At 38.5% G+C, this 57,671-nt stretch carries 54 protein-coding genes, 1 tRNA gene, 9 pseudogenes and 1 riboswitch (1 of these 65 running past the window's edge); of the genes and pseudogenes, 10 read left to right on the top strand and 54 right to left on the bottom strand.

Features of this window, described 5'->3' with window-relative positions; all coding sequences use genetic code 11:
• From HT687_RS04700 to HT687_RS04580, 25 genes and pseudogenes are all read right to left on the bottom strand, one after another.
• Window positions 1-831 carry the 5' portion of a hypothetical protein gene (locus HT687_RS04700; RefSeq protein ID WP_000782009.1) on the bottom strand. It extends 453 nt beyond the left edge of the window, so 831 of the gene's 1,284 nt are visible here — the first part of the coding sequence; its start codon is at window positions 829-831; its stop codon lies off the left edge, out of view.
• A 75-nt stretch (window positions 832-906) separates the two neighbouring features.
• Complete coding sequence (locus tag HT687_RS04695) at window positions 907-1,251, bottom strand: hypothetical protein (protein ID WP_172924094.1); 345 nt, start codon at window positions 1,249-1,251, stop codon at window positions 907-909.
• A 240-nt stretch (window positions 1,252-1,491) separates the two neighbouring features.
• Window positions 1,492-1,737 carry a hypothetical protein gene (locus tag HT687_RS04690; protein ID WP_000536918.1) on the bottom strand — a complete coding sequence of 82 codons (246 nt, stop codon included), beginning with the start codon at window positions 1,735-1,737 and terminating at the stop codon, window positions 1,492-1,494.
• 69 nt (window positions 1,738-1,806) lie between these two features.
• Window positions 1,807-2,175 (bottom strand): hypothetical protein, encoded by a 369-nt coding sequence (locus HT687_RS04685; protein WP_000447545.1) that lies wholly within the window; start codon window positions 2,173-2,175, stop codon window positions 1,807-1,809.
• Window positions 2,176-2,305: 130 nt separating this feature from the next.
• Window positions 2,306-3,070, bottom strand: coding sequence for an ATP-grasp domain-containing protein (locus HT687_RS04680; RefSeq protein WP_000262013.1), 765 nt, complete (start codon window positions 3,068-3,070; stop codon window positions 2,306-2,308).
• A 62-nt stretch (window positions 3,071-3,132) separates the two neighbouring features.
• The gene (locus HT687_RS04675) at window positions 3,133-3,321 is read right to left on the bottom strand and encodes a hypothetical protein (RefSeq protein ID WP_000179767.1); all 189 of its coding nucleotides are present in this window, start codon (window positions 3,319-3,321) and stop codon (window positions 3,133-3,135) included.
• 320 nt (window positions 3,322-3,641) lie between these two features.
• Window positions 3,642-4,208: a hypothetical protein gene (locus HT687_RS04670; protein WP_000234981.1), complete on the bottom strand. Its 567-nt coding sequence runs from the start codon at window positions 4,206-4,208 to the stop codon at window positions 3,642-3,644.
• 468 nt (window positions 4,209-4,676) lie between these two features.
• Window positions 4,677-5,421, bottom strand: a pseudogene (locus tag HT687_RS04665) (CPBP family intramembrane glutamic endopeptidase).
• A 261-nt stretch (window positions 5,422-5,682) separates the two neighbouring features.
• Window positions 5,683-7,100: pseudogene (gtfA, locus tag HT687_RS04660) on the bottom strand (sucrose phosphorylase).
• A gap of 8 nt (window positions 7,101-7,108) precedes the next feature.
• A complete protein-coding gene (locus tag HT687_RS04655) occupies window positions 7,109-7,429 on the bottom strand; it encodes a PTS lactose/cellobiose transporter subunit IIA (protein ID WP_000343789.1) in 321 nt (106 codons plus the stop codon).
• Between the two features lie 13 nt (window positions 7,430-7,442).
• On the bottom strand, window positions 7,443-8,756 hold the full coding sequence (locus HT687_RS04650; RefSeq protein ID WP_031222412.1) for a PTS sugar transporter subunit IIC: 1,314 nt from the start codon (window positions 8,754-8,756) through the stop codon (window positions 7,443-7,445).
• 10 nt (window positions 8,757-8,766) lie between these two features.
• The gene (locus HT687_RS04645) at window positions 8,767-9,069 is read right to left on the bottom strand and encodes a PTS sugar transporter subunit IIB (protein ID WP_001020606.1); all 303 of its coding nucleotides are present in this window, start codon (window positions 9,067-9,069) and stop codon (window positions 8,767-8,769) included.
• Window positions 9,070-9,081: 12 nt separating this feature from the next.
• Window positions 9,082-10,512 carry a 6-phospho-beta-glucosidase gene (locus HT687_RS04640; RefSeq protein ID WP_001062961.1) on the bottom strand — a complete coding sequence of 477 codons (1,431 nt, stop codon included), beginning with the start codon at window positions 10,510-10,512 and terminating at the stop codon, window positions 9,082-9,084.
• Window positions 10,513-10,659: 147 nt separating this feature from the next.
• Window positions 10,660-11,412, bottom strand: coding sequence for a MurR/RpiR family transcriptional regulator (locus tag HT687_RS04635; RefSeq protein ID WP_023932686.1), 753 nt, complete (start codon window positions 11,410-11,412; stop codon window positions 10,660-10,662).
• An 8-nt stretch (window positions 11,413-11,420) separates the two neighbouring features.
• The gene (locus tag HT687_RS04630) at window positions 11,421-12,143 is read right to left on the bottom strand and encodes a MurR/RpiR family transcriptional regulator (protein ID WP_000493321.1); all 723 of its coding nucleotides are present in this window, start codon (window positions 12,141-12,143) and stop codon (window positions 11,421-11,423) included.
• A gap of 529 nt (window positions 12,144-12,672) precedes the next feature.
• Entirely contained in the window at window positions 12,673-14,028 is a 1,356-nt protein-coding gene (gene rlmD / locus HT687_RS04625; protein ID WP_000914557.1) for a 23S rRNA (uracil(1939)-C(5))-methyltransferase RlmD, read from the bottom strand.
• A 73-nt stretch (window positions 14,029-14,101) separates the two neighbouring features.
• The gene (locus HT687_RS04620; protein WP_023935925.1) at window positions 14,102-15,076 is read right to left on the bottom strand and encodes a DUF1002 domain-containing protein; all 975 of its coding nucleotides are present in this window, start codon (window positions 15,074-15,076) and stop codon (window positions 14,102-14,104) included.
• 72 nt (window positions 15,077-15,148) lie between these two features.
• Complete coding sequence (pmp23, locus tag HT687_RS04615; protein ID WP_023935927.1) at window positions 15,149-15,763, bottom strand: cell wall hydrolase Pmp23; 615 nt, start codon at window positions 15,761-15,763, stop codon at window positions 15,149-15,151.
• Window positions 15,763-16,737, bottom strand: coding sequence for a nucleoid-associated protein (locus HT687_RS04610; protein WP_023935929.1), 975 nt, complete (start codon window positions 16,735-16,737; stop codon window positions 15,763-15,765). Before HT687_RS04610 ends, pmp23 begins: the two co-directional genes overlap by 1 nt.
• A gap of 7 nt (window positions 16,738-16,744) precedes the next feature.
• The gene (gene glyA / locus HT687_RS04605) at window positions 16,745-18,001 is read right to left on the bottom strand and encodes a serine hydroxymethyltransferase (RefSeq protein ID WP_023935931.1); all 1,257 of its coding nucleotides are present in this window, start codon (window positions 17,999-18,001) and stop codon (window positions 16,745-16,747) included.
• A gap of 61 nt (window positions 18,002-18,062) precedes the next feature.
• Complete coding sequence (locus HT687_RS04600; RefSeq protein ID WP_054388325.1) at window positions 18,063-18,494, bottom strand: GNAT family N-acetyltransferase; 432 nt, start codon at window positions 18,492-18,494, stop codon at window positions 18,063-18,065.
• A 1-nt stretch (window position 18,495) separates the two neighbouring features.
• Window positions 18,496-19,098, bottom strand: a complete 603-nt coding sequence (locus HT687_RS04595; protein ID WP_023935935.1) for an L-threonylcarbamoyladenylate synthase — start codon at window positions 19,096-19,098, stop codon at window positions 18,496-18,498.
• Window positions 19,082-19,918, bottom strand: coding sequence for a peptide chain release factor N(5)-glutamine methyltransferase (gene prmC / locus HT687_RS04590; RefSeq protein ID WP_023935937.1), 837 nt, complete (start codon window positions 19,916-19,918; stop codon window positions 19,082-19,084). The genes HT687_RS04595 and prmC overlap by 17 nt, the downstream gene beginning before the upstream one ends.
• On the bottom strand, window positions 19,918-20,997 hold the full coding sequence (prfA, locus tag HT687_RS04585; RefSeq protein ID WP_001028818.1) for a peptide chain release factor 1: 1,080 nt from the start codon (window positions 20,995-20,997) through the stop codon (window positions 19,918-19,920). The genes prmC and prfA overlap by 1 nt, the downstream gene beginning before the upstream one ends.
• Complete coding sequence (locus tag HT687_RS04580) at window positions 20,994-21,584, bottom strand: thymidine kinase (RefSeq protein WP_000068157.1); 591 nt, start codon at window positions 21,582-21,584, stop codon at window positions 20,994-20,996. Before HT687_RS04580 ends, prfA begins: the two co-directional genes overlap by 4 nt.
• A 122-nt stretch (window positions 21,585-21,706) precedes the next feature.
• Between HT687_RS04580 and HT687_RS04575 the strand changes: the two genes are divergently transcribed.
• Both HT687_RS04575 and mnmE read left to right on the top strand, forming a co-directional pair.
• The gene (locus HT687_RS04575) at window positions 21,707-21,889 is read left to right on the top strand and encodes a 4-oxalocrotonate tautomerase (protein WP_023935941.1); all 183 of its coding nucleotides are present in this window, start codon (window positions 21,707-21,709) and stop codon (window positions 21,887-21,889) included.
• 137 nt (window positions 21,890-22,026) lie between these two features.
• Window positions 22,027-23,400 (top strand): tRNA uridine-5-carboxymethylaminomethyl(34) synthesis GTPase MnmE, encoded by a 1,374-nt coding sequence (gene mnmE, locus HT687_RS04570; RefSeq protein WP_023935943.1) that lies wholly within the window; start codon window positions 22,027-22,029, stop codon window positions 23,398-23,400.
• Between the two features lie 45 nt (window positions 23,401-23,445).
• On the opposite strand, the gene dapA is transcribed toward mnmE, so the two are convergent.
• The 4 genes from dapA to HT687_RS04550 form a co-directional block, all read right to left on the bottom strand.
• Entirely contained in the window at window positions 23,446-24,381 is a 936-nt protein-coding gene (gene dapA / locus HT687_RS04565) for a 4-hydroxy-tetrahydrodipicolinate synthase (protein WP_000121606.1), read from the bottom strand.
• A gap of 55 nt (window positions 24,382-24,436) precedes the next feature.
• Window positions 24,437-25,513: an aspartate-semialdehyde dehydrogenase gene (locus HT687_RS04560; protein ID WP_054392865.1), complete on the bottom strand. Its 1,077-nt coding sequence runs from the start codon at window positions 25,511-25,513 to the stop codon at window positions 24,437-24,439.
• A 342-nt stretch (window positions 25,514-25,855) separates the two neighbouring features.
• Window positions 25,856-25,928 (bottom strand) — tRNA-Thr (locus HT687_RS04555).
• Between the two features lie 99 nt (window positions 25,929-26,027).
• Complete coding sequence (locus tag HT687_RS04550; protein ID WP_000737071.1) at window positions 26,028-26,537, bottom strand: QueT transporter family protein; 510 nt, start codon at window positions 26,535-26,537, stop codon at window positions 26,028-26,030.
• Window positions 26,535-26,631: riboswitch (PreQ1 riboswitch) on the bottom strand. It overlaps the preceding gene by 3 nt.
• Window positions 26,632-26,659: 28 nt before the next feature.
• On the opposite strand from HT687_RS04550, the gene HT687_RS04545 reads away from it, so the two are divergent.
• Both HT687_RS04545 and mscL read left to right on the top strand, forming a co-directional pair.
• Window positions 26,660-27,091 (top strand): GtrA family protein, encoded by a 432-nt coding sequence (locus HT687_RS04545; protein ID WP_054392864.1) that lies wholly within the window; start codon window positions 26,660-26,662, stop codon window positions 27,089-27,091.
• A gap of 81 nt (window positions 27,092-27,172) precedes the next feature.
• Window positions 27,173-27,550, top strand: a complete 378-nt coding sequence (gene mscL / locus HT687_RS04540) for a large conductance mechanosensitive channel protein MscL (protein ID WP_023932701.1) — start codon at window positions 27,173-27,175, stop codon at window positions 27,548-27,550.
• Window positions 27,551-27,595: 45 nt separating this feature from the next.
• Here mscL and hemH read toward each other — a convergent pair whose 3' ends face one another.
• Window positions 27,596-28,690 carry a ferrochelatase gene (gene hemH, locus HT687_RS04535; RefSeq protein ID WP_054388323.1) on the bottom strand — a complete coding sequence of 365 codons (1,095 nt, stop codon included), beginning with the start codon at window positions 28,688-28,690 and terminating at the stop codon, window positions 27,596-27,598.
• Between the two features lie 153 nt (window positions 28,691-28,843).
• Here hemH and pepT point away from each other — a divergent pair, with 153 nt between their 5' ends.
• Window positions 28,844-30,067: a peptidase T gene (gene pepT / locus HT687_RS04530; RefSeq protein WP_023935952.1), complete on the top strand. Its 1,224-nt coding sequence runs from the start codon at window positions 28,844-28,846 to the stop codon at window positions 30,065-30,067.
• Between the two features lie 77 nt (window positions 30,068-30,144).
• Here the strand turns inward: pepT and HT687_RS04525 are convergent.
• Window positions 30,145-30,756, bottom strand: a pseudogene (locus HT687_RS04525) (HIT family hydrolase); the annotation flags it as partial.
• On the opposite strand from HT687_RS04525, the pseudogene HT687_RS12190 reads away from it, so the two are divergent.
• Window positions 30,754-30,918, top strand: a pseudogene (locus HT687_RS12190) (IS110 family transposase); the annotation flags it as partial. The pseudogenes HT687_RS04525 and HT687_RS12190 sit on opposite strands and share 3 nt — an antisense overlap.
• 289 nt (window positions 30,919-31,207) lie before the next feature.
• On the opposite strand, the pseudogene HT687_RS04515 reads toward HT687_RS12190, so the two are convergent.
• The 16 genes and pseudogenes from HT687_RS04515 to glmU all read right to left on the bottom strand — a co-directional run.
• Window positions 31,208-32,623: pseudogene (locus tag HT687_RS04515) on the bottom strand (pneumococcal-type histidine triad protein); the annotation flags it as partial.
• Window positions 32,624-32,942: 319 nt separating this feature from the next.
• Window positions 32,943-36,032: a pneumococcal-type histidine triad protein gene (locus HT687_RS04510; RefSeq protein ID WP_000700358.1), complete on the bottom strand. Its 3,090-nt coding sequence runs from the start codon at window positions 36,030-36,032 to the stop codon at window positions 32,943-32,945.
• Window positions 36,033-36,039: 7 nt separating this feature from the next.
• The gene (gene adcAII, locus HT687_RS04505; RefSeq protein ID WP_000744536.1) at window positions 36,040-36,957 is read right to left on the bottom strand and encodes a zinc-binding lipoprotein AdcAII; all 918 of its coding nucleotides are present in this window, start codon (window positions 36,955-36,957) and stop codon (window positions 36,040-36,042) included.
• Between the two features lie 142 nt (window positions 36,958-37,099).
• Entirely contained in the window at window positions 37,100-38,491 is a 1,392-nt protein-coding gene (locus tag HT687_RS04500; protein WP_001020307.1) for an amino acid permease, read from the bottom strand.
• 123 nt (window positions 38,492-38,614) lie between these two features.
• Window positions 38,615-39,172, bottom strand: coding sequence for a thiol-disulfide oxidoreductase-associated lipoprotein SdbB (sdbB, locus tag HT687_RS04495; protein WP_000757366.1), 558 nt, complete (start codon window positions 39,170-39,172; stop codon window positions 38,615-38,617).
• 11 nt (window positions 39,173-39,183) lie between these two features.
• Window positions 39,184-39,891, bottom strand: a complete 708-nt coding sequence (ccdA2, locus tag HT687_RS04490; RefSeq protein WP_014017248.1) for a thiol-disulfide oxidoreductase-associated membrane protein CcdA2 — start codon at window positions 39,889-39,891, stop codon at window positions 39,184-39,186.
• 230 nt (window positions 39,892-40,121) lie between these two features.
• A complete protein-coding gene (locus HT687_RS04485) occupies window positions 40,122-40,538 on the bottom strand; it encodes a transmembrane domain-containing protein (RefSeq protein WP_025170644.1) in 417 nt (138 codons plus the stop codon).
• 27 nt (window positions 40,539-40,565) lie between these two features.
• Window positions 40,566-40,763, bottom strand: a pseudogene (locus HT687_RS04480) (hypothetical protein); the annotation flags it as partial.
• Window positions 40,764-42,483: 1,720 nt separating this feature from the next.
• Window positions 42,484-42,774 carry a YSIRK-type signal peptide-containing protein gene (locus HT687_RS04475; RefSeq protein ID WP_007284790.1) on the bottom strand — a complete coding sequence of 97 codons (291 nt, stop codon included), beginning with the start codon at window positions 42,772-42,774 and terminating at the stop codon, window positions 42,484-42,486.
• A 429-nt stretch (window positions 42,775-43,203) separates the two neighbouring features.
• On the bottom strand, window positions 43,204-44,967 hold the full coding sequence (locus HT687_RS04470; RefSeq protein WP_171039211.1) for a glycerophosphodiester phosphodiesterase: 1,764 nt from the start codon (window positions 44,965-44,967) through the stop codon (window positions 43,204-43,206).
• 8 nt (window positions 44,968-44,975) lie between these two features.
• The gene (locus HT687_RS04465; protein WP_000440254.1) at window positions 44,976-45,566 is read right to left on the bottom strand and encodes a 3'-5' exonuclease; all 591 of its coding nucleotides are present in this window, start codon (window positions 45,564-45,566) and stop codon (window positions 44,976-44,978) included.
• Between the two features lie 97 nt (window positions 45,567-45,663).
• On the bottom strand, window positions 45,664-46,155 hold the full coding sequence (gene rocS, locus HT687_RS04460) for a chromosome segregation protein RocS (protein ID WP_000021242.1): 492 nt from the start codon (window positions 46,153-46,155) through the stop codon (window positions 45,664-45,666).
• A gap of 76 nt (window positions 46,156-46,231) precedes the next feature.
• A complete protein-coding gene (locus HT687_RS04455; protein ID WP_172924093.1) occupies window positions 46,232-46,924 on the bottom strand; it encodes a 5'-methylthioadenosine/adenosylhomocysteine nucleosidase in 693 nt (230 codons plus the stop codon).
• Window positions 46,925-46,940: 16 nt separating this feature from the next.
• Window positions 46,941-47,255 (bottom strand): cell wall synthase accessory phosphoprotein MacP, encoded by a 315-nt coding sequence (macP, locus tag HT687_RS04450; RefSeq protein WP_000517867.1) that lies wholly within the window; start codon window positions 47,253-47,255, stop codon window positions 46,941-46,943.
• 11 nt (window positions 47,256-47,266) lie between these two features.
• Window positions 47,267-47,812, bottom strand: coding sequence for an NUDIX hydrolase (locus HT687_RS04445; RefSeq protein WP_000393816.1), 546 nt, complete (start codon window positions 47,810-47,812; stop codon window positions 47,267-47,269).
• Window positions 47,813-47,821: 9 nt separating this feature from the next.
• Window positions 47,822-49,201 carry a bifunctional UDP-N-acetylglucosamine diphosphorylase/glucosamine-1-phosphate N-acetyltransferase GlmU gene (gene glmU / locus HT687_RS04440; protein ID WP_054388322.1) on the bottom strand — a complete coding sequence of 460 codons (1,380 nt, stop codon included), beginning with the start codon at window positions 49,199-49,201 and terminating at the stop codon, window positions 47,822-47,824.
• A gap of 143 nt (window positions 49,202-49,344) precedes the next feature.
• On the opposite strand from glmU, the gene HT687_RS04435 reads away from it, so the two are divergent.
• The 4 genes from HT687_RS04435 (at window position 49,345) to HT687_RS04420 (ending at window position 52,184) form a co-directional block, all read left to right on the top strand.
• On the top strand, window positions 49,345-50,145 hold the full coding sequence (locus HT687_RS04435) for a glycoside hydrolase family 25 protein (protein ID WP_054388320.1): 801 nt from the start codon (window positions 49,345-49,347) through the stop codon (window positions 50,143-50,145).
• Window positions 50,146-50,239: 94 nt separating this feature from the next.
• Window positions 50,240-51,082: a DUF368 domain-containing protein gene (locus HT687_RS04430; protein ID WP_023937375.1), complete on the top strand. Its 843-nt coding sequence runs from the start codon at window positions 50,240-50,242 to the stop codon at window positions 51,080-51,082.
• Window positions 51,082-51,564 (top strand): aminoacyl-tRNA deacylase, encoded by a 483-nt coding sequence (locus HT687_RS04425; RefSeq protein ID WP_023937377.1) that lies wholly within the window; start codon window positions 51,082-51,084, stop codon window positions 51,562-51,564. Before HT687_RS04430 ends, HT687_RS04425 begins: the two co-directional genes overlap by 1 nt.
• The gene (locus HT687_RS04420) at window positions 51,564-52,184 is read left to right on the top strand and encodes a histidine phosphatase family protein (RefSeq protein ID WP_023937379.1); all 621 of its coding nucleotides are present in this window, start codon (window positions 51,564-51,566) and stop codon (window positions 52,182-52,184) included. The genes HT687_RS04425 and HT687_RS04420 overlap by 1 nt, the downstream gene beginning before the upstream one ends.
• A 399-nt stretch (window positions 52,185-52,583) precedes the next feature.
• Here HT687_RS04420 and HT687_RS04415 read toward each other — a convergent pair whose 3' ends face one another.
• From HT687_RS04415 to HT687_RS04385, 7 genes and pseudogenes are all read right to left on the bottom strand, one after another.
• Complete coding sequence (locus tag HT687_RS04415) at window positions 52,584-53,480, bottom strand: DMT family transporter (RefSeq protein ID WP_000071685.1); 897 nt, start codon at window positions 53,478-53,480, stop codon at window positions 52,584-52,586.
• Between the two features lie 8 nt (window positions 53,481-53,488).
• Entirely contained in the window at window positions 53,489-54,424 is a 936-nt protein-coding gene (locus HT687_RS04410; RefSeq protein ID WP_000872315.1) for a serine hydrolase, read from the bottom strand.
• Window positions 54,421-55,146, bottom strand: coding sequence for a CppA family protein (locus tag HT687_RS04405; RefSeq protein ID WP_023936414.1), 726 nt, complete (start codon window positions 55,144-55,146; stop codon window positions 54,421-54,423). The genes HT687_RS04410 and HT687_RS04405 overlap by 4 nt, the downstream gene beginning before the upstream one ends.
• 83 nt (window positions 55,147-55,229) lie before the next feature.
• A pseudogene (locus tag HT687_RS04400) lies at window positions 55,230-55,816 on the bottom strand (SGNH/GDSL hydrolase family protein).
• Between the two features lie 49 nt (window positions 55,817-55,865).
• Complete coding sequence (locus HT687_RS04395) at window positions 55,866-56,693, bottom strand: HAD family hydrolase (RefSeq protein WP_054394570.1); 828 nt, start codon at window positions 56,691-56,693, stop codon at window positions 55,866-55,868.
• A 32-nt stretch (window positions 56,694-56,725) separates the two neighbouring features.
• Window positions 56,726-56,833, bottom strand: a pseudogene (locus HT687_RS04390) (IS5/IS1182 family transposase); the annotation flags it as partial.
• Window positions 56,834-56,935: 102 nt separating this feature from the next.
• Window positions 56,936-57,633 (bottom strand): annotated as a pseudogene (locus HT687_RS04385) (IS5 family transposase); the annotation flags it as partial.
• Window positions 57,634-57,671: the final 38 nt, after the last annotated feature.

The following is a 57,671-nucleotide window of genomic DNA, read 5'->3' as shown; positions in this document are numbered from 1 at the left end:
GTTTTCATTTGGAATATAGTCATACTTCTTTATTCTTGGTTTAAAAGCATATCTATTAAACTTAACGCTATCATTGTACTTCGCTAATTCTTTAGCTTCTTCTTTTGTTAATTCATGACTTACTTTGTCTGTTGATTCTATAACTTCAAAACGAACAATATCCTTATCAATTTGAATATCCCAATTTGAAGTTACATTATCACCGATTCTTTCAATAACAGTAACTAGTGTATCTAAAAAGCGATATAAGCGTGGAAGAGAATTTAGTGAAATATTTTTTACAAATTTAGGTTCTTTTAAATCATTATATCTGTGCCTAGAATCAAAGTAAGGATAAGAAGCAGCTTTTTCCCTCTTATTCCACTCTGTAATTTTATCTCTTAGATTAGCTACGGATTTATGTAATCTCTTATTTGGAGCCTGGTTTAGGTTTGAAACTGCTTCAATAATACGCTCTATTTTATCGTCGTCTATAAATGATAATGAACTTCTTATACTAGTTGTATCAAGTTTAACAGTATCTCCGTTTTTATCTTCCATACTATCTTCTTTATGTTTAGCAGCTTTAATTCTACTGTTCTTTAAACTTTTTCTATCAATATTAACTTCATTTACGTCATTTTGTGGTAATGGAACGATAAATTCACTTAAGTCTTGTCCAGTATTCTTACGATACCAATAACTCCCCTTTGGAATTGGGATTTCAAATTCTTTACATTTCTTGAGTAAGTCAGAATAGCTTAAATCATATTTCAATGAAACTTGTTTTGCACTTATCTCCCAGATTTCTTCATAGAGTTCTTCTCTAGAAAAGGTCTTTATCATCTTCATTTGAAACACCTTTACCCTTATATTTTACATCACCGTTTTTATATTTACCAAGCGAAAACGCAAATTCAAAAACTTCTAATTCTTCACTTCTGCATTTTCGCTTAATATAAAAAGTAAATCTTGTTTTAATCCGTTAAATTCCTCTATAATTTTATCTAAACTAGTTTCAATATTTTCAACACGGATCTCTGATAGCTTACCATGATTGTATGAAATCATTCTTTCAGCGATAATATGATATGACCAACTCTCAGTGAAACGTCTGTCTCTTTCTTCGTTATGAATAGCAAAACCAATTGGAAGAAGATTATTTCTAAGACCTATCGCAACTGCTTGTGAACTTATACCTAAATAATCACCAGCAATTTTTAATGTGATTTTATTTAATTTTCTAATATCTTCGTCGATATATTTCGGCATGTTAGTACTCCTTTGTTATAATTGCAAATGCAATATTATCTAATTTAAAATATCTTGATGGGCTGCTTCTAGTTGTTTTCCATAATAAAATTAATTTGTGGTACATCATTCTCTGAAAGTTAATAATCTAAAATCTTTTCAATGAAAAATTTATATTAAGCAATAAATAATCTCTTCAGATTAAGAGTTTCTATCTTTTAAAGTAAATCCATTTATCAATTCCATATATAGACGTAATAGTTATTTACTATCTAGGTCAAAACCAATCTGCCAAAATCCCATATCAAATATTTTCATTTGAGGATACAGCATATCAGCAACATTAAAATTCTTTTGAACTGAATCTAACTGTTCTATGTTTTTTTCATAAAAATCTACTAGTTGTAAAATAGATTTAATGTTATAGGTTCCACTTGCAATCTTTTGTGATCTTATTCCAGAAACAAAATATCTATCATATGCCGGAACACAACCGAGTGTCCCCATCAGTATCTTTGTGATTAATGTATCTGATAAGTTGTTTTTTAGTGCTGAACCTCTCACTTCACGCCTAATTTAATCATAATAAGTTGCAATAAATTCATTAATTTCCTTTAGCAATTTTTGGTTAGTTTCATTTTTAAAATCTTTACATTCTATTCCTGCTAGAGAATCATATTCATTGCTTAAGATTTCTCTTACTACAGGTATATGTACTCTATAATCCTTTTGTAATAAGAATGAAGAACCTCGATACATCCCCCAACTTGCTAAATAAAATGCAAGTTGTAAACTCAGGTAATCAAGATTCACATTATTCTCTTTTCGAGCTGTCATAAAATGTGAATAACAATGCTCCCATGAACGATATCTATCATGTTCATCAGTTTTCAAATCGTTATAAAACTCAGTTGATGATTTAATAATCATATCAATTGTTTCCATACTTCCTGCTTTCCTAATCAACTTTCAAATATATAGCGTTTTCATTATTTTCTTAATCTATTATATCATTATTCAAAACAAAAAACTGCAACTTACTCGTTGCAGATACACAGATTTAATTCTGTTCTTTTTAGAAACTTATATTTTCATTTTCAGGCATAGTAAAGACATCGTTTTTTTCAAAATAAGGTTTTACCATTTCTTTCCATCTAGCTTTATGAAAATTGATTGAGTTTAAAGGAGATAGGCCATAATTTCCCAATGCATAACCATCATTTACTTCAACAACAAGTGTTCTGCCATCACTAGTAACACCGATATCTAGTCCATAAGCTATTGGCGCATCTTTCCAACATGATATGGCTTTATCAATTACACTAGGATCAAATTGTGCATGATAATCACCTGTATAGGGTCGAACATCTAATACGCGACCATCTAAAACAAAACAACGCCATTCTGCTATGAATTCTACAACCTCACTAATCCATATAGGATAGTCAAAAGGTAGACCAATACCTATCAAATCACGGGTTCCGTTAACAACTCTTCCAGTAAAGACTTTTGAACCAGCTTTAGGCTTAATAAATTTTCCCCAATTATCAGGTATATTTACAATCTCTCCTAAAACACCTTCATAAATCTTTCGACCATAAAAGTCTTTAAGCTCAATAGGATAGTCATAAACCGGAACATTTAACCCCATCATTTTTAGTAATGCTCTGGTCTCCATTATATAATCTACAACTATATCTTTACTTGTTAACTGTTCTATTTCAGAAAAAGATTGATATAAAATAATTTCTTCTCCTTGTAAGTAGGCACCTACTTGAGCATTGTATTTATTAATTGAAACTTCACTTGGTAGTTTGCTTTGTCTAATATAAACAACCATTTCATCACTCCTACTTCACTAGTGTTGCACCTGTTTGTAAAAAAATAATAGCATTTTTGCTGTTATTTTTTTGAGTAAATAGCTCCCATAATATCATCGAAATAATCAACAGTATTAAGGAGTAATTCTATAACCTGGGACTTTGTTAGTCGTATTCCTCTTCTATCTCTAGCATCTTCTACTAAATTTTCAAGTTTATCTAGATTTTTATCATCCAAGCTAATCATTATTCTATTTTTATCAGTTGCCATTTTCTTCACCTCTAGTTAATTCTATCAAAAGTGTAACACTTGTGTCAACTGGCTTTTATAATACATTAGTTTAAAAGTGGAGAGGATTTTTAACACAGTAACTTTAAATCTTTGGTATTAAAAAATTTTCACAGTATTTATAGAAATAAAATCTGTCTCAAATAAGTTATCAAATCTAGTATAAATTATGAGCGGCTACTCTAATACTTTTCCTCTAAACAAGACAAAGGCTTACACTCAATGATTTTCTTACCCCCTTCGTTACAATGTTTTGACATTTTTACTAGCAAAGGTACATACTCACAAGGAACTTTGATCGACTATTGAATCTCTCCCACTTCTTCTTTAACATATCCTTCTACATCTTCAATCTCTACAAACATTGGGTCTAAGTGACACAAGAAATGCCAATTTTCTGCACCTTTTTTTCTGTAGAGAATCGCTTCACCGTCTTCACTTCCGAAAAAGCTTCTATCTACTTCATATCCACTGCCTTCTAGAAAGTCTTTTGCCTGCCGATAGTTTGCTTCTCTTGCTTCCACATAGGTTTTAACTTCATCGTTGTTAACGACATATGCATCGATTTTGGAATAGCCTTCAATTACTTTTTCGTTTGGTTCGGATAGATTCGAGATCTTTTTCCAAATAATGTCTACATTTTCCTTAGAGTCAAACATAAATTTAGAAAAAGGTACAATGTTTCCGTTATAGATAATTTCCATATAGTCTGGTAGGTTTGTAGGATTAAAAAACTCTACTTCAAATCCATCTTCTGTTTCTAAAGTATATCCAGGGATTTGTGCTACAAAAGTTTTCCCATCTTCTATGGAATCAAATGCGACTAAATCTTTAGAATAATTATTTTGAGATAACTCTAATATAACCATATATAACCTCTTCTAAATTGTCTGTAGATTGATTTTTCAGAACATAATACTGATTAGTTAGTAACCGTTAGGATATAGCAAATTCTTTTTTCCACCTTCTTAAAACATCATTTCAAGGCTACATACTCAGCGGTTCGCTGTTACCCTATCGTTTCGTCGTAAACTTATTACTCTACGACAGCTATCCCATTGGCGGACTCAAAAGGTTTGGGGAACCTTTTGAGGATTAACTGCGTTTCACTAACAAACTCACACACTCAACATGTGTTAATATTCTTCTTTTATACTAATAAACAAAAGGCAATGAAAATCATTTTAAAATGATACTGTGGAACGGAAAGATTTTCGCCAGTTGCAAAAGAAACGACATTCATCATTCCACTTGAAATTACAACAGAAAATTCTTTAACATCGATTATCTAGATAGACCGATTGTTACCTTCAATAATGGATATACTGATCTAAATTTTAAAATGTTGTTTCCTTACTAATTCTATTACTCGCCAATATAGTATAAATAAAATAACCAATAAAAATGACAATAAAAATAACATTAATTTTTAACACAAAATAGAGATTTAACAAATTTGCGAACGCATGAAATAATATACAGTATCCCACAGATTTCGTTTGACGGTAAAGAAGACCTAAAACAAAACTTAAAAATAATGTATATATAAAAAACAAAATAAAAGGAAATCCTTGATGACTTTCTCCAACTATAAACCATAAAGGCAGATGCCAAATTCCCCAAATTGATCGTACAATCAAATTAGATTGCCAATATGTATATTTTTTATCAAGTAACGGTTGTAATATTCCTCTCCACCCTAATTCTTCATGTCCACCACCAAAAAAAAATTAGTTGTATAAAGAATAATGGCATTAGATAAATTGATACTCCATTTAATTCTAAGGAAGATACAGAAAATAGTATCAAAATTGCTAACATATGAATAATGAAATAGATACTACTATTTTCTCTCTTATTAAATAAAAAATGTTTAAATTTTATATTATTACTTTTCAAATAAAACCCACTTGCAATAGCTGGTCCGAGTGCACCTATTATATGTAAAGTTCTCCCTATAAAAGTTTCTAATCCAAAAATATGAGATTGCGTAAAGATGGCAAGAATCCCCCAAGCTATATAAGTAATTCCAAATGTACAATAAAGATAATTTTTTAAATTCCTTTTATCAATTTCTGTCATTTTATCTTCCTAATCTTGATTATTTTATGAATAATATTTTTACTGCTTCTTAGTTGCTCTCGGTTATAACTACCTATATTCTATCACAAAAATAGGAGCAGTTTAATTGACTGTTCCTGTTTTTTTATTACAAATATTCTCGAACAATTATCGTCACAACAGAATATAATTCATAGTTTACGTTTAAGTACTATTTTGTTACTAACTAGCTAACAAAAAGAGTGAGGAAATCAAACGTTTCCACCACTCTTTTGTATTCTATTATAGATAAATCGATGTTCTTTCACTATCTATTTTCTCTGTAATTTCAAATGATTTATCTTTCAGATTAGCTCTTAATTCTGCCACTGTATTGGCATCGGTATTGGTCCAACTGATGTGGATAGTATTAGCGTCTTCCATGTCAACAGTAAACTCTCCATCAAATGCTGCGCTGCTATTACGGAATTTGAGCAGATTGAACAAGGACAACTGGGCGTTGAACTTCTCGCTCAATTTCTTCCAAATCATAATAGTGACGGTTGATGTTGCGGCCTTCTTTGGTTGATTCGAGCAATTCGATATCATTTTCTCCTGCCAACAAGCCAACGTAGTAAATCTGCGGAATACCTTGTGCAAAACATTGAAGCACACGTGCCAAGAGATAGGCTTGGCCATCATTTCCTAAAACTGAATAGTAGGTACAATTTATCTTATAAATATCCAAATTGTTGTAGTCCTCTGTTTTGACATTTGCTCCTTGGGCATAGAGGGCTTCTCTTGTCACCTCTGTTTCCTCATCTGTCAGCAAGTCCTTGACATCGACCACTCCGTGTCCAAGGTTGTAAATTGCTTGCGAGGGCAGATTTCCATCCAGTGAACAAGACGGTTGACATTACCTGAATAAAGAGCATGAAGAACCAGCATCGGAAGGGCAAAGTCATAGACATAGTAGTCTTGCTCAGCGATTTTTTGCTGAATGGTGTAATGTTCATGAATTTCTGGAAGAATTTCCACTCCTTTTGGTGCCAATAGCTGACGCGGAAAATGAAGCATTTCCCAAATATCTGGCTCAACAAAGAAACAGTTGGTGCCGATTTTCTTATTGGCGTAGGCAAAGGCGTCCAAGCGAATAATGGAAGCTCCGTGGTCCGCCAGCTGTTCCAGATTTTCCTGAATAAAGCGACGAGTTGTTTCTGTTGTCACATCGAGGTCGATCTGTTGCTCATCAAAGGTACACCAAACTTTTTCCTTACTACCATCAGCAAACTTGGCAATGCGATAGGGAGCACGTGGCTTCCGTTTGTAAATCAGGTCTACATCTTCCTGAGTCGGCCCACTGTTTGGCCAAAAATTTTTGTAGCGGATAAACAAATCCGCATAGGCAGACTCATCTTTCTTTTCTAGGAAATCAAGGAAAAAGGCGACTTGGCTGAGATATGGTTAATCATGAAATCAAACATGAGGTAGTAGTCTTGACTGAGTGCCTCAATATCGCTCCAATCTCTAAAAGCCTCATCAACCTTGGTATAGTCCATGGGTGCAAACCCGCGGTCGCCTGACGATGGAAAGAAGGGAAGAATATGGACCCCACCGACCACATCTTTCAAAGGGCCTTCTAAGACCTACTTCAAGTCTTTCAGATTTTTTCCAAGACTGTCTGAATAGGTAATTAACATTGCTTGATTTTTTACTTTCATAACTTGCTCTATTTACCTTCCTCAAAGCGTTTATAGACTGCTATAAATTCCTCAGCAATCGTTCTAAAACCTTCTGCACTCATTAACTGATCCTCAGCGTGCATCAGAAGTAGACCTGTTTGGCTTAATGCCCCATTCATTTCTTTTGTCAAAAGTGAGTGGTGAGCATTGTGTCCCTGTACAAATGCTTCTTCGCCTTGTTTAATTCTATCTTTAGCCTGCTCGAATTCACCCTGCTTAGCCAATTGAATAGCATCGATGTACATAGATTTTGCTGTTCCTACATAGGTGATAATTTGAAAACACACTTCGAGTACTTTTTCGTCCATTTTAATACCTCTCTTACCAATCTTCGTCTTCTAAATCGCTTGTTTCTTGCATTACAGCTTGTAAAGCTTGTTTATCCATCTGTTTAATAAATGGATAATAAACAAAGAAAGACATAACCAAAATAAGTGTTTGCAACAAGGCTGTTTTCCAACCACCGATGATAAATCCTGAAATAATTGGAGGACAAGTCCACGGAACTTGAACGGCACCATACATAGGTGTCAGTCCAAAATAAATCGCTGAATACTGGATGATACAAGATAAAATAGGCGTTAATATAAAGGGAGTTGCTAAAACTGGGTTCATTACAATCGGCAAACCAAAGAGCACCGGCTCATTGATATTAAAGATGGCTGGAACCATTTCAAGACGTCCAAGAATTTTTAGTTGTTTTGATTTTGCAAATGCAACCATGTAAACTACCAAACCAATCGTAATCCCGGCACCTGTAACATTGATAAATTGATCAAAAAATTGAATCGTCACAATATGACCACCATTGGCTAGATTTAATTCAAGGCCCTTATCTAAAATGGCTTGGTTTTCCAAAGCATTCGCCTGTAGCAAGCCACTCATGATGCCACCAACTACAGTTGAGCCGTGCACCCCAAACATCCATAAGAATGGTACAAGGAAACACATAAGCACCGCACCAAACAATGAGTCAGTCAAGCCTTGCATTGGTGTTTGAATAAGATTATAAATCATTTCAATCGTTGTGACCTTAAACAATTGTTCAACAAGTCCGACAAAGATCGTTGCCGCTGTGATGATAACAGTAGCAGGAATCAAGGCTGAAAATGCGTTGGCTACACCAGTTGGTACGCCATCTGGCATTTTGATTTTGATATTTTTCTTCAAAAACCAAGAATAGCTTGCTCCTACAATCAAACCAACGATAATGGCACCAATCATCCCTTTCCCGGAAGTCCAATCCTTCAGAATAATGTTACCAACTACATCCCCATTTTTAGAAATCAAACTGGAGGGCTGGATTAGCAAGAAAACTGCTAGGGCAATGACACCTGCCCCAAGCGGCTCCTGTTTTTCTAGCTTAGCATAGGTATACGCAATCCCAATGACTGTTACAATCGCACTGATATTAAAGGTTGCACCAATTGCTTGATTGAGAACAGGGGTAATACCACTAGTTTCTAACATCGTTGCTAGAGCTGGAACTGGAAGATTGGCCAAGATAAGAAAGATGGAGCCAACAATCAACAATGGCATAGAGAAAACAATACCATCTTTTATCGCTGTTACACCTTTGGTATTGACAAAGGCCATCATCCCATCAACAAACTTTTTAATCAGTTTATCCTTCATCATCTTCTCCTTATTTTTTCATCATGTAAGCTTGTTTAAGAACTGCCATACCGTTTGCAGTGCCATAATCAGCCATTGCAATCACTTCTACAGGAACATTGTGAGAAGCACAAATTTCTTTTGCTTTTTCAAGTTGGAAACCAACCTGTGGGCCTAATAGAGCCACATCAATATCTCCAACTCTTTGTTCCAATTCACTGATGGAATAAGCTGCAATTGTTGCATCTTTCCCTTTTTTCTGAGCCGCTTCTTTCATTCGCTCAACCAAAATACTTGTTGACATACCTGCTGCACAAAACAATCCAATATTCATTTTAATTACTCCTTATAATTCGTTTCCATTTGATGTAATCACTTTTTGATACCATGTAAAGGAATCTTTCTTCATTCGTTGCAAAGTTCCTTCGCCATTATTATTCTTATCGACATAGATAAAGCCATAACGCTTCTCCATTTCACCTGTACCAGCACTAACAATATCGATACAGCCCCAAGGGGTATAACCAATGACATTTACGCCATCTTCTTCAATCGCTAACATCATTTGTTCAATGTGTTGTTTGAGGTAATCAATGCGGTAAGAATCATGGATTCCATCAGGCTCTACCTTATCATAAGCACCGAATCCATTTTCAACTATAAAAAGCGGACAATGATAGCGATCGTATAAAAGATTTAAGCTATAGCGTAATCCCTCAGGATCAATCTGCCAACCCCAATCGCTTGATTCAATATAGGGATTTTTCTTAGTATAAACATCTTTGAAAAGTTCTTCTGTTTCCTCAGATGCTGTAGCAGTCACTGTATCACTCATATAGTAACTCAAGCCAATATAATCTACACAACCTTCTTTTAGAGTTTCTAGATCTTCTGGTAAAATATCCAGTTTGATATTATTTTTTCGACAAAAGGCCTCGATATAGTAAGGACGCTCTCCAAAAACATGAAGATCTCCATAGTGAAATAAACGATGCTCCATTGCCTTCTGGCTAGCAAGTATATCTTTTGTATCACATGTATTCGGATAAAATGGTACCATTGCCAGCATACAACCAATTTTGAAATTTTTATTGATTTTCCGACCCAATTGTACAACTTTTGCAGAAGCCACTGACTGATAATGGATAACCTGCTGTAGTACCTCAACTGGATTTTCATCTTCTTGATAAATGACACCAGAATTAGTCCATGAGCACCAAGGAACATTAATTGCACCTTGATTATTGATCTCGTTAAAGGTCATCCAATACTTAACTTTGTCCTTATATCGTTCCATGACGACTTCCGCAAAACGAACAAAGAAATCAATCAACTTGCGATTACGCCAAGCACCATACTTAGTAACTAGATGATAGGGCATTTCAAAGTGACTGAGTGTGATGACCGGTTCAATTTGACGAGCTAGCAGCTGATCAAATAAATCATCATAAAATTTCAACCCTTCTTCGTTAGGTTCTTCTTCATCTCCATTTGGGAAGATACGAGTCCAGGCAATCGAAGTTCGAAAACACTTAAATCCCATCTCAGCGAATAATTGTATATCGTCCTTATAGGTTCTGTAAAAATCTATTGCATCATGATTCGGATAATATTCGTCAGGTAAGACGCCATCAGTAATCTGTCGAGAGTGGGTAGCACTTCCAACCGTCATCACATCGGCTATCGAAATGCCTTTTCCACCTTTATCATATCCTCCTTCAATTTGGTGAGCAGCAACTGCCCCACCCCATAAAAAGCCTTCTGGTATTTTTGCCATTTTACCAATCCTTTCTGTATTTTGTACTAGCGCTATGAACAAGTCTATTTTATAACATACTGTATCTGCTGACAATAGATATTGAGATAGAAAATAAATGTACAGTCGAACAATATTTGTTACATAAAAAAACAAGAGTTTTCACTCCTATTTTTTTAAATAAACTTGGTAACGTAAGGATTCTAAAAAATAGACAACTGGAATCTGAGTGGTCAAATTAGTGGAACGTAGCGAGGAATCTGCGTAGGCAACTGGCATAAAGTAGGATAAATTTATATCCGATAGCTGTGATAAAGTGGAAATATCTGTATTTGTCAGACTAACAATCTTAGCATTTCTTTCTTTGAATCCCTGTACCAGAGTTAGAACTTCTTCTGTCTCACCGCTGACACTTAGAGCAATAACCAAAACATCCTCCAAATTAGAATGATGCAATTTCAGAGAATAAAATGGGTTAGTAATAGCAAAGCTAAGAATACCGATTCCAGAAAAAAGATATGAGCCATATTCTGCCAAACTTAGACTAGTACCCACCCCTAAAAAGATAACTTGTTTGGCTTGAACGATCAAGTCTGCTATCTCTGATAGTTGTTTTTTTAAAGCTTCATCTTGGACACTAGTCTGTAAAAATTGTATTGCTGGAATATCAATAGGAAAGTAGTGACGATGTTTATTTTCCTTATCTTCCGACCTTGACAAAGCATATTTTAAATCATTGTAGCTATCAAATCCCATCTTTTTCGCAAAACGAATGATGGTTGTTGTCGATAGATTTATAGATGTCGATAGCTCTCTGATAGTCATCGTAGCAACTTTATCTCTATGTTGCAATATAAAATTATACACGCTTAATTCACTATTATTTAGCCCTTTTACTTTATGATAATCAAATAAATTCATAGACACCCTTATGCTTTTGTAGTATATAGTTGTTTCATTAACATTTCAATAATAAGAATAACAGGTACCTGCGTCGTAATATTAAACCCATTTAAAAATAATTGAGGAACATGATAGGTTATGGAGCAATCAGATAGCCTTGACAATGTTGATTCCAATGTATTTGTGATGGCAATAACTGGACAACCTTTTTCCTTTAATTTTTGTACAATTTTCAATGTTTGAGAAGTCTCACCAGATTCGGATAAGGCAATGACACAAGTTTTTTCCATACTGTTTTGTAGCACTGGTTGCCAAGGATCTTCAATACACATACTAAATTTGCCAATATTTGAAAAATAGCGCGCTCCATATCGACCTAAAGTTCCAGAGGAACCAATTCCGACAAAAACAATCTGTTCAACTTTCTTTAAGATTGCCACAGCCTCCATAATCAGCTGCAAAAAAGTATCTTGCTCAGTATAATCAATGAATAGCTTCAAAGAATGATTGTTTTGATTGTTTAAAATAATTTGCTCATTTTTTAAATATTCTTTATAAGCAATCTTAAAATGGCTATATCCATCAAATCCTAGATGCTTGCAAAATCGTTGTACGGTTCCAACTGATACATGTGCAAGTTGGGCCAATTCCTTGATTGTCATAGAGGATATATTTTCATTTTCTAAAATAGTTGTATAAATAGCATTTTCTAAGTCGTTAAAACTTGCTACAACCTCATAACTAAACATATAATTCCTTTTTCTATCTCTATTGATTTGCTTACAATGTAACAAAAAACTAATAACCAAAGTGTTCCACACTAAAATAATGGAGAGCATAATGGCTATAAAACCAAGTCAGCATTAAAATCTATTAGAAAACCAGACGAATCAGATTTGTCTAACGAGACATGGTTAAGAGAAAATACTTTAAAACAGTATTGCCTTATGTCCTAGATTATATCATATTTTTGAGCATACTTTGAGTATTGTTAGTTAATTGACTTAAAAGAAACATAACAAGAGCTTATCTCTATTAAATTGTATCAATTTCAATCGCCCATTCTGGAGATATGTAAGGTGTGGACGTTTCTATTCCCACAATCTCCTTGTCAATGGAAACAAACACGTACCCACAGGGTAAATGGAAATAGAAACTGATAATTTCTAGCTATCACTTCTATTCATTCCAAAAATTTTCTCACTCTGATACTTCCCCACGCCAATACAAAAAGCCTTGCAATCAAGGCTTTTCGTTATCCCTTTCATTCAAAGGTTTCTAGGTTTTTACGAGCAGAGCAACACACTCCACGTGGTGCGTCTGCGGAAAAAGATCAACCGGCTGGACTTTCTTCAATTCATATCCCAATTCTTGGTAGAGTTTGATATCACGCGCCATGGTTGCGACATTACATGAGATATAGGCGATGCGGTTAGCTCCTGTTTGGGTACTAGCTTTGATAAAACTCTCGGTGAGTCCTTTTCTTGGTGGATCAACTAGGATAAGGCTTGGTTGAATTCCATCTTTAAGCCAATTCTTCATGGCGTTTTCAGCTGTGTCACAGACATAGTTAGCATTTGAAATATTGTTCAGTTGAGCATTCTTCTTACTATTCTCAACCGCTTCTGGAATTACTTCAACACCATAGACTTCCTTGACGTGTTTCGCAACAGAAATACCAATCGTCCCGATACCAGAATAGGCATCAATGACCACATCATCTTCTTTTAATTCAGCAAAGTCAATAGCTGTTTGATAAAGTTTTTCAGCCATTTCAGTATTGACTTGATAAAAGGCAGGGCCAGCGATTTGGTAGTCATTTCCCAACATCTGGTCAGTGATAAAATCTTGTCCATAAAGCGTACGCCATTCCTTACCAAAAATAGCATTAGTGTTCTGGTCATTGATATTTTGCATAACAGACACAATCTCTGGAAACTGCTTGATGACTTGTTCAATCAATTGGTCAACACGAAAAACTTTGGGACGAGTTGTCACCAAAATGACCATGATTTGCCCTGAATAGTGCCCACGACGCACCACAAGATTTCGAATCAAGCCAGATTGTTCCTTTTCATCATAAGGTTTCAAATCATAACGACGTAGCAAGTCACGTAGACCTACTACTACCTCATCAATCACAGAATCTTGTATAAAGAAATCTTCCAAAGGCATGAGGTCGTGGGAATTCTTACGGAAAAATCCTGTTTCCAAAACACCATTCACTCGACGAACAGGGACCTGTGCTTTGTTACGGTACTTGACTGGATTTTCCATACCTAAAGTTTCAGCAACCTCTATATCATCAATTCCAGCAATCTTATATAGACTGTCTTTGACTTGCTTGGTTTTAAACTTGAGCTGTTCTGGATAGGCAAGATGACCTAAATCCGCGATTCCTGAACGCAGGTAAGCCAAATCTAAATCTTGATTACGGTGTGGTGATTGGACAAGGTATTCTTCAACTTTCCCAAAACCAATCTTTTTATTAACCTTGAGGACACGCATAAGGATTTTTTCACTCGGTAAAGCATTCTCAACAAAAAATACCAAACCATCCACCTTGGCAACTCCTGCCCCTTCATGGGTCAAGTCAACAATCTCAACTTCTACAATATCATTTTTCTTTAACATTATTTTCTCTTTCTATTGGCCGACAAAAAAGACGGCAACGTTAGGGTTACCATCTATTATACCATGAAATTTCTTAAGAACCAAAACTCTTGAAGAAGTTGACAATGGCTTGCCAGAGGGAACTTAAGAAGTTCCCACCGTCCTCTAGCGCCTTATCAGCATCAAAGTTAAGGTTGATATTTTTAAAACTGTCGCCAGCTTGTGAAACAATACTTTGTTTAAGGTCATTTAGAGTTTTAGTGAAGTCTGTATTGCTAAGAATATCACTTTTTGAGAGATTCAAAGCAAAATTGATGATGATATTGATTTGGTTTCCTGTTATAACCTGATCAAGTTTGTAATTTTTCAAGGTATCTTCAACAATTTTACGGACATCTTCCTCTGTCAGATTTCCCTTACTTTCTTTAGCTTTGGCGAGTCCTGACTTAATATCTGCTAAGGCAACGTTTAATTTATTAGCATCATAGCCTGTTTTGTCCTTGTTTTCAGCATTGATATCGGACAAAGCCTTTAGCTCTTCTTGAGCCAAATCTTTGTTGGCTTGTGGCACCTTGGCTCCATTAGCTTCTAGAGAATAATAAATCCCTGCTAAAGCACTCTCACCTGTAACTGGAATAGGGGCTGCTACAGTGATTTTAGCATGTTCCACACCCAAGGTTACTGCTGCATTTCGGTACATATCCTGAGTCACCTTAGTGATGTTCTCTGGTGTTTCAATCTTGACCTCAAGTGGCGACTTGTCACCTAGTTTTTGAATCTTGGCTGATGAATACAATTGTAAGCTAGAGTCATTGGCCACATTCATAATCTTAGAATAGACATCAGGTGTCATGGTCTTGAGTTCTTTGGTGTCTGTTGAGGCATTGTGGCCTAATTTCTTAAGAGTTTGATTTTTTTGGTCTTCAGACAATGATGAACCTAGGACATATTCAGGTTGGACGTAGGTTTCATCGATAACTTTTTGAACATCTGTTGCTGCATGGGCGCTATTTATAGCTGTTACTGCCCACAAGACCGCAGCACTAGTCAGAAAGAGTTTCTTTCTCATAGGGAATTTCCTCCTTTACCTTTCTAGAGTAATATATCTATCTTAAAGAAAACTTATAAAAAAACACCTGGACTAGCCAGATGTTGAAAAGAGAGTGAAACATTTGATGATGTAAAGGTTGAGTTGAACCTGTCTAGAATAGTAATAGTTTCCTCCATTTACATAGAGTTCGGCTCCATGGAAAATGGAAATGGGGTGAATATAACTATAAGTCTTTCCAGTGGTATTACCAAGCAAGGGAGCAACAGTCTCGCGAGAGTACTGTTTGGCCAGAGCCAAGGTGTTTTCCTTGCCATTTTGGGCAATATAATCGATATAGGCAGGACCAAAATTATAAGCTTGAACAGCTGTCCAGACATCTACCCCCTGCTTCTGGGCTAGATAGAGATTGTCTGTCAGAGTTTGCACGCCTTGCCGAATGCTAGAGGCATTATCATTGATGGTGTTGGTGGAACCACTTGCAGACTCACTAGACTGCATAACATCGCCTTCTTTTCCTTTTGTTTCGGTATAAATCATAGCGAGCACAAGCTCTTCGTTTGCTGGGGTGTCTTTTTCACTCAAGATTTCTCTCACCATGGGTTGATAGGTCATGACTTGTTTGACATCTTGGTGAACGCGGTAAGCTTTATAGCCAGCAAAAAGGAAGACTGCTAGTACAAGCACTCTTCGAATTCGTTTAAACATTATTTACTTTGGATATCCTCGATATTTTTGATTAAGATAGAGTAAGTTCCATTGTCGTTTTGGATAAACTCAACAGACTCGGCGTCTTGATAGACGTTATTGGGAACGATGAGCTCAATTCCATTTGACAAGGAGAGTTTTTGATTTTCAAATTTCTTTAATTGGCGACTGGCATCAATTTCATCAAATTGAACAGGCTCTGGTACAGCTTCCTTGACTTGATCAATAAAGCTCAAACGAGCCGTCAGATTATTGTCAAAAAGGTCGTTGGCCAATTTTTCAGGTGACAATTCATTGCTTTCTTCCAGATTGTTAAAAATAGCTGATTTGACCTTGGATTGAAATTGAAAATCATCTGTGTTAAAAGTCTCAGCAATTCTCTGGGCCGTTTTTTCTAGTTCTTTGATAGATTTCTTGGGTGAAATCTTAGGGGCTACTGCAAGGAGATTTTCTGAAAAATAGTTCAAAAAAGTCCCGTTGTACTTGATTCGTTTTTCAATCAGATGGTACTTGCGGCTCTGAAGATTGACTACCAAGGCCTCATCAGCCCCTGTTCCAAATCCAGGCAGGTTATTCTGAGTCAGCTTGATTGGATTATCAACTTCTCCTCCGAGGTGAGTCAAGGTCTCACGCAGGGCAATTCTCAAGAAAGCGAAATGTTCCACACCTTCTTTAGAAAATTGCACAAAAATCAAGTCATTGGTCTTGAGATTTTCAGAAATGCTAAACTCCTCTTTCCAGAGATTAGCCAGTGTTACTGATGTCTCCAATAAATCGTCTGTGATGTGATTGAAGAAGGGATTTTCTTCCTCGAAAATCCCAGTCTTGGCTTCATCTGAATACACACGTTCAATTTTTTTACGCAGGTATTCTTCGATTTTTGGAGTAATATTGAGAAGCTTATCCGCTAGGAACAGCTCGGTATCAGCCGGACTGAACTGGTGAATAATGGCTTTCTTAATATAAATGTCCATAAAAGTTTTAGTCCTCGTATAATGGGAAGGCGTCTGTCAACACTTTGACTTCACTTCTCACTTCTTCTAAGACAGCTTCATTTTCTGCATTCTTAAGGGTTTTAATGATGAGTTCAGCCACTTTGCGACTCTCTTCTTCACCAAATCCACGCGCAGTAATGGCTGCAGATCCGATACGAATCCCACTTGTCTTGAATGGTGACAAGGTTTCGTAAGGAATTGAATTTTTATTTAGGGTAATATTGACTTCATCCAGCAAGTTTTGAGCAACTTTTCCGTTTTCTACAACCTTAGTCACATCAACAAGGAAGAGGTGATTTTCAGTCCCACCAGAAATAATACGGAAATCAGGGTCTTGCAAGAAGACATCTGCCATAGCTTTGCTGTTTTTGATAACATTGGTAGCGTATTCCTTGAAGGCTGGATCCAAAACTTCTTTAAAGGAAACAGCCTTGGCAGCTACAATATGCTCCAAAGGTCCACCCTGAATACCTGGGAAAATAGCTGAATTGATTTTCTTAGCTAGATCCTCATCATTGGTCAAAATTAAACCACCACGAGGGCCACGAAGGGTTTTGTGGGTCGTTGTTGTAGTGATATGAGCATATGGTACTGGGCTTGGATGTAGACCAGCTGCAACCAAACCAGCAATATGAGCCATATCTACCATGAGTTTAGCCCCAACAGCATCCGCAATTTCACGGAATTTTGAAAAGTCGATAATTTGAGAATAGGCTGAAGCACCTGCTACGATCAATTTTGGTTTTACTTCTTGGGCTTGTTTCAAGATAGCATCAAAGTCCAAGAGTTCTGTTTCAGGATCCACACTATAAGAAACAAAGTTGTAGGTTTGACCTGAGAAGCTAACTGGAGCTCCGTGGGTCAAGTGTCCACCTGCTGCCAAATCCATCCCCATAACGGTATCACCTGGCTCAATTAAGGCCATGTAAGATGCACAGTTGGCTTGGCTTCCTGAGTGAGGTTGGACATTAGCGAATTTAGCGCCGAAAATTTCTTTTGCACGTTCAATAGCTAGACTTTCTACCACGTCTACCACATCCGTTCCACCATAATAACGATGGCCTGGGTAGCCTTCGGCGTATTTATTCGTCAAGATAGACCCTTGAGCTGCCATAACAGCCTTGGAAACTACGTTTTCCGAAGCAATCAACTCAATGTTGTTTTGTTGTCGTTCTTCTTCTTTGGCAATAGCATTCCAGAGATCAGCATCATATGCTTTAAAATCATCTTTATCAAAAATCATAGGTCTTCTCCTTTATTGTATGACTAGTCCATTAGTTTAATTTTCTTATTAGAAAATCAAACTAAAAGATGCGAATAAACCGTTTCTGCATTTTATCACAAGTATAACCAACTTTTTCATAAAATGCATGAGCACCCAGACGATGATCGGCAGAGTTTAAGCGGATAAACCCATAACCACGTCTTTTTGCTTCTTCTTCCAACCCTTGCAATAAGCTTTTACCAATACCTTGACCTTGCGCTTGAGGTGAAACTGCTAAGGCTAAAATATTAAATCCTGCTTTAGAATAAAGTGATTCATAGACCTCAGCGTGGACATATCCAAGCAAGGCATGACTAGCTTCATCCTCATAGCCAAGTAGGAAATGATGGGAATCCTGAGACAGTCTAGCTAGTTGGCTAGCCGTTCCCTCTGGACTAAATGAATAGCCCAAAGCCTCTTGGTTGATATCACAAATAGCTTTCACATCAGTTTCTCTTAAATCTCTTAGCATTTCATGCCTCCTCAAAAGAAATCTCTGGCAACTGAGCAAGAATATCTTCTCGCTTAATGGCCCCTTGGCGTAAGATTTTCACCTTGTCACCCGACAAATCCAAAATAGTTGAATCCTGTCCAGTTAGAAAAGCATCGTCTTCCAAACCCAGAACCTCTTGGTCAAAATCCTCTAGAATTTGTTCAAAGGTTACTCCACTCGCCTGACCTGAAATATTGGCAGACGGTCCAATCAAGGGCCCCGTCTCTCGAATCAAATCAAGCGTAATGGGGTGGCTGGGCATTCGAAATCCAACAGTCGCGAGTCCAGAATTGACCCAATAGGGAACTCGGTCATTGGCTTCAAGGATAATGGTCAAGGGACCTGGTAAAAAGGTCTCGACAAGTTTTTGAAGATAAGTTGGCTGATTCTTTGAAAAGTGCAAGATGTCCTCGAGAAAGGCGATATTGAGATTGAGTGCCTTATCTCTAGGACGACGTTTGAGTTGGTAAACATGGTCAACTGCTTTTTCATCTAATGCCTTAGCAAAAAGACCATAAACAGTCTCTGTAGGTAGAACGACAGCTCTACCATTTTCCAACTCTTGTCTAATCCTGTCCATCATCAACCACAACCATCCTATCTTGACCAAACTGGTCCTTGAGCGTTCGAACTCTTTTTTCAGGAAGGTATTTCCTAAAAAGTTCAGGAACACTTTGACCTTGCTTGTATCCAATTTCAAGGTAAATCTTACCACCATCTTTGAGATAGTCTTTTGCATCTTCCGCAATTCTACGGTAAATAGCTAGGCCATCCTCGTCTGCAAAGAGAGCTAGATGAGGCTCCGCATGCAAAACATTCAAGCCTACCTCTGACTCATCTTCACGAGAGATATAGGGTGGATTGGAAACAATTATATCATATTTTTCAGAAATTTCTGTAAAACAGTCAGATTTTTTTAAAAATATTTGAAGATTTTGATTTTTAGCATTTTCGTTAGCTAAATCTAAAGCATCTTGGGAAATATCTGCTGCTGTCACTGACCAATCTGGTCTGTTTTTTGCTAGAGCGAGAGCAATAGCTCCACTACCTGTTCCAATATCCAAAACTGAAAGATTTTCCTCAGGATTTTCAGATAGGATAAGCTCCACTAACTCCTCTGTCTCTGGACGAGGGATCAAAACCCGCTCATCAACTGTTAACTGCATACCAAAGAAGTCTGCATGACCGATGATGTACTGGGCTGGTTTATGAGCTACTAACTGTTGGAAAATTTCTTTTACAAATACTTCTTCCTCTTCCGTCACTTCCTGCTGAAGAGCAAAGACAAAGTCAGTAAAAGAGAGATTTTTCAGGCTACGATAGACAAAAGAGAGGCTTTCAGCTTCCTCTCCTTGTCTTATCAACTCTTCTTCAAAATCTGAAAATAATTGAGCTAATTTCATTATTTGTTTAATTCTTCTAATTTTTGTGTTTGGTCATAGAGCACCAAGGCATCCACAACCTCATCCAATTTACCAGACAAAATCGTATCTAGTTTTTGGAGAGTCAAGCCGATACGGTGGTCTGTGACACGGTTTTGTGGGAAGTTATAAGTACGAATTCGTTCTGAACGGTCACCAGTACCGATTGTTGACTTACGCTCAGCGTCTTGTTCATCCTGAGCAATCTGAGCAAAGTGGTCAGCAACACGCGCACGGATGATTTTCATAGCCTTCTCACGGTTCTTCTGCTGGGTACGTTCTTCCTGCATCTCAACCTTAATATTGGTTGGCAAGTGAACGATACGAACAGCAGTCGCAACCTTATTGACGTTCTGTCCACCAGCACCAGAGGCGTGGTAGATGTCGACACGAAGGTCTTTTGGATCAATGTCGTATTCAACTTCTTCAACTTCTGGCATGACAAGTACTGTTGCTGTCGAGGTATGAACACGGCCTTGGCTTTCTGTCACAGGAACACGTTGCACACGGTGGGCACCTGATTCGTACTTGAGTTTAGAGTAAACAGATTGACCCGAAACCATGGCAACCACTTCTTTGAAACCACCGACACCATTCATAGAAGCCTCCATGACTTCAAAGCGCCAACCTTGGGCTTCCGCATACTTTTGGTACATGATTAGGAGGTCTCCAGCGAAAAGTGCTGCTTCGTCTCCACCAGCAGCGCCACGGATTTCAAGGATAATATTCTTGTCATCGTTTGGATCTTTAGGAAGGAGCAAGATTTTCAGTTTTTCTTCGTATTCTTCTTTTTCAGCCTTGGCATCTTTGAGCTCTTGCTTGGCCATTTCTTCCAAGTCCGCATCTCCGCTTGATTCCTTAATCATCTCTTCAGCGTCAACGATGTTTTGAAGGACTTGTTTATACTCACGGTAGGCTGTTACGGTGTCACGAGTGGAAGCTTCTTCTTTTGAAAGTTCCATGAAACGCTTGGTGTCCGAAACCACATCTGGGTCACTGAGCAACTCTCCTAATTCTTCATAACGGTCTTCTACAGCTTGTAGTTGATCATAGATGTTCATTTTTCTTCATTCTCCTTATTGATTTCAGGCGCAAAATAATGTTTACGGCAAACCGAGATATAGGTTTCATTGCCACCAATCTGAATCTGCTCACCATCGTAAACGGGCAGTCCATCTTGCGTACGCAACACCATGGTTGCCTTTTTCTTGCAATACTGGCAAATAGTCTTGATTTCGTCGATCTTGTCTGCTAAAAGCAAGAGATACTTGGAACCTTCGAACAATTCATTGCGAAAGTCATTTTTCAAACCAAATGCCATAACGGGTATGTCTAACTCGTCTACAACACGAGCTAGGTCATAAACATGATGACGTTTGAGAAACTGGGCTTCATCGACCAAAACACAGTATGGTTTCTCAGGTAAATCTCGGATAAATCCAAAAATATCTGTTGACTCCTCAATTGCAATGGCAGAGCGTTTCATGCCAATACGACTCGACACATAGCCAACACCGTCACGAGTATCCAGAGCCGAGGTCATAATCACAACACTTTTTCCCTGCTCCTCGTAGTTATAGGCCACCTTGAGAATCTCGATTGTCTTTCCAGAGTTCATGGTCCCATAACGATAATACAACTGTGCCATGTTTCTTGCTTCACGTCCATTTCTAAATTTTTGCTACATTCTAGTATATCATAATTTTCTTAAGCTTTAAACGGCAAAATGTGGTAAAATAGAAGAAATCAAAACTAGTGGAGGAAGCCATTATGCCATTTGTACGCATCGATTTATTTGAAGGACGCACGCTCGAGCAAAAGAAGGCTCTTGCTAAGGAAGTAACGGAAGCGGTTGTCCGTAACACTGGAGCACCTCAATCTTCTGTCCATGTCATCATCAACGACATGCCAGAAGGAACTTATTTCCCACAAGGAGAAATGCGCACCAAATAAGCTAGCTTAAGCAGAATTGCTTAGGCTTTTTCAATCTCCAAGTAGCATTCATTGAAGAAATAGTTCAAATTTGTTACAATTTGAAAAGAGACTTGGAAAAATTTCCAATAAAAGAGCTATTTATTAAAGGAAACATTATGATTACACGTGAATTTGATACCATCGCTGCTATCTCTACTCCACTAGGTGAAGGGGCTATTGGTATTGTCCGCCTGAGCGGAACAGACAGTTTTGCTATTGCGCAAAAGATTTTTAAAGGAAAAGACTTGAACAAGGTTGCCAGCCACACTCTCAACTACGGTCACATCGTTGACCCTCAGACAGGAAAAGTCATGGACGAGGTTATGGTTGGAGCTATGAAGTCTCCAAAGACCTTCACTCGTGAGGATATTATCGAGATTAACACCCACGGTGGAATTGCGGTAACCAATGAGATTCTCCAACTAGCTATCCGTGAGGGAGCTCGATTGGCTGAACCTGGTGAATTTACTAAACGTGCCTTCCTAAATGGACGTGTTGACTTGACTCAGGCTGAAGCCGTTATGGACATCATCCGTGCTAAAACAGACAAGGCCATGAACATTGCGGTCAAACAACTTGATGGTTCCCTTTCTGATCTTATCAATAATACCCGTCAAGAAATCCTCAATACACTTGCCCAAGTCGAGGTTAATATTGACTATCCTGAGTATGACGATGTTGAGGAAGCCACTACTGCTGTTGTCCGTGAGAAGACTATGGAGTTTGAGCAATTGCTAACCAATCTTCTTAGAACAGCTCGTCGCGGTAAAATCCTTCGTGAAGGAATTTCCACTGCCATCATCGGACGCCCAAACGTTGGGAAATCTAGCCTTCTCAACAACCTCTTGCGTGAGGACAAGGCTATCGTTACAGATATTGCTGGTACTACTCGAGATGTCATTGAAGAATACGTCAACATCAACGGTGTCCCTCTCAAATTGATTGATACAGCCGGTATCCGTGAAACGGATGACATCGTGGAACAAATTGGAGTTGAGCGTTCGAAAAAAGCCCTCAAGGAAGCCGACTTGGTTCTACTGGTGCTAAATGCCAGTGAACCACTAACCGCCCAAGACCGCCAACTCCTAGAAATCAGTCAGGAGACTAATCGCATTATTCTTCTTAACAAAACTGACCTGCCAGAAGTTATTGAAACCTCTGAACTTCCAGAAGATGTCATTCGCATTTCAGTCCTTAAAAATCAAAATATCAATAAGATTGAAGAGAGAATTAACAACCTCTTCTTTGAAAATGCTGGTTTGGTTGAGCAAGACGCAACCTACCTATCAAATGCTCGTCACATTTCCCTGATTGAAAAAGCAGTTGAAAGCCTACAAGCTGTTAACCAAGGTCTTGAACTAGGTATGCCAGTTGACTTGCTTCAAGTTGATTTGACTCGTACTTGGGAAATCCTCGGAGAAATCACTGGAGATGCGGCTCCTGATGAACTCATCACCCAACTCTTTAGCCAATTCTGTTTAGGAAAATAAGAAAAATCCATGATCCTTCTTGCGGTCATGGATTTTATTGTCTTATTAGTAATCTGGTCTTAAAACCCCTGTTACAGTTGCCTTAGTCGCTTCGTAGTCACCATCTACAACAACCTTGATAATGCGTTTGGCATCTTCTTCTGGTGCTGGAACAAGAGGTAGACGAGTTGGACCAGCTTCAAATCCCATATAGTTCAGAACTGCCTTAACAGGAGCAGGACTTGGATAAGAGAAGAGGGCATTGACCTTAGGAATGAATTTACGTTGAATAGCTGCAGCTTTCTTCATATCGCTTTCTGCAATGGCAGTAAACATCTCGTGCATTTCATCCCCATTTGTATGAGAGGCAACAGAAATAACCCCATCCGCACCAAGGTTCATGGCATGGAAAGCATCTCCATCCTCACCTGTATAAATCAAGAACTCTTCTGGCTTGTGCTCAATCAAGTAAGCCATATTGGCCAAGCTGGTACATTCTTTGACACCAATAATATTTGGATGGTCAGCTAAGCGAAGCATGGTTTCTGGAGTCAATTCGACAACTACACGCCCTGGAATGTTATAGATAATAATTGGTAGGTCAGAAGCATCTGCAATAGCCTTAAAGTGCTGATACATCCCTTCTTGAGAAGGTTTATTGTAGTAAGGAACAATAGCAAGTCCAGCAGCAAAACCGCCAAATTCCGCTACTTCTTTGACAAACTCAATAGAGTCACGCGTATCATTAGTACCTACACCCGCAATCAAAGGAACGCGTCCATTGACAATCTTTTGTACAGCCGCAAAGAGTTCCAACTCCTCATCGTGGGTCAAGGTTGGACTCTCAGCAGTGGTCCCTGCGAGAAGAATTCCATCCGTATGATGGGCCAATAAATGCTCAATCAAGGCTGGAATAGCATCAAAGTTGATGGAACCATCCTCGTGGAAGGGAGTAATAAAGGCTGTGATGATTTTACACTCTTTTAAATCTTGATAAGACATGAAAACACCTCTCTATTTCAAAGAAGGAGTTCATCTGAACTCCTAAACGATATGACTATTTTAATTCAAATTTCAATTCGGCAGTTGGACGAACCAATCCACGTTCGTGGAGAGTTTCAGCAATCTGAACTGAGTTCCAAGCAGCACCTTTGAGAAGGTTGTCTGAAACAATCCACATGTGAATTCCTTTTTCAGCATCCAAGTCTTTACGGATACGACCAACAAAGGTATCACGTGAACCAACTGCATTGATAGCTTGAGGATAGATTTGATGAGCTACATCATCTTCAAGAACAGCGCCTGGGAAGGCTGCGATAGCTGCTTTTACTTCTTCGATTGGAGCCACTTCTTTTGTTTCGATATAAACTGACTCAGAGTGAGCTGACAAGACTGGAATACGAACACATGTTGCAGATACTGCAATGCTATCATCTTCCATGATTTTCTTAGTTTCCTTGGTCATCTTCATCTCTTCGTAAGTGTAATCATTGTCAGTGAAGACATCGATTTGTGGAAGAGCATTAAAAGCGATAGGATAATGTTTCTTATCACCACCTGAAGGCAAGATTTCCGCATGCAAATCACGTGGGTTTACACCATCATTCAAGACTTCACGAAGTTCACGTTGTGTCTCAAGAATTGCTCCCATACCAGCACCTGAAACTGCTTGGTAGGTTGAAACAATGATACGGTCCAAGCCCCATTTTTGGCGAACTGGCTCAAGAGCCACCATCATTTGAATTGTTGAACAGTTAGGGCAGGCAATGATCCCATTGTGGGCATCAAGTGCGTGAGCATTGACCTCTGGAACAACCAAAGGAACGTCTGGATTTTGACGGAAGTAAGATGTATTATCTACTACTACCGCTCCAGCTTTAACTGCGTATGGTGCATACTTAGCTGATGTCGAACCACCTGCTGAAAAGAGAGCAATATCAACTCCCTCAAAAGCTGTCTCAGTCGTTTCTTCAATCGTAATATCTTGGTCTTTAAATTTCAAAGTCTTGCCTGCTGAACGTGCAGAAGCAAGTAAACGAATTTTATCGATTGGAAGTGTTGATTCTTCCAACATTTTTATCATCTGAGCACCGACAGCACCTGTCGCGCCGACTACAGCAACTGTATATCCCATAAATAACCTCTTTCGGAATTTTCTAAAAATTTCTATAATAGAAGTATTATACTACTTTTTCCATGAATTGCAAAGCTTTTTTATCATTTTTTGAAAAATAAAAATCCCCAGTCGCTAGACCAAGGACTAAGAGGCATCTTCATGTGATAAGCAGGTTCACACAACTCATCAAGGTCCGCTCCTGCGTTATGACCTCCTTATGCTCAATAGTAGTCCGAAGACTACCTATCGACTCATCGCATATTCTATATTACTAGAGATACTTGATTTTGTCAATAAGAAATTTTTTCGATCGAGTATAACAAAAAACTCTCGTATTCAAGAGTTTCCCTATACATATCATGCTAATTGCCGGGATTGAACCGGCGACCTCATCCTTACCATGGATGCGCTCTGCCAACTGAGCTAAATCAGCTTACTTAAGAAGTATACTATATTCAGAAAAACTTGTCAAGTTTCCTTAGAAATTTTCCATAGGAAAAAGCCAGGTAAGAACTACCTAGCTTATCTTCTTCTATTTACTTAAATCAATTCGACGACCAATTTTACCAATAATAATCGCTCCAATAATCAATGAAGCAAATTCACCGATTCCTGTTGTAAACCAAGTAAGGAAGAATGGTAATTCTGCTACAATATTTAACTCTGCAGCGATAGTAAACATGGAAATTGAAAAGAGGATTGAAAAGAAGAAATGATCTTTTCGAATCAATCCGTTAAAGAGGTAATCCTTGCTATATTTTGCAAAAAGCCAAACACCTAAACTGAGGAATACTAAGGTTGAACCACCACCAACAAAGACATCTAGCAGTCCGAAGCTAAAGAAATTAGCAATCATACAACCGATGGTAACTCCGATGATGTACTTAGGATTGTAAAAAGCCATAAAGTTCATCATTTCTGAAATACGAAACTGATAAGCACCATAGCTGATGGCATTTAGAGGCGGTGTGACAGTCAAAACGACGTAGATAGCAGCGACGATTGCAATATCTGCAACATCACGAATAGTTAATTTTTTCATCTTTTCTCCTTTGGCGGTTGCCCGCGTGTAATATGCTTGGTGAAAGAAGCTAAGCACCAAGGGTTGCTTTATTCAACCTTACTAGTATAGCACAATAGCCTGCTTTATGCTATACTTAAAGCATGAAAAAACCTATTCAAAAATTTTTTAACAATGAAATCTTAGCCTATCTCTTTTTTGGCCTTGCAACAACTCTAGTTTCGATTCTCTCACGACTAGTCATTTATCAACTAAGTCATCAGGAACTCCTTGCTACTGCCCTAGCAAATATTATTGGTATCCTATTTGCCTTTATCACAAATGATACGATTGTATTTAAGCAAGCAAGGAAGAATCGACTTATCCGTTTATTGAAATTTTCTCTTGCTCGCCTTTCTACTTTTCTGTTAGACTTGTTTTTAACTTTTCTCTTTGTAACCCAATTTCCTCACATCATAGGTCAATTCGTAAATGAAAACATTGATAAGATAAATGCTATTGAAACAATAATTGCACAAATACTCATTATTATCATCAATTATATCTTGAGCAAGGTCTATATTTTTAGAAAATAATGCTCCATTTATGAGCCTTTTAATTGCCTTCTATAATGATTTAGGATACAATGAAACACGAAACGTTGAAAGGAAAACAGTATGTTAAAAAATCTAAAATCATTCTTGCTTCGAGGAAATGTGATTGACCTTGCTGTCGGTGTTGTCATTGCCTCTTCTTTTGGTGCTATCGTTACTTCACTTGTAAACGACATTATCACTCCTCTTATTTTAAATCCCGCTTTGAAAGCTGCTAAAGTCGAACGTATCGCTCAACTTTCTTGGCATGGAGTCGGCTATGGTAACTTTTTAAGTGCTATTATCAATTTTATCTTTGTGGGTACCGCCCTCTTCTTTATTATCAAGGGTATTGAAAAAGCACAGAAACTGACTGGCATAAAGGAAGAAAAAACTGACGAAAAAAAACCAACCGAATTGGAAGTCCTTCAAGAAATCAAAGCTCTTCTTGAGAAAAAATAATCGTTTAAAAGGATCTAGCGCAAAGAAAGCTAAATCCTTTTTTCTTTACTCTTTGGGTAACTTGCCTGCTTTCTCAAGCATTTTTTTGATCAAATAAGGCATCTTAACATTCTCCCGCCCTTTTTTCTCAATCAGTTTTTTCACAAATTCTGGCATTTGTAAATCTTGAGATTCAGCCAAAATGTTTTTCGTCTCGTCTGAAGGAACTAATTCATCAAAGGTTTCTTCTTCCAGGAGAAATTCCTTAAACTCTTGATGTTCATTGGCTCTGACTGTATTGAGCAAGGCATCAATTAAACGAGAATCCGTATTTGGCATTGGTGGACGATGGTAGTTCACACCCAATTCTTGACACAAGTCATAACATTCCACATCATTATCAAACAAGACCTCAATATGCTCGCTAATGAAGCTGATAGGAACAAAAATATAATGGTCTGGATGTTCTGTCTGTTCTCTGAGATACTCCAAAACATCTGGCTTAATCCATGGAATCCCAATATCACTCTCACTCTGCCAAGTATTGGTATATTGTTCAGAACTCAAGCCTAGTTTTTCAGCGACTAACTTGCTATTTTCGAAAATTTGGTCAATATATGGGTCACCAAAATCCAAGGCAAAAATGGGCACACTGTGGGCTGAAAAGATGACTTTAAAGCTATCCTGCTTTACTTCTTCTTTTAAAATCTTAGCAATTTCATCTGCCCAATAGTTTAAGAGCTCTTCTTCCTGATACCAGTCCTTAATGACCAAAAATTGAATTTGTTTGCTTTCTAAAAATTTTTCATAGCCCATGACAGAGTAGAAAGAATAATGAGGCTCCAAAATCAAACAAATACACTGTTCAATTCCGTCTGCTTCCATTTGACCGATCACATCTGGAATAAAGGGACTGGAAAACTTATTAGCAAAGTAGACACTGTATTCATTCCCCAGCCTAGCTTCTACCAAGGCAACCTCTTGACGGGTAATTCTTTGCAGAGGTGTGCCCCCAATTCGTACATAATTATCATAGAGTGTTTGAATTTCATGGTCTTGAGGTCTCACTCCACGACGAATATTTGTGAAAAAATCAGCCACACCTTCAAAGGTAATCTCTTCTGGTGAACCAAAGGTCATCATTAAAATTGCTTTTTTCATAATCGCTTCCTTGTGATATTTTTATCAAGTTTATTTTATCATGAATCCACTGATAAGTAAACGCTAACATAGCAGATTGCCCTAACTTCTGTCTTTTGTTTTTCTCTTCTTTCTATGATACAATGGAAAAAATGAATTCAAAAGGAGTTTTTTATGACTTATCCAAATCTCTTGGACCGCTTCTTGACCTACGTTAAGGTCAACACGCGCTCTGATGAACACTCTACTACTACTCCAAGTACACAGAGTCAGGTTGACTTCGCAACCAATGTTCTTATCCCTGAAATGAAACGTGTTGGACTTCAAAACGTCTACTACCTTCCAAATGGTTTTGCTATTGGAACCTTGCCAGCCAACGATCCGTCTTTAACACGTAAAATTGGCTTTATATCTCACATGGATACTGCTGACTTTAATGCCGAAGGAGTCAATCCACAGGTAATTGAAAACTACGATGGTGGTGTGATTGAACTAGGGAATTCTGGTTTCAAACTCGATCCAGCTGACTTCAAGAGTCTTGAGAAATATCCAGGACAAACGCTCATCACAACCGATGGAACAACCTTGCTAGGGGCTGATGACAAGTCAGGAATTGCTGAAATTATGACTGCCATTGAATATCTGACTGCTCACCCTGAAATCAAGCACTGTGAGATTCGTGTTGGTTTTGGCCCAGATGAGGAAATCGGTGTTGGTGCCAATAAATTTGATGCAGAAGATTTTGATGTGGATTTTGCCTACACTGTTGATGGTGGCCCACTAGGTGAGCTTCAGTACGAGACCTTCTCAGCAGCTGGGGCTGAATTGCATTTCCAAGGCCGTAATGTCCACCCTGGTACTGCCAAAGGGCAAATGGTCAACGCCCTTCAGCTAGCAATTGATTTTCATAATCAACTTCCAGAAAATGACCGACCTGAGTTAACGGATGGTTACCAAGGGTTCTACCATCTTATGGATGTGACTGGTAGTGTCGAGGAGGCGAGTTCTAGCTACATTATTCGTGATTTTGAAAAAGATGCCTTTGAAGCGCGTAAAGCAGCTATGCAGTCTATCGCTGATAAGATGAATCAAGAACTTGGGAGCGACCGTATCACCCTCAATTTGACAGATCAGTACTATAATATGAAAGAAGTCATTGAAAAAGATATGACTCCAATTACCATTGCTAAAGCCGTTATGGAAGATCTGGGTATCACTCCTATTATCGAACCAATCCGTGGAGGGACAGACGGCTCTAAGATTTCCTTTATGGGAATCCCAACCCCTAATATCTTTGCTGGTGGCGAGAATATGCACGGTCGTTTCGAATACGTTAGCCTTCAGACTATGGAACGTGCAGTTGATACCATCATTGGTATCGTAGCTTATAAAGGCTAAAAAGACGAGGTAGCTCAGCTACTTCGCCTTTCTGTTTATTCTGCTGGTTTTTCTTAGTTTCCAGTACTTGTTGCAGATTATGCTGTTTCATTTTCTGAAGTTGATTCAGCAGGTTTAGAATCTCTTGCGTTGCTCGGTTTGTTTTCGTCGCTAGCAGTTTCACTGTTAGATTCCGTAGCTGTTGATGTTTCTGTTTCGGTACTTGTCTTATCACCATTTGCTTCAGCATTTCTTGCTGGACTTGTTTCTTCACTTGCGCTAGCTTTTGACTGGATTTGGTGATTCAAAACTAGAATAGCTTTTGTCAATTCAAGTAAAGCTGCTTTGTCTTTACTCTTAGCAGAAAGTTGATCTAGTAATGCATCCACTTTATCAAAGTCCGCATCAGATCCATTATTACTTTCTAAATAAGAGTGAAGCGATATGAGAATATCGTAGAGTTTTTGATAGAGTACAAGTGTCTGAGGATCTTGCTCTGCATTTTCCTTTTCTTGTTGAAGGGCACTAGCGATACGAGTCAATACATCTTTTACCTGGCTGTTTACTTCATCCAAGTCTGCATCAGCCTTGTTTGTAGCAGCTTTGAGATTTTCTACTTCTTCTGCCAAGGATTGTCTGATTCCTTCTTCTTGGATTTGCTCCAAGAGTTGATTTGCCTTGTTCAAAAGACTTTCTACTTCTTCCTTGCTATCTGTCGCAGATTATTGGTTGCTATCTACCATGTACTCCTAAAACAGGAGAGTTATAATCCAAGATTACAAGGCCTTACAGAAATAAGAAATCCAGATAAGACAATGTTCGTCCAAGACGCTATTCGCTTCGCACAGCAGCACGGATTCAATATGCTTTAATTTTAAAGTTTAGGTGTCAAGACCTCTTTTTAGTGTGCCCAAAATTTAGAGAAGTAATCAATCAACTAACTTTTATTTTTTTCAAACTTTCAGTAAACTGTCCTAAGGCTAACTCAATCTGTCTTTGTTTGATTGGATCCTCTTTATAGACGTTTCGACTTTCAGCAAGAAGTTGATCTACTTTTGCTAAAACTGTTTTCTCATCAAAGGCCCCAGGCTGATAGTTGGATTTCAGGGCTGGAATCTTGTTTTTCAAGGCTACTTCATATCCCTTAGTTTGCACCTTGATGTAGTGATTGTGGTCTCCGTAACTCATGACAAAACCTGATTCATCTTCAGCAATAATACGATTGGCATCAAAGCCGTGTCCACCTTCTTCATGTTCCTCATGTGAAACACTAGGATTGGCTGCAAGAGACGGCGAAGGTGCTACTAGACCATTGTTTGGAAGAGTCGGTTGCCCAATTACGGTCGATTTTGGAATGTAATGGAAATGATCACCATGTCTTACAATATAAGCTGTTGCTGTTTCCTCGACAATATCTTTAGGATTAAAGATATAACCATCAGATGTTGAAGAGATAGGCTTATTTGTAAGTAATGAGGCATGATTCAAAGTAGATGGACTACTTGAAAGACTTCCTAGACTAGACGCTGCTTCATGAGGTTTTTCATTTGTAGAGACCGTAGAACCAGTTCCGCCTATAGGCACCATTCTAGCAATCTTTTCTTCTAAAGGAGAGAGTTTGCTGTAAGGAATAAAGTGATAATGGTCGCCATGCGGAATCGCAACTCCATTTGGCGTACGACTGATAATCTTAGCAGGGTCAAAAACCAGACCGTCTGATTCACTGTAACGTTGGTCACTAGGTGAATCGTAGAGTTCTTTCAATAGACTTTGGAGATTTTCAGCTTTGCTTTCTGGCTTGCTAGTTGATTCTTTCTCTATAGCTTGATTAGTATTATCACTAGCTGTTGAAGAATAGCTTAGCTGACTTGGTTGCGTATTTTTGCCAGCTAAATGAGCTTTTGCTGCTGCTAATTCACTAGCAGACAAATCACTTTTTGGAATGTAGTGATAGTGACCTCCGTGAGGAACGATATAAGCATCACCCGTATCTTCGATAATATCAGCTGGATTAAAGACATAATCATCATCTGTCGTATAACGTCCCTGAGACCTTGCTACAGCGACATCTGAGCTGACCTTCTCATTATCTTTGACATGTTCTTGTTTTTGACGATTGATTTCATCTTTGGTTCGAACATTATCAGCATGAGCTGCATCTTTCAGGTAGACATAATATTTTCCATCGACCTTGATGATATAGCCACCCTTGACCTCATTAACAATATCAGCGTCTTTAAGTTGATAGTTTGGATCCTTCATCAAGAGTTCTTCACTAAAGAGGGCATCATAAGGAACTTTCCCATTATAGTAATGATAGTGGTCACCGTGTGACGTTACATAGCCCTGATCTGTAATTTTGATGACAATTTGCTCAGCCTGAATTCCTTCTTTCTGGCTAACCTGATCTGGTGTCAAGTTTTCACTTTTCTGACTTGACTGACTGCCATCCACATAAGAGACACGATTATTGTCCTTATTTTCCTGCGAACGATGCTGGTTTTGTCCATAGGCACATAGACTCAAGGATACGATAACAGCTGATCCAGCTGCTATATATTTTTTACTGAATTTCATAAATCCCTCATTTCAATAAATGATGAAACTTTTTCTTAACTTCTTTTTTCTCGGTTAAACAATTTTTCTAAACCGCTTATTTAACCATTTAATTAACCAGTAAATAGTTTACTATTTAAAATTATAGAGAAATGAAATAAGAATAGGACAAATTAATCAGGACAGTCAAATCAATTTCTAACAATATTTTAGAAGTCAAGGTGTACTATTCTAGATTCAATCTATTATACTTCTGTCAAGTTTCTGTTACTTTCTTCTAAAAAAGAGAAGCAACACGAAAGGTTACTTCTCCATAAAATATGCTTCATTCTTTTTACTACTATATAGGAGTCGGTTGACTCTCTTTTAACAAAGCCAAGAGCCTATCTAATTCTGCTGAAATAGTGTTACTGTCTTTCGTTCCGAAAAGAAGACTGCTGTTTAGACCAGACAATGTCTCCATAGCATTTTGGCGAGTACGAGAATCTGTTACTTTTTCTAGCAAGGTCTCCGCCTCTGCTATCTTAACGTCAATAACAGAACGCTCTACTTGTGGAACTTCATCCTCATCTGTAGTATCTTCAGCTTCTTCCTCTGTCTCTTCCGCATCAGTGCTTGGTCTATAAAGATTATCTGCTGAAGGATTTAAACCAGCGTGATTCTCTTTTTCATCAGATTCAGAATGAGTTGGCTCACTTACTTCATCATGTTCCTTATCTTCATCAGGTTTACCGTTTTGGTCTGCCTTATTTTTACGAACATGGTCGCTAGCATTACCCCAACCATTATCTGAATGAGGACGTTGGTCAGGATGTTCAACGTAGTATTTCACTGTCGCAAATAAATCTTCTAAGGTATAGCCTTCAGGAGCTGAGTAAAGTCCTTCATCAAACCATGCAAACTTAAGGTTATGATAGTGATCAAAGTGAGGAATTATAAAGTGACCATTTTGTACAGCTACAGTATACTGTAAATGATTCGGTATTTTTTCTAATGGTACCTTTTTCTCAGCTTTTACGCGGTTATAGATAGCTTCTGTCCCTGTTGCCTCTGGTTTTGCTTCTGTTGCTTCAGTAGAATTTGGAGCTTGTAAGCCTTTTTCTTTAGCATAAGCCTGAGCTGCTGCTCTTTCAGCTTCAGATAAGCTGTCTTTTTTAATCCAGTGGCTATGGTTCAAGTGTGGAGTGACGTAGGCATTTCCTTCATCACTTTCAATATCATGCTCATCAAAGATATAGCCATCCTCTGTTGTATATTTACCTGCTAATTTCGCTAATTTAATTTCATCGTCTGTATAGGCAATTTGAGCATTTGGTTTGCCAAGTCGCTCTGGATGGGTAATTGGTGCTAGGAATGCCAATAAATCATCTACCAATTTTACTTTATTAGAAGATTCATCATTCAAGCGCTCTGCTAATTTGTCTAAAGTTTGGAAATCAGAAACGCGACCTTTATTTTCAGACAAGGCTTTATGAGCCTGGGTTAACAGATTGTAGGCTTTATCATAAAATTCTTGGTCACGAGAAGCGACATTTTCTTTTTTAGCAACTAGAGCATGTGTCTCTTGAGTTTTCTTAGACAAGAGATTTTCAATAGCATCAATCTTATCCTTAGCCAAGTCTTTAGCAAAAACATAGTGACTGACACCAGCAATTTCCACAACATATCCTTCCCCAACTTTTCTAACAACCTGTTCTACTGTAAAATCAGTTTGTTTTTTCTCAGTTGATGGTTGAGCTTGCGGTTTTGGTGCTGGTTTCAAATAATTCATTCCCGGCAAGACTGCACCATTTTGTCCCTTAATAGCTATCATACGAGCCAATTTTTCTTCCAAAGGTGACATTTGTGAATAAGGGATAAAGTGATAATGGTCTCCGTGCGGTACAGCAACACCATTAGCTGTACGATTTGTTATTTGTGCCGGGTCAAATACTAGTCCATCCGATTCTACATGGCGTTCTGATAAGGGTTTAGCATACAATTCACGTAAAAGGCTTGGAATGTCTTCCCCTTGATTTTGATGATAAGTTGGAGTGACAGTCAAATTGTGGTTCTCTGACAAGCTTGGTTGAGCTGGATTTGCATTATGACTAGAACTTGAAGAAGGACGAGACCCCTGCTTCCCATTCCAATAGGCTTGGGCTGCAGCCAATTCTCCTGCAGACAAATCACTCTTAGGAATATAGTGAAAATGATTTCCATGCGGTACAACAAAAGCGTCACCTGTATCTTCAATCACATCTGTTGGACTAAAGACATACCCATCATCCGTTGTATAGGCTCCTCCAGTTGCTCTATTCGGTGCCTGCGTATTGAGATTAAAGTTTGCTTTAATGGCTGAACTTGGTTTCGCAGGACTGCTTGGTTTCGTATTATCAGAATGCTTTTGAACTGGCTGACCTCCAATTGGTAGATTTCGAGCCAATTTTTCTTCCAAGGCAGACATTTGCGAATAAGGAATGAAATGGAAATGATCTCCGTGAGGTACTGCCACACCATTTGCAGTACGTTTTGTAATCTGTGCTGGGTCAAATACTAATCCATCAGACTCCACATGACGTTGGCTAAGTGGCAAAGCGTACAATTCTTGAAGGAGACTAGCTAAATCCTCATTTTGACTCTCAGGAGTTGTTGTAAGATTTTGAGGAGTTTCAGATGGACTCGTTCTCACACTAGATCTTGTTTCTCCCCTGCTAGAACGATATTCAACCGTACTTAATTGACCGCCTTTTCCAGATAAGAAGGCTTGGGCAGCAGCTAATTCACTGGCAGACAAATCACTCTTAGGAATATAGTGGAAGTGATTGCCATGAGGAACAATATAGGCATCGCCTGTATCTTCAATGATATCAGAGGCATTAAAGATATAACCATCATCCGTTGTATAACGTCCTTGGGCTCTGGCTGCAACTACCGCCTGATTGTTTGAACCGCCACCGTGATTACTACTATGTTCCTGCTTCTGACGTTTAATCTCTTCTTTTGTCCGAATATTATCCGCATGGGCCGCATCTTTAAGGTAAACATAGTATTTACCGTTTACCTTAATGACATAACCACCCTTGATTTCATTGACAATGTCTGAATCCTTCAACTGATAATTCGAATCTTTCATGAGGAGCTCTTCACTGATGATGGCATCATAAGGAACCTTGCCATTATAGTAATGATAATGGTCTCCATGAGAAGTCACATAACCTTGATCCGTAATCTTGATAACAATTTGTTCAGCATTGATTCCCTCTCTCTTACTGACTTCATCTGGTGTTAAGTTCTCTGCCTTTTGACCAGCCTGATTACCATCTATATAAGCAACTCGATTAGACTCTTTCTTAGCCTGACCAGCTTGGTAACGACCAAGTTCATAGGAACAAACACTTAGGGCAAGAACTGCCACTGAACCTGCTAGATATTTTTTATTGATTTTCATTTTTTCCTCACTTTAATTCTTCTGCTAGAACACTTATATTTTCTTCAAGATTTTCTAAATAGGTCTTGTCATTTTGTGGGTCTGCCTCTAAAGGATTCAGAGTTTTAAGACCTACACCTGTTGATTTGACAAGAGTTTCAGCTACTTTTGAAGAAGCGTTACTTTCTGTAAAAATCGTTTTAACCTTATAGGTTTTAACAAATTCCTGAATTTCTGTTAGTTGTCTTGGACTTGGTTCTTGTTCCGGAGAGATACCTGCAATACCAAGTTGATTGAGTCCAAATCGCTTAGCTAAATAAGAAAAGGCTGTATGTTGTGTTACAAATGTTTTCTGAGTCGCTTTTTCAAATTTAGGCTGGAATTTCTTAGTCAATTCTTGAGCTTTTTTGATAAAGGCTTGCGCATTTTTTTGGTAAGTTTCTTTATGCTCACTATCCGCCTCCGAAAGCTTATCAGCGATAATCTGAGCTTCTTCGCCAGCTTTTTCAGGATCTAGCCAAGTGTGAGGGTCATAGAGCGTTTTTTCATCAACTCCATCCCCTGCTTCTACATCTTCTAGCCCTGGGACGCGGTCTAAAGTCATTCCCTCTGAAGCCTCTAAAACCTTCACTTTGGATTTTTTTAGATTGGGATCTAAACTTCCTGCCCAAGATTCGAGCGTATGTGAATGGTAAACAAAGACATCTGCATCATAGATGGCTGCGATATCATTTGCCGAAGGTTCAAAGGAGTGAATCCCACTACTTGACTGAATCATCCGAACATCATTCAAGTCACCAGATACTTCCTTAACCATAGCATAGATAGGATAAAAACTGGTCACAATTTTCATCCCCTTTCCTGTCTGACTTTCCTTTTGACTACAGGCTCCTAGCAATAAAAGAAAGACACTTAACAAGACTAAAAATAAATTTTGTTTCTTCATGAACAACTCCTTAACTGTTTAATTAACTAGTAAACATTCTACTCCTAAAAACTTAATCTGTCAAGATATTTTTAGAAAAAATTTGAAATTTCTTTCACATATAAAAATCTGCTGAGTTTCAACAACTCAACAGACTTTTACTTTATTCTTCTATGGTAGAATGCTTATAGCCATAAGTGAAGTAAATAATACTTCCTACTAACAAGGCAACTAGGAAAGCAATCCAAGTTTCCATATTATACTGTAACATAAAGGATAAACAAATGATGATTGATAAAATCGGTAACAGGGGTACCAAGGGTGTTTTAAATTCCCCAGCTTTTGGCATCCCTTTTTCTTTCCGTAAGCGAATCAGGCCGTAAGCCAGCATGATTAAGTAGGCCAAGGTACAAATGTTTAAGAAGGCTGCAATACTAGCTAGCGGGAAGATTCCTGCTGCTACTGCTGAAGCTAGACCTGTTAAAATAGTAGCATTCTTTGGTACCTTGCTAGTCTTCGTTAGTTCTTTAAAGGCGGCAGGCATTAAGCCATCGCGCGCTAAACTGTAAATCATACGCGATAGGGCATAGGTCATCGAGATACAAACTGTAATCAAGGTCAAGATAGCCACTAATGACACATAGTTGGCTGCCCAACTGATCCCAACGCTACGAAGGGCAAAGGCAACGGCATCATTGACATTTAAATGACTATAGTGAACCACACCAGTCAAAACAAGCGTCACCAAGGCATAGAGAATGGTTACGATAGAAAGCGATAAGACAATCCCTCTAGGAATATTTTTTTGAGGAGTCTTGACCTCATCTACAGCCATAGAGATGGATTCAAATCCCAAAAAACCGAAGAACATCAAGGAGGCACCAGCCATAATACCAGTACTAGCACCATAGATTTGTCCAAAACCATAAGGAGCAAAATTACTCCAATTATCAAGTTTGATATGCCAAATTCCTACTAAAACAAAGAGAGCTAAAGCCGAGAATTTCAAAATAACTAGAATAGAATTAAAGCGTAAGGCTGCTTTAGCATTGAGTAAAACAAGCGAGGTCACCAAGACCAAGACAAGAATAGGCAATAAATCAACAAATGTCCCTGCTTGAGGATTAAAGGTACCATTTAAAGGCTGAGGAAGGGCTATCCCGTATTGAGAGAGCAAGCCTTTAAAATAAGCTGCCCAACCCGAAGCTACGCCTGATATGGCTGTCATGAACTCCATCATGGTTAACCAACCAGCCAACCAGGCTGGGAATTCTCCTAAAATAGCATAGAGATAACTGTAGGCACCACCTGTAGCAGGTACTCGTGAAGCAAATTCTGCAAAAAAGAGGGCTGATAATCCCACACACAAGGCAGAAATGACGATTGAAATCACTAGGGCTGGACCAGCAAGTGTGGCAGCTGCAGTACCTGTAATTGTAAAGATGCCTGTCCCTACCATGGCTCCGATACCCAGCAAAATCAAATCCCATAACTTCAAATGCCTGTGCATCTCCGTTTTATCCAAACTTACATTCTTTGTTCTAAATATATTCATATTTCTTCTCCAAATAAAATGATGATTCTATTTTACCATAAATATAGGAGATTTGTGACTATTTATAAAATATTTTTCTAAAAAAAAATCTGACTACATCTTGTAATCAGATTTTTATCGATTCTAGTTCATTTCTTTAAATGCTGCTTCTGCATCCGCATTACTGATAGCACCAAATTGAATCTTTCCAATCTTTCCTTGACTATCAATTAGGTATTCTGTAGGAATGCTTCGAATTTGATAAGCTTGGAAGGTTGTTGCTTTAGTATCATAAAGAACTGGGATATCTTTATATCCTTGTTCTTGGAACCATTGTGGGAATTGATTAACAGTTTTTTCACCTTGAATTCCTGGTGCAATGACAGTAAGAATTTCAAAATCGCGATCTGGTTTTGCAGCTAATTCCATCAACTCAGGCATACTTTTCTTACATGGACCACACCAGGAAGCCCAAAACTTCAAGTAAACCTTTTTACCCTTAAAATCAGATAACTTGACTTCTTTACCATCCATGGATTGCAAGGTGAAGTCTGGAGCATCTTTCCCAACAGCAATTTGCTGTACAGGCGTTTCTTGTTTTGGCTGTTGTGGGGCTTGAGTTTTTTTAGTTTCTTCCTCACCACAGGCTATCAATACAACTAATGACAAGAGACTTAAGCCAGCAAACATTACTTTTTTCATCATTTTCTCCTTTATTCAAAAATTCCAGCTAGAACATTTACTTGTCCTAATAGTAACAAAATTCCCATTAAAATAATGAGGAAACCACCAATTTTCTTCATTAGCATCATATGACGTTTGATTTTACTAAAATAAGGCATGACTAGACCTGAAGCTAGAGCCAAGACCAAGAAAGGAAGAGCCATCCCCAGAGTGTAAATAAGAGTATAGATAGCACCTTGCCAAGCTCCATTGCCTCCAGAAGCCGCAAGCGCTAAAACAGAACTTAAAACTGGACCAATACAAGGCGTCCAACCAAAGCTAAAGGTAATACCGAGTAAAAAGGCTGACCAATAACGATTGGCTTCTGATTTCTTAAAAGTAAAGCTTTTTTGAACCTCTAATTTCTTAAAATGAAAAATTTCCATCTGGTGAAGTCCCAAAATGATAATAATTGTTCCCATAACATATCGAAACCAATTTGCATAGAGAATATGACCAAAGTAACCAGCACCAAAGCCTAGAATAAAGAAAATGAGTGAAATACCTGCGATAAAGCAAAGTGTTCGAATCAAGCCTGACCAGAGAACCTTTCTCCCAAATAAAGAAAAGCTTTTTGCGCTTTCCTGATCATCCAATAAAATCCCAGCATAGACTGGCAGAAGAGGAAAAATACAGGGAGAAAAGAAGGACAAGACCCCTGCTAAAAAAACGGAAATTGAAAATACTATCGTTTCCAATAAAGAACCAACTTTCTTAAGATTTCTAATCCTATTTTACTATATTCAATTTCATTTGTATGCTTTCTGCTACGCAAAATCGTATCGGGCACTACTGGACCAATCTTTTCTTTTGCTAGTCAAGGCGGATCTTATCCCCCAAAATAGCCAAAAAGCAACGACAAGGGTTACTCGTCGCTGCTTTTGTGAACGAAAATGTCTTTTAGATCTGACATTTCATAAATCAAGTTTTACTTGAGTTTGGCAAGGATTACTTTAAGCTCCTCTACTAGTTTAGCTTCTGTCTCTGCTGAGCCATTTTCCTCTTTCACGAAATCAAGGGTTTCTTGGAGAAGGTTTTGGGCTTTAGCAAGGACTTTTTTATCTACTTTTTCTGCATCTAGCTGTCCAAGAACTTTTGTCAATTCCGTGCTTAATTGCTGGATTTCTGACTCTTTCTTACGGCGAACCAACCAGAAGGCAATCACACCTAGAAGGGCGAGTAGACCGACTACAATCACTCCTGCTGGAACTGAGTTTGTTTCAGTCATCTTATCTGAATCCTTACTATCTTCCGTTCCTTGTTTGGCATCTTTCTTGTCCTGTGCAGGCTTGCTGTCGCTAGCATTTGCTTTCACATCTTTGAGAGAGTCCAAGGCAGCCTTCACAGACTCTACTGCAGTACGTAGACCTTGCTCTGTCAAGGCACTATCTTCCAGAGCTTTTTGAGCATCTAGGAGGACCGCCTTGGCTGCATCGATTTTCGGATTAGATACTGTTGCCAAAGCTTTCAAGCGTTGGTCTAACTCTTGAGTCAAGGCACGAAGTTCAGACTTGTCAACTTGCTCTTGAGCTGGAGCTTGCGTGCTCGTTGAGCTAACTGAAGGACTTGCTGCCGCTCTAGGTGCTTGAGTCGGAGCTGGAGCAGGACTTGCAGGTTGACCCGAAGCAGTTGGTTGAGACGGTTGTGGAGCTGGCTCAGATGGAGCTGTTGGAGTCTCAGTAGCTCCTTGGTCTGGCTGAGTAGGAGTAGATGGTTGCGATGTTACGTTATACGAATCGGGAATTGGATAATATCGTTTTGATGGCAAGCTGACTGGTGTTGAAGAAGCACTAACTTCACTATTACCATGTTTAGCTGTCGCACTTACTTGAGTTCCTGCACTAGCCGCATTATGGGAAATTGTAACAACACCACTTACTCCATCAATGCTGACACCTGATTTTGTTGGTGTTAGGCTCCAGCTTGACCCTGATTTCGTAGCTACAACTTTGTCGCTTCCAATGCTAATTTCTACATGGTCTGCATTCGCACTTGGTGTTACCGTTACATTGGCATTCGCTTCGCTAGAGGCAACTGTTGGTTTTTCAGGTGTTGCTTCTTTAGCTACTGGTGCTGTCGCTCTTCTTTCATCACTAAACCAGGAACCACGTTCTCGTGGATTACCATCGTTTACGTTATTATTTACTTCGATAACAGTGAGTGCTCTAAATTTATCTGTTCCTATCTTATTAACTCCAGACTTATAATCAGACTGGGTAATAGTAATTTGGCGTGCAGAACCATCCCCATCATTATTAGGAGATATATCTTTAGAGGCAAGTATATTATAACCTTCCGGATAAGCTAATCCATCCGTACTCCCTCCATAATTAGAAATATCCGAACCTCCGGTTACCAAATATACTTTCATCTTTGCGCCATTAGGTAATTTAGGAACATAAGGAATTGTCACATCAATATTAGGTTTTTCATTAGCTTTACCTGCTAAGCTCGGGACACTTGCATCTGTACTATCATTTGGTGTATTAATAGTCGGCTTCTGAAAAGGGAGATAGTATCCAAATTGTGTCGTCTGACTACCGCTTGAAGTAGTTACTGTTACATTCAATAAATACTGACCCCTGCGCGGAGTAATTCCGTCGAAAGTCAAAGATGCTTCACTCCCATTGACAGAAGATTCGACCTTTAACCCCATGTTTTCATGACCAGTTACAGATATGCTAGTAATTTTCTCATGATTTGATTTAGCACTAATTTTCAAAATATTACCAAATACTCTATCTCCACCTGGTACTACTAGTATATTAGAAACTTCTATTTGTTTACGTACTGCATTCCATCTCCCAATTGTTAATCCTGCTATATTCCGTCTTTTTCTTACATGAACTCCTCTTTCCTCAGAATTTTCCTCACTATCATTTTTTGACATCATCACTTGATTACCATCTAGTAACTTGTGAGCTTTTTCGACAAGTTCTCCAGAAATCTTTCCGTCGTCTGAAAGTCCTAACTTTTCGTTGATAGTATCTGCTAAGTTTTTAAAAGCTGCTGCCGACTCAGGATTGGATTCTTTCAATCTTTTAGATGCATCTATCAATTTATCATATAACTGATCCCCATCTTCTTCTTGAGATTGATCTATCTTATCTTCTCTATTAGCTTCTTCTTTGATAATTGAGGATTTTTCTTCCAACTCTGGTTGTACTTCTTTTTTATCTTTTTCTACCTCGGACACAGTAGATAATTCACCAGATACAGGTTTAACTACACCATCAACTTTTTCATCACCTTTATTCTCTACTGTTGACTTAGCTTTTCCTTCACTATCTTTAGATGAAGTTCCTGGCTCTTTTTTTCTCTGTCTCTTGAGTGTTTGGTTTAGCTCCTTCTTGTTCTACGTTAAGATTTTGATTGCTTGTATCTGATGGCGGTAAGACAGATGGATTCCCAGTGTTGCCATTTCCATCCTGACTGACCACTTCTGTATTTACTTCCGCCGCCTGGACTTCTGTCGCTGGATTAGCTATAAAAAAGACAGACCCTAGCAAGACTGAGACTGCTCCAATTGAAAACTTGCGTATAGAAAAGCGTTGACGCTCATTCATTTTAAACTGTTTCATAGTTTTTCCTTTCTTTCTACCCTGTCTTTGCTCCTCTAGCCATGTTCATGCAGGCATCAACTCGCAATAAAAACAGGAAAACATGACCTTTTTTCATCTTAAACAAATGACAAAAAGGCCCATTGTCTACTAATACTTCATTATATCAACTTAGTTCCCTTCCTTCAACCTCACTTTGTTTTAGAAAATCGATGATTATATATATATATATATTTCTTATTTTAAAGGATTTAGAGGCTCCTTATTTGTAAATTTAGTATATTTTTCGTTATTTTCAGAAATTTTAAATTTATATGACATTCAAAAGAAGCTGTTCGTCTTGCTATCTATCGCCAGCAAGAACTATCCTAGACTCAGCAAATAAAAAAACAGGCTCTCCGAAAAATACTTACCTATCACGGAAGGAATAGTTGTTCCTCTTTTTTATTACTAAAATTCAAAGAATTCCAATGCTTTTTTCAAGAGCAAATCCGTATATTCTGGATCTTCTTGGGCTACTTCTATTTCCCACTGAACTTTTTCCAAATCATCTGTAATCACTCCATCTACTCCTAAGTGAAGCGATTTATTGATAGCTTCTGAATCATTGACAGTCCAGACATAAAGTTTCTGATCCGTTGTCCATAGTTTGCTTACAAAATATTCATCCAAGGTCGAGTACTCCATAGTATATCCTGTCGCCCTTGTTTTAGGAAAGACAGAATTGTAGGGCATGATGAAATAAACTGGCAGTTCGGCATCATACTGTCTTACTTTTTCGACAACATGGTAGTCTAAAGACTGGATTTGATGTCCATAAATCTTGAGCTTTGCAGCATAACGGGCTAAAAAGTGGTTCATCATGTCTGGACTATCTTTTTTACTGGTTTTAATTTCAATTAGTAATTTTTGACCAAGTTCGTTGGCTCGACTGAGATAATCTTCAAAGCTTGAAATTTTAGTCTGGTAGCCATTTTCAAAAATATCAATCCCTTTAAGCTCCTCCAAGTTTAAGTCTTGAGGACTTTTATTGATACCTGCTAGATTTTTCAAGTTAGCATCATGCATCATGACAAACTGCCCATCTTTTGTTTCCTGCACGTCCGTCTCCACCAAGTCTGGTTTGAGTTGTGCTGTAGTTTCCAAGGACTCTACTGTATTTTGAATCCCATTTGCATTGGAAACCCCTCGGTGAGAAATAAGTTGAGGTAGATGAACCATGGGAGCCTCCAGATAAATATAACCTTCTAAGGCAAAGAAAAGACTGGCACAAGTCATGACACCCCATCGCACGATGTGATCTTTTTCTCTCCTAGGAAGCATATCCAGCTCCTTTCCTGTCAAAAATGAAACAAATTTAACCAAAAAATAAGTCAGAGCCATATAATAGAGATTTTTAATCATGACAAAATTCAAAATACCAAGAATCAGAGACTCTCTCTGAGTGATATCATCTACCAAAGTTTGAGCCAATAATAAAGGAATCAAAGGAAGATAAAATAATAAATGTGCTTTGAGCAAGATGTAAAATAAATTCCAAGCATAAAAAGTAACTCTCTTCTTGGTTTTCTCCAAGCTAAACATCACTGATTCTCGAACAGTCAGCTGATCATATACAATCTTCGGAAGGGCAAACATCAATCTGACAGAGACATAGAGAAAGATAAGAGATAGAAGTAGGATGCTCAACCACCACATCCAATATTTATCTTCTAAATAAGCTTGGATAAACTCTGGAATGACGATTTTATTAAGATAATAAATCTTCAGCATTTTCCGTATAAAAGGAAAAAGCATAGCTATATAGAAAAAGATAAACAAGGCTTTAGCGCAAGTTAGCTTTTTCATAAATCCAAAACTTTCATGGAAAACCTTGCGGATATACTCAATTAGCCTTCGCTTTTCATGATAGAGGAGATGACGAGCACCAATAAAGAGGAGTCCTATTTGAAAATAAGCAACCAGAAGGTTAATTACAATCAAGGCTAAAAAAGCTAGACTAATCAATGGAGAATGAGTAAGGATGGCTAAGACATTGTTATAGGAAATAAAAAGATAACCTGTCTGATCTAATAAGAAGCTAGCCAACCATGAATTGAATGGTACCCACAAATACTCCACTATCATAAAAATCAAGAAAAATAGAAAGAGGATTTTATCAAGATTGAGGTAAATCTGTTTAAGACCCAATTTTTTAGGTTTTTCAGGTTTCATAGGCACTCCTAGTCAAATAATTGAGACAAGTCCAAGCCACCAAAAGGATTGTTTGATAAGCTACTTTCTGTCTCTAACAATTCCCTAGCTTGATCCGACTCTAAGAAGGATTCGTAAACACGCGCCGTCATCCGAGCATCCTCTAAACTATTATGAGACTGACCTTGAAATCCAAGAAATGAGGCAACAGTTTGCAATTTGAGATTGGCAATACCATGTAAATCTGAACTCCGACGTTCAAAAGCTTCATCATACAAATCCACCTTGTACTGTTGGCTATAGTCTAAACCATGCTCTGCTAAAATAGGTAAATCACTTTTAGCAGCATTGTAGCCTATCATCAGCAAAGAACCCACAAACTCTTGGAATTCTTCTAAGACTTTCTCAACTGGAGGAGCATCTTTTAAGGTCTCAGCTGTAATCCCGGTCAAACCATTGATAAAGCTTTTTAGAGGGACACTGGTATGAACATAGGAATCATAAGCATCGATTTCCCGACCATCTCTAAAACGCACTGCCGATACTTGAATCAAGTGTGTTTGTCCTTCGTGCTGATTAAATTCTAAATCAAAAGCAATGTAATCTTCTAATCGTTCCATTCTCTACCTCTCCTCTACTGTCTCTATTCTAATCAACTATACTATTCACAAACAAAAGAAGCCATCAGGTTAGCATGTAACCTAAACAGCTCCTTGATTATCCTCCAAATAAACGAGCAAAAAAGCCTTTCTTAGTGGATTGGACTTCTTCTTTTGCTTGGTCCAGCTCTAGCTTAAGATTTTCTTGATCCTTCATGGCTTGAAGGGTCAATTGTTGTTGCTGATCGAGTTGTTTGTCTTTCTCAGCAATCTGACGGTCTTTGATACGCATCTGCTCGTCTTTTTCTGATAACTGACGATCCTTGGCTTTTAATTGTTCATAAAGACGAAGAATTTCTGCATTCTTCTCATCAACCAGAATCTCCATCAGTTCACGTTGCTTGACATCTTCACTGACAGGCTCATCTTCAAAAATCGTTTTTTTATAGATTTCTTCTAGCTTAATCAAGCCACTTCTGGTAACGACTGTTACCCCTTTGTCATTTTTATCTGTGTCTTCTTCTGGTAATTCTTTGACACGGTTATTGATTGCTTGGCGAGATAATCCTAAGACCTCTGCAATCTCACTGACGGTCATTTCAATACTCATAATATCCTCTGAAACGTTTTCTAGCTTTTCTTTACTTAAATCTTATCATAAGCTAGAAAAACTGTCAAATTTTCGCTTAATTTAAGGCCTTCAAAAAGGCTAATAAGACTTGGGCAGAGCGACGTCCAGCTTCGATAATAAACTCATCAAAAGAGATGTTTGCTTCATGGTTGGCATTGTCACTCATAGCTCGGATGACTAAGACTGGAAGATTAAGAGCATGCGATGCCTGAGCAATAGCTGCTCCTTCCATCTCAACTGCTAAAACTTCTGGGAAATGAGACTTAATCGCTTCTATCTTATCATTTCCTGCAACAAAACTATCTCCTGTAGCAATCAAACCAAGATACCAGTTCTGGTCCAATTGAGATAAACTCTCTTGGATTTTGGCAACAAAGGTTTTATCTGATTCGAAATAAAGCGGTTGTTGCGCCATTTGTCCATAAGCATAGCCAAAAGCTGTGACATCCACATCATGATAGGCTAATTTGTCAGCAATCACGACATCCCCAACAGCGATACCCTCTGCTACTGCTCCAGCAGATCCCGTGTTAATCAAAGCATCCACTTGAAAATGATCAGCCAAAATCGCCACACTCATAGCAGACATGACCTTACCAATTCCACTCTCTACAAGAACGACTTCATGAGAAGCAATGGTGCCTTTATGATAGGTATTTCCTAAGACAACTTGCTCTTGGGCATTTTCTAAATGCTGGACCAAATAAGCTAGTTCTTCTGGCATAGCTGCAATAATTCCTATTTTCATTTCAATTCCTTTTCTATTACAAAAGTTTCATTGCTAAGACAAGCAAAATCAAGAGAAAGATGACTGCAAATAAAATCTTATTCAACTTAGAATTGAAGACATTTCTCTTGGTATTTTCAATGCGACGACTTTTATGAATAGATGGTTCAACCTGAATCTTCAAGGTTTCCTGACTAAAGCCATGTCCCTTAGGATTGGCATAACCAAAACGGGAAGAAGAGGTTGGTAAAATCTTAGTCTCCTCATTATCATCTAGCAAAGGAGGACCTGAAATTTTTTCGCCTCTATTAGCTCTTTCAATCATTTCATCCGTTAATAAAGGTTTACCCATACTGACCTCCTCTATTTTTTGTGCAATTCCCAATATTGTACAGCCATAATTGTCTTGGCATCACAGATATGACCTGATTGGATCAATTCCTTGGCTTCTTCTAAGCTCACTTCAAGGACTTCCAAGGTCTCATCCTCATCCTGCGGACGCGGATTTTCCACTTTTGTCAAATCACTGGCTAGGTATAGTTTTAACTTTTCATTACAAAAGCCAATGGCTGAGTAAAAATCATATAAGAGTTCTAATTTCCCTGTATAGGCTGTTTCTTCCTCTAATTCACGAAGAGCAGCTGCTACAGGGTCTGTATTTTCTCCTACTTCTAATTTTCCGGCTGGAATTTCGTAAGAGACAGCCTCGATGGCCTTGCGGTACTGCTTGACCAAGATAAGTTTTTGTTCATCTGTTACAGCTAAAACGCAGACAGCTCCATTGTGGAAAATCAAATCCCGTTGGGCAGTTCCCTTGCCTTCTGGTAATTCAACCTGATCTTGGACCAGTTTAAATATTGGTCCTTGATAGATTTCTTTTCGGCTAAGCGTTTTTTCTTCAAATTCCATGATAGGCTCCTACTGATTATTAGGATGATGAGGAAGACGTGTTGCATATTCGTCTTTGTTGACCTGATGTCCGCGACCAATAGCAATCGCATCTGCTGGCACGTCTTTGGTAATAGTTGAACCAGCACCAACGAGGGAATTGTCTCCAAGTTCTACTGGCGCAATAATGGTTGAATTTGATCCAACAAAGACATTGTTGCCAATGACTGTCTTGTATTTGTTTTTACCATCATAGTTGACTGTAATGGTTCCTGCACCGAAATTAACCTTGCTTCCCACTTCACAGTTTCCGATATAAGTCAAATGACCAGCCTTAGTATTCTCACCGATTGAAGAACCTTTCACCTCAACAAAGTTACCAATATGAACTTGGGCACCCAGACTTGAACCTGGACGAATGTGGGCATAAGGACCGACTGTCACACCGTCTGCAACACTACTTTCCTCAATCATAGAATTGGTAATAATCGCTCTTGCTCCGATAGTGCTATTCACTACATAAGTACCATTTGTCAAAACAGTCCCAGCACCAATTTTCGTTTGCCCCTTCAAGGTAACATTGGCTTCGATTTGAACTTCAGGCGCAATCTCAACATCAATATCAATATAAGTTGCCTCTGGATTGACAAAGCTAACACCGTTGACCATGTGTTTATGATTGATACGACGACGCATGACTGACTCAGCAGTCGCAAGAGCCACACGGTCATTTACACCAAGACTTTCATCAAAATCTTTCAAAGTATAAGCACCAACTTTTTCACCGGCTTCACGGAAAATGCCAATGACATCTGTGATATAGTATTCTCCTTGAGCATTGTTGGTATTGATATTTTTCAAAGCCTCAAACAAACGTTCGTTGTCAAAAACGTATGTTCCAGTGTTGATTTCCTTGATTTGTTTTTCAAAATCTGTGGCATCCTTTTGCTCAACAATACGAAGAACCTCAGCATTGTCATTACGAACAATTCGTCCATAGCCAAAAGGATTATCCGTTTCAGCAGTCAAGATAGTGGCCACATTTTTATGATTGATGTGGAAATCAATCAAGTTTTTCAAACTTTCACCAGTGATTAAAGGAGTATCTCCTGCAATGACCAAGGTGTGACCGGACAAACCTTCTAAGATTGGCTCTGTCATCATAACTGCATGGCCTGTCCCTAACTGTTCAGATTGAGTCACAAATTCTGTCTGTCCAGCCAAGACCTCCTCAACCAATTCTGCCTTGTGTCCTACAACTGTTACTGTCTTTTCAGGTTGGATAGCTCCCACACTACGGAAAACATGTTCCAGCATAGAAATACCCGCAACCTTGTGCAACACTTTTGGCAAATCAGATTTCATGCGAGTCCCTTTACCCGCTGCTAAAATAATGGCAAAATTTGACATAATCTTCTCTTTTCTGTAGAAATTCCCTTTTATTATACCATATTTCAAATCATTCCGCGCTCTTGAATGAAAAAATGCTCCAAAGTCCTTTCCTTAACCCATTTTTTTGATTTTTTTTGATTTTTAGGGTAAAATCATAAGATATGAGAAAACAAATTCATCCACTTATTTTATTTGGTTTTTTTGGGATCATAATTTTCATTTTAATCATCAATCGCCCACTTAATGACAACCAATCCTTTAAAACAAAATCCAACATAGCGCAGATTGAAGCACAGGCTTTGAAACACTTAGACAAACCGATTATTGACCTCTCTGGCTGGCAGCGTCCTGAGGAAATCAACTACGATGCCCTCTCACAAAATATTTCAGGCGCTATTGTTCGTGTTCACAGTGGTGCTCAAACGACAAAAGAAAATGATGCTTCCTTTATCAATGGAATAGACAAGGCTTATAAGAGTCATATCACTGAACTTCAAAAGCGGAATGTCCCAGTTGGGGTCTACGCTTATGTAGCTGGAAAAAGTGTCCAAGAAATGGAAAAGGCCGCCGAAGTTTTCTACAATGCTGCCTCTCCTTACAGCCCTAGTTACTATTGGCTAGACGTAGAAGACAAAACCATGTCCAATATGAACGAGGGTGTTGAAGCCTTTCGAGCAAAACTAGCATCACTAGGTGCTAAAAACATCGGCATCTACGTTGGGGTCTATTTCATGGAAGAACATAGTATTGATACAGGCAAGTTTACCTCTGTTTGGATTCCGTCCTACGGCTCTAACTCAGGATTTTTGGAGAGCAGTCCTAAAACTGACTTAGATTATGATATTCACCAATACACATCTAAAGGAAAAATTGCCGGCTTTGACCACGATTTGGATATCAACGTCATCTCTCCCTTAAAAAACAAAGAAGAAACCTTTAGAAAAATCTTTTTAAAACCTTAAAAGCATTTGTTTAGCATTTGCTTTTTCTTTTTGTGTTTGATTGTGATACAATATAGTAAGGATTTTTTGAAATAGAAATAGTTGGAGGAACTATATGCTCTCATGGTTAGCGCGCCTTATTAAAGGGATTGTGATTGCTCTTGGATTTATCTTACCGGGAATTTCCGGAGGGGTTCTAGCAGCAATCTTAGGAATCTATGAACGAATGATTGGTTTTCTGGCCCATCCCTTTAAAGACTTTAAAGAAAATGTTTTGTACTTTATTCCAGTTGCCATCGGTATGCTTCTGGGAATCGGCTTATTTTCTTATCCGATTGAATACTTGCTTGAAAATTATCAGGTCTTTGTCTTATGGAGCTTTGCAGGTGCCATCATTGGTACGGTTCCTAGCCTTCTTAAAGAATCAACTCGAGAATCTGACCGAGACAAGATTGATTTAGCTTGGTTCTGGGCAACCTTTATCATTTCTGGGCTAGGTCTCTATGCCTTAAATTTTGTAGTTGGAACCTTAAGTGCCAGCTTTCTTAATTTCGTCCTAGCTGGTGCACTGCTGGCTCTTGGCGTATTAGTTCCTGGTCTCAGTCCATCAAATCTACTTTTGATTTTGGGACTCTATGCTCCTATGTTGACTGGTTTTAAAACCTTTGACCTCTTGGGAACCTTCTTCCCGATTGGAATCGGAGCAGGCGCAACTCTCATCATTTTTTCAAAATTGATGGATTATGCCTTAAACAACTACCACTCACGCGTCTATCATTTCATCATCGGTATCGTCCTATCAAGTACTCTTTTGATTTTGATTCCAAATGCAGGGAACGCTGAAAGTATCCAATACACTGGTCTTTCTCTTGTTGGGTATGTCATCATCGCCTTCTTCTTTGCGTTGGGAATTTGGCTTGGTATTTGGATGAGCCAATTGGAGGATAAGTATAAATAATGGCAAAAAAAGTTAAAATCAAAAAAACATTGGTGGAACAAATCCTATCTAAAGCAGGTATCCCACATCAGGGGATTCAAATCAATGCCCTGGAAGGAGAGCTTCCTCAAAGTTATGAACGAGATCAGATTTTCAAAACCTTGGCTCTTTTGGGAGACAAGACAGGACCGATTATCGGAATTGTCCCTATCACTCAGCACTTGTCTGAAAAGAAACTAGCTAAAATTTCTGGCAATAAAAAAGTGAGCATGATTCCACAAAAGGACTTGGAAAAAACAACTGGTTACATTCATGGAGCTAATAATCCTGTCGGAATTCGTCAGAAACACAATTACCCCATTTTTATCGATAAAATCGCCCTAGACTTGGATCAAATGATTGTCTCTGCTGGCGAAGTTGGTCACAGCATTATCGTCGCGCCACAAGACTTGGCTAACTTTGTAAAAGCCGACTTTGTAGATATTTTGGAGGACAGCAAGTAATGAAACTCTACTTTGTCCGCCACGGTCGTACCGTCTGGAACCAAGAAGGGCGTTTTCAAGGTGCTAGTGGAGATTCTCCCCTTCTTCCTGAATCCATTGAAACCCTAAAACAACTTGGCCAATATCTCAAGGAAATTCCTTTTAATCAGATTTATTCAAGCGATTTACCTCGAGCGGTCAGATCTGCCGAGATTATCCAAAGTCAACTCAGGACCCCCTGTCCTTTAGAAAGCGTTCCTAATCTCCGTGAATGGCAGCTGGGGAAGTTGGAAGGTTTGAAAATTGCAACCTTGGAAGCTATTTACCCGCAACAAATCCAGGCTTTCCGTACTAATCTTGCTCAATTTGACACTCAAATGTTTGGAGCCGAATCCCTCTATAGCACAACACAACGAACTATCCAATTTATCAAATCATTAAAAGATAGTCCATCTGAGCGTATTCTAATTGTCGGACACGGCGCCAATCTTACTGCCAGTCTTCGTACTCTTCTAGGATATAAAGAACCACTTCTTCGTAAAGATGGCGGTCTAGCAAATGCCAGCCTGACCATTCTAGAAACCCATGATTTTGAAACGTTTACTCTCGATACTTGGAATGATACTTCTTATCAATCATAATTATAGCCTAGTCTTCTGAACTAGAACCATAGGAGATATAGTCAGTTGAAACAAAAATAAGACAAAAGAGACTCGTAAAAAGGTATTGCAACTTGCCAATACCTTTTTGATATGAACACATGTCTTCTCAACAGAATTGTAGAGCAAAATGAAATATGAACTGAATAAATTGATTTGAGAATTTAAATCAATTTATAAGAATGTTTTAGAAGCAGTGATGTACTAGTTCAGATTCACTTTTCTATACTAATACTCTTCGAAAATCTCTTCAAACCGCGTCAACGTCGCCTTGCCGTACTCAAGTACAGTCTGCGGCTAGTTTCCTAGTTTGCTCTTTGATTTTCATTGAGCATAAAATACTACGCAAAAACTCTCTGTCACGGACGACAAAGAGTCTTTTTATTTTTCTAAGACTAAATCTTTCAAAGAAATCAGGGTTACAGCAAACAATATCATTGCCATACCAAGAAAATCAATGGGATAAAATTGTTCATTCATGATTAGGAAAGCAAAGAAAACAGCCGAAATTGGCTCAATTGAAGCCAACAAACTTGACTTGACCGGCCCAATCAGACTGGCTCCTTTTAGAAAGGCTGTATAGGCAAAGACAGTCCCGATAAGGATAATGCCCGCAAAAGCGAGGAGAAAATCAAGACTTGTTGGGATAGTAGTCTGTAGAACTCCTGTAAAAGGAAGGGCAACCAAACCTGCTATAACCATTCCCACACCAATGACCAAACTGCTCCCCCACTTCTTAATCAAGGCTATGGGTAAAATGATATAAAGTGCGTAAGTCAGAGCAGAAAAGAGACCCCAAAACAGGTCTGCAGGTGTCATGGATAACTGGTCCACCTGCCCATGTGTTGCGATCAGGAAGGTTCCTCCGATGGCTAATATGATAGAAACAATCTCTCCCAGTGTCGGTGCCACCTTATCCTTGATACAGCTATAAATCAAAATTCCGACAGGACAAACATACTGAAGTACTGTCGCGGTACCTGCATTGGTCTCCTGAATAGCAGTTAGATAGGCGAATTGGTTGAGGAATAGACCAATTAGAGCAAAAATAAGAAGAGACAGCAAACTCTTCTTATCCGTTAAAAAGGCCAGCATTTTATCCTTTGCAGTGGCATAAGCCAAGAGCATGAGAATTCCACCAGCGATTAAAAGGCGCAAGTTGGTCAAGACCAGAGCTGAAATTCCGTGTGCCATCAGGTATTGGCCACTCGTTCCTGACAAGCCCCAAGCTATCCCTGCCACAACTGTTAGTAAAGTCCCTTTTAAACTATTTGACATGTCTCTCCTTACTCTTCTTTGCGAATCAAGTTCATCACTTGATTGCGGTCTACAATCCATTGAGCCCTCTCATCCTTTTCATAGGTACGATTCGATAGGAAAATGGCCGCTTCTTGCTTCTGACGATTCCACATGATAAAGGTACCTGTATAGCCCGTATGGTCTAGCCAATCTCCTTCCAAATTCCATGCCAAAGAACGTTCCTTGTCATCCAAAGGTGAAAAATTTTGACTCAAATCTCTTGCAAAATCATCTGCTAAATAGTGTTCTAAAAAGATTTGTAAATCCTTTACAGTCGAAAACAAACCAGCACTACCTGCATGTCTGCCCAAGAGGCGAGCCTTGGGATCATGTACCAGACCTGCCTCGACACCTCTAACTGTTGGAACAGCAAGCTCAACAGGTCCAAATTGGGTTTCCGTCATTCCCCACGGTTTCCAAACTTGTTCTTGTAAAATCACATCCAAATCTTGATTAAAAATTCTTTCCAAAATAAAGCCCAACAGCAAAAAATGGACATCCGAATAAAGAAAGGCTGGCTGACTTCGTCTGTTGAGATGAAACATCGCTTCCTTTAATTCAGGGGCTGTTAAAAGATCACGATTAGGAATAAAAGGATCAAGGTCTGTTGCATGAGTCAAGAGCTGGCGAATAGTGATGTCTGGATAATCACTCTCAGCTAAAAAATCTGTTACCGGTCTGTCAATATCTAATTTGCCTTTTTCCCACAAGAAGGTAAAAACGGTGCCAACGCCAACAACCTTGCTGACACTAGCTAGGTCATAAACTAGTCCTGCCTCAGTCTGCAAGCCATGCTCTGGGTGACTCTGACCAATATAGAACTCCGTCCATTGATTGTCCTTAAAATACGCAAAAGAGGCTCCGGGATAAATCCCTGCCTCGATTTGTTCTTCTATTTTTTTAATAATCTGGGTCCACTTCATACTTCTTCAAACCACAATTCAACATTATTTCTATCTTTTCCAAGGAAGAATTTTTCAGACTTAGGAATAAAATATTCTGTAGACTCAAACTTCTGGCGAAGACTTGATATATCTAGTTCATTGACCAAGAACTTGAGCATAGATAAGTCCCAGGTAACCGTATTGTCCACAGTCAAATCCTTCCCCTGAGCTGGAATAAAATCAAGGGATGCCCCAATTTCAGATGATTCCAAGAAACTTTCGATATCAGTTTGGAGATGTAATTCCATAGAAATCTCAAATTTACTTAAAGAGATTGATGCCAAATCTGTTTGAAATTCAGGCTTTTCTCCTACTTCTACTAGACTTGCTCTGTCATCTTCTGCATGAATCAAAATCAAATCATCTTCTGGTGAAAAAATTTCAAAAGCGTAGCCATTTTGACCTTTATATAATCGATGAATCGAATCTGTTTTAGATAAGAGTCCCTCGATTTCTAAGGGATTTTCCACCTTGATAATCAATCTAGCCAATTTTTTTCGTCCCTCTACCTTACGAGTACGCATGCTTGGTGCTTCTTCTAAAACCAGCTTTTCAAGACCTGTTTGGTCCCCTAGTGATAGGAAGGCTGATTCCTCTAACAAGGCCTTCATGCCAAGGGTTTCAATATAAAATGTTTCATTTAATTTTCTATTATTAACTTTTAAAGTAGGAATAATCCGTACAATCTGATTTACATTCATAAATTCCTCCATCACTTTTTATTTTAAAGGATTTTAGAATTTTTTACAAGATATTATGCTCAAATTTAACTTTATTTAGCTATTTAGTAAAGATAGCCTTTCAAGGCTTTTGTCAAAACCTGATAACCAGCAACACTGAGGTGCAGTCCATCAGTTGTATATTCTTTTTTTAGTTGGCCCGCCTGGTCTGTCAAACTGTCAAAAACTGACAAAAATTCCACCTGCATATAGGCAGAAGCAAGCTCTTGATAGGCGTGATTCCTGTTCTGAATTTTTTCATTCGTGCGGATATAGACTGTCTGCTTATACTCCTCGCCTTCATTAACTGGCAAAATGGAAAGTAATTTTATCTCAGTCAGTGAATAATCGCGAGCAATGGATTGATGATAGCTTCGAGATTATTGAGAGCCTCATTCACAGGCACATCTTTTCCAATATCGTTCGTCCCAATTAAAAGGACAATTTTATCTACCTCCCCACCGTACAGATGCGCATCCAGATTCTCTAATAACAGTCCTGTCTGATAGCCACAAATTCCTCGATTGACAATTGTCTTTGAAGTCCCAAACAACTCCTGCAGAGGATAATATTCGACAATGGAATCCCCAATAAAAAGAATATCTGGCTCTACAACTGAAACCTGATTTAGGTGACGATACTTGGTTTGGATTTTTTCTTGTTCCTTTAGTAACCAATTTTCTAATAACTGTACTGCTACTTCATTCTCCTTTTTCTAACCAGTTTTCCAATACTTGGTAAACTCCTCCTTGGCTATTGGCTGGCGCTAGAGCCGTCGCCACAGCTTTGGCTTTGTCATCAGCATTTTCCATCGCATAGGCAATTCCAGCCATTTCAAGCATTTCAACATCATTTTCACTATCGCCAAAAGCCATGATTTGTTGGGGGGTCAAGTCCCAACGCTTGAGTAATTCTTCCAAGCCCCATGCTTTATGAATTCCAGCTTGGAGGATATCAATGCAACCATAGCCACTCGATACAGCCCGAACACGGCCATCAAAGAGGTCATTGATTTCTTCCAATACCGAATTCAAACGTTCCTCACCAACAACCATACTCATCTTGAGCACACCACCAAAGAGGTCAGAGGTTAATTCATCCACAAAATTCATTCGTTGGTAGAATTCTTCAATCATTTCTGGAGTCATAAAACTTTCAAGGTCTGTAAAAATGGTACCTTCCTTGACGAAACCACCCTTCATCCCTGTTACAACAAATTGATCCTGACACGCTCGACCCTCGAAATGAGCCAAAGCCTTATCGACAATGGCATCATCCCAAGTCTGAGCCTGAATCAATTCATTGTTTTCAAAAATATGAGCACCATTGGCAACAACCAGAACCACTCGATCCACCAAGTGCTCCAGTAGTTGCCTCATGCGGTGAATTTCATTCCCTGTCGCGATGACAAAACGAATCCCCCTTTGATCCAACTGATCCACAATCTTTTCCAAGCGTGGGAGATCAAGCTGGCCTCTAGAATCCAGCAAGGTCCCATCCATATCTGTCGCAATTACCTTAATCGTCATTTACTTTCCTCTTGATTAGACTTCCTGCAAAACTAGAATCCTAGTTCATGATTGATAATACCAGCAATCAAATTCATTCGTAATCCGAAGTGTTTACGATGATTTCGATAGGTTGTTGAAGATATTTTAAACGTTTTTATAGTGAAATGAAATAAGAACAGGACAAATCGATCAAGACAGTCAAATCGATTTCTAACAATGTTTTAGAAGTAGAGGTGTACTATTCTAGTTTCAATCTACTATACTTTGTCAAAAATATTCTCAACCTTGATTCTCTCCTTAGATAGCGCATGGTTACAGGCTTTCTCTTCAGCTGTTAGCGGCTTGAGTTTGCTGGATTTCCTCGGAGTTTGCGCTTGAGGATATAGCTTCATGAGCCCTTGATAAGCACTGTCAGCCAAGATTTTACCAGCTTGTCCGATATTTCTGCGACTCATTTTGAACAACTTCATATCATGACAATAGTTCACAGTGATCTCCAAAGAAACAATTCTCCCTTGGCTTGTGACAATCGCCTGAGCCTTCATAGCGTGGCATTTCTTTTTACCAGAATCATTCGCTAATTGTTTTTTAGGACGATTGATTTTTACTTCCGTCGCATCAATCATTACCGTGTCCTCAGAACTGAGAGGAGTTCTTGAAATCGCAACACCACCTTTGAACAAGAGTTACTTCAACCCATTGGCTCCGACGGATTAAGTTGCTTTCGTGGATACCAAGATCAGCCGCAATTTCTTCATAAGTTCGATATTCTCGCACATATTGAAGTCGCCATAAGAAGGTATTCTAGGCTTAGTTTAGGTTTTCGTCCCCCTTTTGCGTGTTTACCTTGATAATCTCTTTTTAATACAGCTAACATCTCTTCAAAAGTCGTGCACTGAACACCAACCAGGAGCTTAAATCGTGCATCAGTTAGTTGTTCACTTGCTTCATAATCCATAGAACTATTATACCATATATTGTTTCGCAGGAAGTCTA

Source organism: Streptococcus sp. 1449 (genome assembly GCF_013276805.1).
GTDB classification, from domain to species: domain Bacteria; phylum Bacillota; class Bacilli; order Lactobacillales; family Streptococcaceae; genus Streptococcus; species Streptococcus pseudopneumoniae.
The sequence above is the reverse complement of the archived record's forward strand: the minus strand, read 5'-3'. Positions and strand labels throughout refer to the sequence as shown.

Excerpts from the sequence above, each read along its gene's own strand:
- HT687_RS04695 (WP_172924094.1), bottom strand. The coding sequence starts at position 1,251 with ATGCCGAAATATATCGACGAAGATATTAGAAAATTAAATAAAATCACA.
- HT687_RS04690 (WP_000536918.1), bottom strand. The coding sequence starts at position 1,737 with ATGGGGACACTCGGTTGTGTTCCGGCATATGATAGATATTTTGTTTCT.
- HT687_RS04685 (WP_000447545.1), bottom strand. The coding sequence starts at position 2,175 with ATGGAAACAATTGATATGATTATTAAATCATCAACTGAGTTTTATAAC.
- HT687_RS04680 (WP_000262013.1), bottom strand. The coding sequence starts at position 3,070 with ATGGTTGTTTATATTAGACAAAGCAAACTACCAAGTGAAGTTTCAATT.
- HT687_RS04675 (WP_000179767.1), bottom strand. The coding sequence starts at position 3,321 with ATGGCAACTGATAAAAATAGAATAATGATTAGCTTGGATGATAAAAAT.
- HT687_RS04670 (WP_000234981.1), bottom strand. The coding sequence starts at position 4,208 with ATGGTTATATTAGAGTTATCTCAAAATAATTATTCTAAAGATTTAGTC.
- HT687_RS04655 (WP_000343789.1), bottom strand. The coding sequence starts at position 7,429 with ATGGACGAAAAAGTACTCGAAGTGTGTTTTCAAATTATCACCTATGTA.
- HT687_RS04650 (WP_031222412.1), bottom strand. The coding sequence starts at position 8,756 with ATGAAGGATAAACTGATTAAAAAGTTTGTTGATGGGATGATGGCCTTT.
- HT687_RS04645 (WP_001020606.1), bottom strand. The coding sequence starts at position 9,069 with ATGAATATTGGATTGTTTTGTGCAGCAGGTATGTCAACAAGTATTTTG.
- HT687_RS04640 (WP_001062961.1), bottom strand. The coding sequence starts at position 10,512 with ATGGCAAAAATACCAGAAGGCTTTTTATGGGGTGGGGCAGTTGCTGCT.
- HT687_RS04635 (WP_023932686.1), bottom strand. The coding sequence starts at position 11,412 with ATGAATTTATTTGATTATCATAAAGTAAAAGGGCTAAATAATAGTGAA.
- HT687_RS04630 (WP_000493321.1), bottom strand. The coding sequence starts at position 12,143 with ATGTTTAGTTATGAGGTTGTAGCAAGTTTTAACGACTTAGAAAATGCT.
- rlmD (WP_000914557.1), bottom strand. The coding sequence starts at position 14,028 with ATGTTAAAGAAAAATGATATTGTAGAAGTTGAGATTGTTGACTTGACC.
- HT687_RS04620 (WP_023935925.1), bottom strand. The coding sequence starts at position 15,076 with ATGAGAAAGAAACTCTTTCTGACTAGTGCTGCGGTCTTGTGGGCAGTA.
- pmp23 (WP_023935927.1), bottom strand. The coding sequence starts at position 15,763 with ATGTTTAAACGAATTCGAAGAGTGCTTGTACTAGCAGTCTTCCTTTTT.
- HT687_RS04610 (WP_023935929.1), bottom strand. The coding sequence starts at position 16,737 with ATGGACATTTATATTAAGAAAGCCATTATTCACCAGTTCAGTCCGGCT.
- glyA (WP_023935931.1), bottom strand. The coding sequence starts at position 18,001 with ATGATTTTTGATAAAGATGATTTTAAAGCATATGATGCTGATCTCTGG.
- HT687_RS04600 (WP_054388325.1), bottom strand. The coding sequence starts at position 18,494 with ATGCTAAGAGATTTAAGAGAAACTGATGTGAAAGCTATTTGTGATATC.
- HT687_RS04595 (WP_023935935.1), bottom strand. The coding sequence starts at position 19,098 with ATGATGGACAGGATTAGACAAGAGTTGGAAAATGGTAGAGCTGTCGTT.
- prmC (WP_023935937.1), bottom strand. The coding sequence starts at position 19,918 with ATGAAATTAGCTCAATTATTTTCAGATTTTGAAGAAGAGTTGATAAGA.
- prfA (WP_001028818.1), bottom strand. The coding sequence starts at position 20,997 with ATGAACATCTATGATCAACTACAAGCTGTAGAAGACCGTTATGAAGAA.
- HT687_RS04580 (WP_000068157.1), bottom strand. The coding sequence starts at position 21,584 with ATGGCACAGTTGTATTATCGTTATGGGACCATGAACTCTGGAAAGACA.
- HT687_RS04575 (WP_023935941.1), top strand. The coding sequence starts at position 21,707 with ATGCCATTTGTACGCATCGATTTATTTGAAGGACGCACGCTCGAGCAA.
- mnmE (WP_023935943.1), top strand. The coding sequence starts at position 22,027 with ATGATTACACGTGAATTTGATACCATCGCTGCTATCTCTACTCCACTA.
- dapA (WP_000121606.1), bottom strand. The coding sequence starts at position 24,381 with ATGTCTTATCAAGATTTAAAAGAGTGTAAAATCATCACAGCCTTTATT.
- HT687_RS04560 (WP_054392865.1), bottom strand. The coding sequence starts at position 25,513 with ATGGGATATACAGTTGCTGTAGTCGGCGCGACAGGTGCTGTCGGTGCT.
- HT687_RS04550 (WP_000737071.1), bottom strand. The coding sequence starts at position 26,537 with ATGAAAAAATTAACTATTCGTGATGTTGCAGATATTGCAATCGTCGCT.
- HT687_RS04545 (WP_054392864.1), top strand. The coding sequence starts at position 26,660 with ATGAAAAAACCTATTCAAAAATTTTTTAACAATGAAATCTTAGCCTAT.
- mscL (WP_023932701.1), top strand. The coding sequence starts at position 27,173 with ATGTTAAAAAATCTAAAATCATTCTTGCTTCGAGGAAATGTGATTGAC.
- hemH (WP_054388323.1), bottom strand. The coding sequence starts at position 28,690 with ATGAAAAAAGCAATTTTAATGATGACCTTTGGTTCACCAGAAGAGATT.
- pepT (WP_023935952.1), top strand. The coding sequence starts at position 28,844 with ATGACTTATCCAAATCTCTTGGACCGCTTCTTGACCTACGTTAAGGTC.
- HT687_RS04510 (WP_000700358.1), bottom strand. The coding sequence starts at position 36,032 with ATGAAAATCAATAAAAAATATCTAGCAGGTTCAGTGGCAGTTCTTGCC.
- adcAII (WP_000744536.1), bottom strand. The coding sequence starts at position 36,957 with ATGAAGAAACAAAATTTATTTTTAGTCTTGTTAAGTGTCTTTCTTTTA.
- HT687_RS04500 (WP_001020307.1), bottom strand. The coding sequence starts at position 38,491 with ATGAATATATTTAGAACAAAGAATGTAAGTTTGGATAAAACGGAGATG.
- sdbB (WP_000757366.1), bottom strand. The coding sequence starts at position 39,172 with ATGAAAAAAGTAATGTTTGCTGGCTTAAGTCTCTTGTCATTAGTTGTA.
- HT687_RS04475 (WP_007284790.1), bottom strand. The coding sequence starts at position 42,774 with ATGAAACAGTTTAAAATGAATGAGCGTCAACGCTTTTCTATACGCAAG.
- HT687_RS04470 (WP_171039211.1), bottom strand. The coding sequence starts at position 44,967 with ATGAAACCTGAAAAACCTAAAAAATTGGGTCTTAAACAGATTTACCTC.
- HT687_RS04465 (WP_000440254.1), bottom strand. The coding sequence starts at position 45,566 with ATGGAACGATTAGAAGATTACATTGCTTTTGATTTAGAATTTAATCAG.
- rocS (WP_000021242.1), bottom strand. The coding sequence starts at position 46,155 with ATGAGTATTGAAATGACCGTCAGTGAGATTGCAGAGGTCTTAGGATTA.
- HT687_RS04455 (WP_172924093.1), bottom strand. The coding sequence starts at position 46,924 with ATGAAAATAGGAATTATTGCAGCTATGCCAGAAGAACTAGCTTATTTG.
- macP (WP_000517867.1), bottom strand. The coding sequence starts at position 47,255 with ATGGGTAAACCTTTATTAACGGATGAAATGATTGAAAGAGCTAATAGA.
- HT687_RS04445 (WP_000393816.1), bottom strand. The coding sequence starts at position 47,812 with ATGGAATTTGAAGAAAAAACGCTTAGCCGAAAAGAAATCTATCAAGGA.
- glmU (WP_054388322.1), bottom strand. The coding sequence starts at position 49,201 with ATGTCAAATTTTGCCATTATTTTAGCAGCGGGTAAAGGGACTCGCATG.
- HT687_RS04435 (WP_054388320.1), top strand. The coding sequence starts at position 49,345 with ATGAGAAAACAAATTCATCCACTTATTTTATTTGGTTTTTTTGGGATC.
- HT687_RS04430 (WP_023937375.1), top strand. The coding sequence starts at position 50,240 with ATGCTCTCATGGTTAGCGCGCCTTATTAAAGGGATTGTGATTGCTCTT.
- HT687_RS04425 (WP_023937377.1), top strand. The coding sequence starts at position 51,082 with ATGGCAAAAAAAGTTAAAATCAAAAAAACATTGGTGGAACAAATCCTA.
- HT687_RS04420 (WP_023937379.1), top strand. The coding sequence starts at position 51,564 with ATGAAACTCTACTTTGTCCGCCACGGTCGTACCGTCTGGAACCAAGAA.
- HT687_RS04415 (WP_000071685.1), bottom strand. The coding sequence starts at position 53,480 with ATGTCAAATAGTTTAAAAGGGACTTTACTAACAGTTGTGGCAGGGATA.
- HT687_RS04410 (WP_000872315.1), bottom strand. The coding sequence starts at position 54,424 with ATGAAGTGGACCCAGATTATTAAAAAAATAGAAGAACAAATCGAGGCA.
- HT687_RS04405 (WP_023936414.1), bottom strand. The coding sequence starts at position 55,146 with ATGAATGTAAATCAGATTGTACGGATTATTCCTACTTTAAAAGTTAAT.
- HT687_RS04395 (WP_054394570.1), bottom strand. The coding sequence starts at position 56,693 with ATGACGATTAAGGTAATTGCGACAGATATGGATGGGACCTTGCTGGAT.